Source organism: Rugamonas rubra, assembly GCF_900114705.1.
Taxonomy (GTDB): Bacteria; Pseudomonadota; Gammaproteobacteria; order Burkholderiales; family Burkholderiaceae_D; genus Rugamonas; species Rugamonas rubra.
The window spans coordinates 54248-106622 of sequence record NZ_FOTW01000026.1; the positions used below are offsets into that span (position 1 = coordinate 54248).

70 protein-coding genes and 1 pseudogene (2 of these 71 cut by a window edge) are annotated in these 52375 nt (G+C 64.4%); 41 read left to right on the forward strand and 30 right to left on the reverse strand.

What is annotated here, in order from left to right:
- Positions 1–35 carry the end of a hypothetical protein gene (locus tag BM252_RS24080; RefSeq protein WP_139236714.1) on the forward strand. Its footprint begins 601 nt before the window's first position, so only the last 35 of its 636 coding nucleotides appear in the window; its start codon lies off the left edge, out of view; its stop codon occupies positions 33–35.
- A 9-nt stretch (positions 36–44) separates the two neighbouring features.
- Here BM252_RS24080 and BM252_RS24085 read toward each other — a convergent pair whose 3' ends face one another.
- The 9 genes from BM252_RS24085 to BM252_RS24125 all read right to left on the reverse strand — a co-directional run bounded on the left by BM252_RS24085 (position 45) and on the right by BM252_RS24125 (position 5376).
- Positions 45–548: a hypothetical protein gene (locus BM252_RS24085; RefSeq protein WP_093390216.1), complete on the reverse strand. Its 504-nt coding sequence runs from the start codon at positions 546–548 to the stop codon at positions 45–47.
- 55 nt (positions 549–603) lie between these two features.
- A complete protein-coding gene (locus BM252_RS24090; protein ID WP_093390217.1) occupies positions 604–1992 on the reverse strand; it encodes a replicative DNA helicase in 1389 nt (462 codons plus the stop codon).
- A complete protein-coding gene (locus tag BM252_RS24095) occupies positions 1989–2801 on the reverse strand; it encodes a YdaU family protein (RefSeq protein ID WP_093390218.1) in 813 nt (270 codons plus the stop codon). The genes BM252_RS24090 and BM252_RS24095 overlap by 4 nt, the downstream gene beginning before the upstream one ends.
- Positions 2798–3259, reverse strand: coding sequence for a hotdog family protein (locus tag BM252_RS24100; protein ID WP_139236715.1), 462 nt, complete (start codon positions 3257–3259; stop codon positions 2798–2800). Before BM252_RS24100 ends, BM252_RS24095 begins: the two co-directional genes overlap by 4 nt.
- Before the next feature lie 101 nt (positions 3260–3360).
- Positions 3361–3711 (reverse strand): hypothetical protein, encoded by a 351-nt coding sequence (locus tag BM252_RS24105; RefSeq protein ID WP_093390220.1) that lies wholly within the window; start codon positions 3709–3711, stop codon positions 3361–3363.
- 327 nt (positions 3712–4038) lie between these two features.
- On the reverse strand, positions 4039–4296 hold the full coding sequence (locus BM252_RS24110) for a hypothetical protein (RefSeq protein ID WP_093390221.1): 258 nt from the start codon (positions 4294–4296) through the stop codon (positions 4039–4041).
- Positions 4293–4496, reverse strand: a complete 204-nt coding sequence (locus tag BM252_RS24115; RefSeq protein ID WP_093390222.1) for a hypothetical protein — start codon at positions 4494–4496, stop codon at positions 4293–4295. The genes BM252_RS24110 and BM252_RS24115 overlap by 4 nt, the downstream gene beginning before the upstream one ends.
- Positions 4493–5137, reverse strand: coding sequence for a hypothetical protein (locus tag BM252_RS24120; protein WP_093390223.1), 645 nt, complete (start codon positions 5135–5137; stop codon positions 4493–4495). Before BM252_RS24120 ends, BM252_RS24115 begins: the two co-directional genes overlap by 4 nt.
- Positions 5134–5376, reverse strand: coding sequence for a transcriptional regulator (locus BM252_RS24125; protein ID WP_093390224.1), 243 nt, complete (start codon positions 5374–5376; stop codon positions 5134–5136). The genes BM252_RS24120 and BM252_RS24125 overlap by 4 nt, the downstream gene beginning before the upstream one ends.
- Positions 5377–5459: 83 nt before the next feature.
- Between BM252_RS24125 and BM252_RS24130 the strand changes: the two genes are divergently transcribed.
- The 17 genes from BM252_RS24130 to BM252_RS30440 all read left to right on the forward strand — a co-directional run bounded on the left by BM252_RS24130 (position 5460) and on the right by BM252_RS30440 (position 13521).
- On the forward strand, positions 5460–5945 hold the full coding sequence (locus BM252_RS24130) for a helix-turn-helix domain-containing protein (RefSeq protein ID WP_093390225.1): 486 nt from the start codon (positions 5460–5462) through the stop codon (positions 5943–5945).
- An 84-nt stretch (positions 5946–6029) separates the two neighbouring features.
- Entirely contained in the window at positions 6030–6506 is a 477-nt protein-coding gene (locus BM252_RS24135; protein WP_093390226.1) for a hypothetical protein, read from the forward strand.
- The gene (locus tag BM252_RS24140) at positions 6503–6835 is read left to right on the forward strand and encodes a hypothetical protein (RefSeq protein WP_093390227.1); all 333 of its coding nucleotides are present in this window, start codon (positions 6503–6505) and stop codon (positions 6833–6835) included. The genes BM252_RS24135 and BM252_RS24140 overlap by 4 nt, the downstream gene beginning before the upstream one ends.
- Complete coding sequence (locus tag BM252_RS24145) at positions 6832–7152, forward strand: hypothetical protein (RefSeq protein WP_139236716.1); 321 nt, start codon at positions 6832–6834, stop codon at positions 7150–7152. Before BM252_RS24140 ends, BM252_RS24145 begins: the two co-directional genes overlap by 4 nt.
- The gene (locus BM252_RS24150; protein ID WP_217429958.1) at positions 7149–8042 is read left to right on the forward strand and encodes an ORF6N domain-containing protein; all 894 of its coding nucleotides are present in this window, start codon (positions 7149–7151) and stop codon (positions 8040–8042) included. The genes BM252_RS24145 and BM252_RS24150 overlap by 4 nt, the downstream gene beginning before the upstream one ends.
- Positions 8043–8123: 81 nt before the next feature.
- The gene (locus tag BM252_RS24155; RefSeq protein WP_139236717.1) at positions 8124–8513 is read left to right on the forward strand and encodes a hypothetical protein; all 390 of its coding nucleotides are present in this window, start codon (positions 8124–8126) and stop codon (positions 8511–8513) included.
- Positions 8510–8773: a hypothetical protein gene (locus BM252_RS24160; protein WP_093390230.1), complete on the forward strand. Its 264-nt coding sequence runs from the start codon at positions 8510–8512 to the stop codon at positions 8771–8773. Before BM252_RS24155 ends, BM252_RS24160 begins: the two co-directional genes overlap by 4 nt.
- Entirely contained in the window at positions 8770–8964 is a 195-nt protein-coding gene (locus BM252_RS24165) for a hypothetical protein (RefSeq protein ID WP_093390231.1), read from the forward strand. Before BM252_RS24160 ends, BM252_RS24165 begins: the two co-directional genes overlap by 4 nt.
- Positions 8961–9167 carry a hypothetical protein gene (locus BM252_RS30435; protein WP_139236718.1) on the forward strand — a complete coding sequence of 69 codons (207 nt, stop codon included), beginning with the start codon at positions 8961–8963 and terminating at the stop codon, positions 9165–9167. Before BM252_RS24165 ends, BM252_RS30435 begins: the two co-directional genes overlap by 4 nt.
- The gene (locus BM252_RS24170) at positions 9164–9355 is read left to right on the forward strand and encodes a hypothetical protein (RefSeq protein ID WP_093390232.1); all 192 of its coding nucleotides are present in this window, start codon (positions 9164–9166) and stop codon (positions 9353–9355) included. The genes BM252_RS30435 and BM252_RS24170 overlap by 4 nt, the downstream gene beginning before the upstream one ends.
- The gene (locus tag BM252_RS24175) at positions 9352–9552 is read left to right on the forward strand and encodes a hypothetical protein (protein WP_093390233.1); all 201 of its coding nucleotides are present in this window, start codon (positions 9352–9354) and stop codon (positions 9550–9552) included. The genes BM252_RS24170 and BM252_RS24175 overlap by 4 nt, the downstream gene beginning before the upstream one ends.
- Positions 9549–9869, forward strand: a complete 321-nt coding sequence (locus BM252_RS24180; RefSeq protein WP_093390234.1) for a hypothetical protein — start codon at positions 9549–9551, stop codon at positions 9867–9869. Before BM252_RS24175 ends, BM252_RS24180 begins: the two co-directional genes overlap by 4 nt.
- Positions 9866–10222: a hypothetical protein gene (locus tag BM252_RS24185; RefSeq protein ID WP_139236719.1), complete on the forward strand. Its 357-nt coding sequence runs from the start codon at positions 9866–9868 to the stop codon at positions 10220–10222. The genes BM252_RS24180 and BM252_RS24185 overlap by 4 nt, the downstream gene beginning before the upstream one ends.
- Entirely contained in the window at positions 10219–10815 is a 597-nt protein-coding gene (locus tag BM252_RS24190) for a hypothetical protein (protein ID WP_093390236.1), read from the forward strand. The genes BM252_RS24185 and BM252_RS24190 overlap by 4 nt, the downstream gene beginning before the upstream one ends.
- A gap of 5 nt (positions 10816–10820) precedes the next feature.
- The gene (locus BM252_RS24195) at positions 10821–11087 is read left to right on the forward strand and encodes a hypothetical protein (protein ID WP_245774420.1); all 267 of its coding nucleotides are present in this window, start codon (positions 10821–10823) and stop codon (positions 11085–11087) included.
- A 315-nt stretch (positions 11088–11402) separates the two neighbouring features.
- Positions 11403–12647 (forward strand): tyrosine-type recombinase/integrase, encoded by a 1245-nt coding sequence (locus BM252_RS24200; RefSeq protein ID WP_093390237.1) that lies wholly within the window; start codon positions 11403–11405, stop codon positions 12645–12647.
- Positions 12634–13521, forward strand: coding sequence for a hypothetical protein (locus tag BM252_RS30440; protein WP_139236720.1), 888 nt, complete (start codon positions 12634–12636; stop codon positions 13519–13521). Before BM252_RS24200 ends, BM252_RS30440 begins: the two co-directional genes overlap by 14 nt.
- A gap of 30 nt (positions 13522–13551) precedes the next feature.
- Here BM252_RS30440 and BM252_RS24205 read toward each other — a convergent pair.
- A pseudogene (locus tag BM252_RS24205) lies at positions 13552–14088 on the reverse strand (integrase core domain-containing protein); the annotation flags it as partial.
- Between the two features lie 147 nt (positions 14089–14235).
- Here BM252_RS24205 and BM252_RS24210 point away from each other — a divergent pair.
- The 11 genes from BM252_RS24210 to BM252_RS24250 all read left to right on the forward strand — a co-directional run bounded on the left by BM252_RS24210 (position 14236) and on the right by BM252_RS24250 (position 23303).
- Positions 14236–14538 (forward strand): helix-turn-helix transcriptional regulator, encoded by a 303-nt coding sequence (locus BM252_RS24210; protein WP_245774421.1) that lies wholly within the window; start codon positions 14236–14238, stop codon positions 14536–14538.
- Positions 14539–14548: 10 nt separating this feature from the next.
- The gene (locus BM252_RS24215; RefSeq protein WP_093390239.1) at positions 14549–14989 is read left to right on the forward strand and encodes a helix-turn-helix domain-containing protein; all 441 of its coding nucleotides are present in this window, start codon (positions 14549–14551) and stop codon (positions 14987–14989) included.
- Positions 14983–15213 (forward strand): hypothetical protein, encoded by a 231-nt coding sequence (locus BM252_RS30445; RefSeq protein ID WP_139236721.1) that lies wholly within the window; start codon positions 14983–14985, stop codon positions 15211–15213. Before BM252_RS24215 ends, BM252_RS30445 begins: the two co-directional genes overlap by 7 nt.
- 97 nt (positions 15214–15310) lie before the next feature.
- Positions 15311–16039: a hypothetical protein gene (locus BM252_RS24220; protein WP_139236722.1), complete on the forward strand. Its 729-nt coding sequence runs from the start codon at positions 15311–15313 to the stop codon at positions 16037–16039.
- Between the two features lie 2 nt (positions 16040–16041).
- A complete protein-coding gene (gene dnaB, locus BM252_RS24225; protein ID WP_093390241.1) occupies positions 16042–17382 on the forward strand; it encodes a replicative DNA helicase in 1341 nt (446 codons plus the stop codon).
- A gap of 38 nt (positions 17383–17420) precedes the next feature.
- A complete protein-coding gene (locus tag BM252_RS30450) occupies positions 17421–17738 on the forward strand; it encodes a hypothetical protein (protein ID WP_139236723.1) in 318 nt (105 codons plus the stop codon).
- The gene (locus BM252_RS24230; protein WP_139236724.1) at positions 17735–18136 is read left to right on the forward strand and encodes a hypothetical protein; all 402 of its coding nucleotides are present in this window, start codon (positions 17735–17737) and stop codon (positions 18134–18136) included. Before BM252_RS30450 ends, BM252_RS24230 begins: the two co-directional genes overlap by 4 nt.
- Positions 18137–19747 (forward strand): hypothetical protein, encoded by a 1611-nt coding sequence (locus BM252_RS24235; RefSeq protein ID WP_093390243.1) that lies wholly within the window; start codon positions 18137–18139, stop codon positions 19745–19747.
- Positions 19747–21846: a hypothetical protein gene (locus tag BM252_RS24240; protein WP_139236725.1), complete on the forward strand. Its 2100-nt coding sequence runs from the start codon at positions 19747–19749 to the stop codon at positions 21844–21846. The genes BM252_RS24235 and BM252_RS24240 overlap by 1 nt, the downstream gene beginning before the upstream one ends.
- Before the next feature lie 48 nt (positions 21847–21894).
- Complete coding sequence (locus BM252_RS24245) at positions 21895–22224, forward strand: hypothetical protein (RefSeq protein WP_139236726.1); 330 nt, start codon at positions 21895–21897, stop codon at positions 22222–22224.
- Positions 22221–23303: a tyrosine-type recombinase/integrase gene (locus tag BM252_RS24250; RefSeq protein ID WP_093390246.1), complete on the forward strand. Its 1083-nt coding sequence runs from the start codon at positions 22221–22223 to the stop codon at positions 23301–23303. The genes BM252_RS24245 and BM252_RS24250 overlap by 4 nt, the downstream gene beginning before the upstream one ends.
- A gap of 232 nt (positions 23304–23535) precedes the next feature.
- Here BM252_RS24250 and BM252_RS24255 read toward each other — a convergent pair whose 3' ends face one another.
- The 7 genes from BM252_RS24255 to BM252_RS24285 all read right to left on the reverse strand — a co-directional run bounded on the left by BM252_RS24255 (position 23536) and on the right by BM252_RS24285 (position 27625).
- Positions 23536–24108 (reverse strand): recombinase family protein, encoded by a 573-nt coding sequence (locus BM252_RS24255; protein WP_093390247.1) that lies wholly within the window; start codon positions 24106–24108, stop codon positions 23536–23538.
- A gap of 606 nt (positions 24109–24714) precedes the next feature.
- Positions 24715–25890: an AAA family ATPase gene (locus tag BM252_RS24260; protein ID WP_245774422.1), complete on the reverse strand. Its 1176-nt coding sequence runs from the start codon at positions 25888–25890 to the stop codon at positions 24715–24717.
- Positions 25887–26204, reverse strand: a complete 318-nt coding sequence (locus BM252_RS24265; RefSeq protein WP_093390248.1) for a hypothetical protein — start codon at positions 26202–26204, stop codon at positions 25887–25889. Before BM252_RS24265 ends, BM252_RS24260 begins: the two co-directional genes overlap by 4 nt.
- Positions 26201–26647 (reverse strand): hypothetical protein, encoded by a 447-nt coding sequence (locus tag BM252_RS24270; RefSeq protein ID WP_093390249.1) that lies wholly within the window; start codon positions 26645–26647, stop codon positions 26201–26203. Before BM252_RS24270 ends, BM252_RS24265 begins: the two co-directional genes overlap by 4 nt.
- Positions 26644–27093, reverse strand: coding sequence for a hypothetical protein (locus tag BM252_RS24275; RefSeq protein WP_093390250.1), 450 nt, complete (start codon positions 27091–27093; stop codon positions 26644–26646). Before BM252_RS24275 ends, BM252_RS24270 begins: the two co-directional genes overlap by 4 nt.
- Complete coding sequence (locus tag BM252_RS24280; RefSeq protein WP_093390251.1) at positions 27090–27335, reverse strand: hypothetical protein; 246 nt, start codon at positions 27333–27335, stop codon at positions 27090–27092. Before BM252_RS24280 ends, BM252_RS24275 begins: the two co-directional genes overlap by 4 nt.
- Positions 27332–27625 carry a hypothetical protein gene (locus tag BM252_RS24285; protein WP_139236727.1) on the reverse strand — a complete coding sequence of 98 codons (294 nt, stop codon included), beginning with the start codon at positions 27623–27625 and terminating at the stop codon, positions 27332–27334. The genes BM252_RS24280 and BM252_RS24285 overlap by 4 nt, the downstream gene beginning before the upstream one ends.
- A gap of 418 nt (positions 27626–28043) precedes the next feature.
- Here BM252_RS24285 and BM252_RS24290 point away from each other — a divergent pair, with 418 nt between their 5' ends.
- A complete protein-coding gene (locus BM252_RS24290) occupies positions 28044–28757 on the forward strand; it encodes an HNH endonuclease (protein WP_093390253.1) in 714 nt (237 codons plus the stop codon).
- A 778-nt stretch (positions 28758–29535) separates the two neighbouring features.
- Here the strand turns inward: BM252_RS24290 and BM252_RS24295 are convergent.
- The gene (locus BM252_RS24295; RefSeq protein WP_425442365.1) at positions 29536–29736 is read right to left on the reverse strand and encodes a helix-turn-helix domain-containing protein; all 201 of its coding nucleotides are present in this window, start codon (positions 29734–29736) and stop codon (positions 29536–29538) included.
- A 24-nt stretch (positions 29737–29760) separates the two neighbouring features.
- On the opposite strand from BM252_RS24295, the gene BM252_RS24300 reads away from it, so the two are divergent.
- Entirely contained in the window at positions 29761–29883 is a 123-nt protein-coding gene (locus BM252_RS24300) for a PEP-CTERM sorting domain-containing protein (protein WP_425442366.1), read from the forward strand.
- A 22-nt stretch (positions 29884–29905) separates the two neighbouring features.
- Here the strand turns inward: BM252_RS24300 and BM252_RS32050 are convergent, their stop codons facing one another.
- Together BM252_RS32050 and BM252_RS24310 are read right to left on the reverse strand one after the other, a co-directional pair.
- Positions 29906–31540: a methyl-accepting chemotaxis protein gene (locus tag BM252_RS32050; RefSeq protein ID WP_093390256.1), complete on the reverse strand. Its 1635-nt coding sequence runs from the start codon at positions 31538–31540 to the stop codon at positions 29906–29908.
- A gap of 313 nt (positions 31541–31853) precedes the next feature.
- On the reverse strand, positions 31854–33440 hold the full coding sequence (locus BM252_RS24310) for a methyl-accepting chemotaxis protein (protein ID WP_093390257.1): 1587 nt from the start codon (positions 33438–33440) through the stop codon (positions 31854–31856).
- Between the two features lie 558 nt (positions 33441–33998).
- On the opposite strand from BM252_RS24310, the gene BM252_RS24315 reads away from it, so the two are divergent.
- Complete coding sequence (locus tag BM252_RS24315; protein WP_093390258.1) at positions 33999–35657, forward strand: mechanosensitive ion channel family protein; 1659 nt, start codon at positions 33999–34001, stop codon at positions 35655–35657.
- 1 nt (position 35658) lies between these two features.
- Here the strand turns inward: BM252_RS24315 and BM252_RS24320 are convergent, their stop codons facing one another.
- The 6 genes from BM252_RS24320 to BM252_RS24345 form a co-directional block, all read right to left on the reverse strand.
- Positions 35659–36513: a pyridoxamine 5'-phosphate oxidase family protein gene (locus BM252_RS24320; protein ID WP_093390259.1), complete on the reverse strand. Its 855-nt coding sequence runs from the start codon at positions 36511–36513 to the stop codon at positions 35659–35661.
- Positions 36510–37154, reverse strand: coding sequence for a glutathione S-transferase (locus BM252_RS24325; protein ID WP_093390260.1), 645 nt, complete (start codon positions 37152–37154; stop codon positions 36510–36512). Before BM252_RS24325 ends, BM252_RS24320 begins: the two co-directional genes overlap by 4 nt.
- 125 nt (positions 37155–37279) lie before the next feature.
- Positions 37280–39544 carry a hybrid sensor histidine kinase/response regulator gene (locus BM252_RS24330; RefSeq protein ID WP_093390261.1) on the reverse strand — a complete coding sequence of 755 codons (2265 nt, stop codon included), beginning with the start codon at positions 39542–39544 and terminating at the stop codon, positions 37280–37282.
- A complete protein-coding gene (locus BM252_RS24335) occupies positions 39541–39918 on the reverse strand; it encodes an Hpt domain-containing protein (protein ID WP_093390262.1) in 378 nt (125 codons plus the stop codon). The genes BM252_RS24330 and BM252_RS24335 overlap by 4 nt, the downstream gene beginning before the upstream one ends.
- A complete protein-coding gene (locus tag BM252_RS24340) occupies positions 39915–41618 on the reverse strand; it encodes a cache domain-containing sensor histidine kinase (RefSeq protein WP_093390263.1) in 1704 nt (567 codons plus the stop codon). Before BM252_RS24340 ends, BM252_RS24335 begins: the two co-directional genes overlap by 4 nt.
- 140 nt (positions 41619–41758) lie before the next feature.
- Positions 41759–42379, reverse strand: a complete 621-nt coding sequence (locus BM252_RS24345) for a response regulator (protein ID WP_093390264.1) — start codon at positions 42377–42379, stop codon at positions 41759–41761.
- 247 nt (positions 42380–42626) lie between these two features.
- Here BM252_RS24345 and BM252_RS31465 point away from each other — a divergent pair, with 247 nt between their 5' ends.
- The 7 genes from BM252_RS31465 to BM252_RS30455 all read left to right on the forward strand — a co-directional run bounded on the left by BM252_RS31465 (position 42627) and on the right by BM252_RS30455 (position 48601).
- Positions 42627–42800 (forward strand): hypothetical protein, encoded by a 174-nt coding sequence (locus tag BM252_RS31465; protein ID WP_217429959.1) that lies wholly within the window; start codon positions 42627–42629, stop codon positions 42798–42800.
- A gap of 31 nt (positions 42801–42831) precedes the next feature.
- Positions 42832–44478 (forward strand): methyl-accepting chemotaxis protein, encoded by a 1647-nt coding sequence (locus BM252_RS24350; RefSeq protein WP_093390265.1) that lies wholly within the window; start codon positions 42832–42834, stop codon positions 44476–44478.
- 38 nt (positions 44479–44516) lie between these two features.
- A complete protein-coding gene (locus BM252_RS24355; protein ID WP_093390266.1) occupies positions 44517–45386 on the forward strand; it encodes a GGDEF domain-containing protein in 870 nt (289 codons plus the stop codon).
- A gap of 55 nt (positions 45387–45441) precedes the next feature.
- Positions 45442–45687, forward strand: a complete 246-nt coding sequence (locus BM252_RS24360; RefSeq protein WP_093390267.1) for a helix-turn-helix domain-containing protein — start codon at positions 45442–45444, stop codon at positions 45685–45687.
- A gap of 164 nt (positions 45688–45851) precedes the next feature.
- Positions 45852–47033 carry a GGDEF domain-containing protein gene (locus BM252_RS24365; protein WP_093390268.1) on the forward strand — a complete coding sequence of 394 codons (1182 nt, stop codon included), beginning with the start codon at positions 45852–45854 and terminating at the stop codon, positions 47031–47033.
- Between the two features lie 18 nt (positions 47034–47051).
- Positions 47052–47894 (forward strand): universal stress protein, encoded by an 843-nt coding sequence (locus BM252_RS24370; RefSeq protein WP_093390269.1) that lies wholly within the window; start codon positions 47052–47054, stop codon positions 47892–47894.
- A gap of 53 nt (positions 47895–47947) precedes the next feature.
- Positions 47948–48601, forward strand: coding sequence for a hypothetical protein (locus BM252_RS30455; protein ID WP_139236729.1), 654 nt, complete (start codon positions 47948–47950; stop codon positions 48599–48601).
- 257 nt (positions 48602–48858) lie between these two features.
- Here BM252_RS30455 and BM252_RS31215 read toward each other — a convergent pair whose 3' ends face one another.
- The 4 genes from BM252_RS31215 to BM252_RS24375 all read right to left on the reverse strand — a co-directional run bounded on the left by BM252_RS31215 (position 48859) and on the right by BM252_RS24375 (position 51274).
- Entirely contained in the window at positions 48859–49020 is a 162-nt protein-coding gene (locus BM252_RS31215) for a hypothetical protein (protein WP_174900663.1), read from the reverse strand.
- A 203-nt stretch (positions 49021–49223) separates the two neighbouring features.
- Positions 49224–49754, reverse strand: coding sequence for a hypothetical protein (locus BM252_RS30460; RefSeq protein WP_139236730.1), 531 nt, complete (start codon positions 49752–49754; stop codon positions 49224–49226).
- A complete protein-coding gene (locus BM252_RS30465; RefSeq protein ID WP_139236731.1) occupies positions 49744–50163 on the reverse strand; it encodes a hypothetical protein in 420 nt (139 codons plus the stop codon). The genes BM252_RS30460 and BM252_RS30465 overlap by 11 nt, the downstream gene beginning before the upstream one ends.
- A gap of 94 nt (positions 50164–50257) precedes the next feature.
- Positions 50258–51274 (reverse strand): IS30 family transposase, encoded by a 1017-nt coding sequence (locus tag BM252_RS24375; RefSeq protein WP_093390270.1) that lies wholly within the window; start codon positions 51272–51274, stop codon positions 50258–50260.
- A gap of 205 nt (positions 51275–51479) precedes the next feature.
- Here BM252_RS24375 and BM252_RS30470 point away from each other — a divergent pair, with 205 nt between their 5' ends.
- Both BM252_RS30470 and BM252_RS24380 read left to right on the forward strand, forming a co-directional pair.
- Complete coding sequence (locus BM252_RS30470; protein WP_139236732.1) at positions 51480–52082, forward strand: hypothetical protein; 603 nt, start codon at positions 51480–51482, stop codon at positions 52080–52082.
- A 68-nt stretch (positions 52083–52150) separates the two neighbouring features.
- Positions 52151–52375, forward strand: partial view of a hypothetical protein gene (locus tag BM252_RS24380; RefSeq protein WP_139236733.1) — the 5' portion only. Its footprint extends 483 nt past the window's final position; 225 of the gene's 708 nt are visible here — the first part of the coding sequence; it begins with the start codon at positions 52151–52153; its stop codon lies beyond the right edge, outside the window.

Consider the following 52375-nt stretch of genomic DNA (forward strand, 5'->3'; position numbering starts at 1 on the left):
AGGCGGACCGAGAAGACGCCGCCGCCCAGCCCTGAGCGCCGAAGCTACAGGCCCATCTCATCGGCCAGCCGTTTCATCGTCTGGCCGGCGGCGTGAGCGGAGATCGCGTCGAGCGCCTCCACCATCTGCTCGACGTACTTCAACTCGTTGTGCTTCACCGCCACGGCGCGCCGGCCGGTACCACGGCAGATCCGGCAGGGCACGTCCGACATCACGCTCGAGGCGCCGCGCACCGGCTCATAGGCGCGGCCCGTGCACGCCGGGCACACGTCGTTGAGCCAGTGGTCGAGCGACAGGCGCGCCATCTTGGCCGGGCTGACGTCGGCCGGCCAGGAGCGCGTCGCGGCCTTGCCGATGACGATCTCACGCCAGGCTTCGAGCAGCGCCTGGTAGCTGGTGGCGTCGCTGGCGTACTTCACGCGGAACAGCTTGGTGCCCAGGTCGCGGCACAGCGCGGCGGCGGCCAGCACCTCGGTGTGGTGGTGGTGCGCATCGTCGCGCAGGTTCGATGCGGTGATCGAGCGGGTGTACTTTTGGATGACGTTCAATTGCTGCCTCTTTCGACTCTAGTTTCTTGGTGCTGGCGGTGGGCGCCGTGCTGCGCTATCTCTTGCTGCCAAATCCGCCGCCGCTCGACTTCGTCTCTGGCGCCGCTGGTGGTGGGCCAATCCATCTCGTGAACTTTGCCGTTGGGCCGTCGAACATGAGGTGGACGTCGCCCAATGCGCCGCTGCGCTGCTTCCGGATCAGCACCTCGGTGTAACCGCGCAGCTCGGGGGCGTCCGGCTTGTGCATCTCAGGTCGGTGCACCAGCATGACCACGTCGCCGTCCTGTTCGATCTCGCCGGAGTCGCGCAAGTCCGACAGGATAGGTCGCTTATCCGGCCGTTCCTCCGACTTGCGGCTGAGCTGGGCTAGCGCGATCACGGTGACGCCGAGCTCCTTGGCCAGCGCCTTCAGGCCCCGCGAGTACGATCCGACCTGGTCGGTGCGCTTGTCACCATCGCCGCCGGACATCAGGCCGATGTAGTCGACGATGATGACGTCCAGGCCGTGCTTGCGCTTCCAGGCCTTCGCCTTCATGCGCAGCTCGAGCAGCGTGATCGCCGGCGTGTCGTCGATGGCGAAACGCACATCGTCCAGCCTGATGCAGCCGTGCGTCACGCCATCCCATGCGGATTTGTCGTTCTGGTCAATCCGGCCCATCACCTTCGACAGCGGCACCTGCCCACGGTTGGCGAGCGCGCGGCCGGCCACCTCTTGGCTGCCCACCTCCATCGAAAACATCAAGACGCTATGCTGTTCGGAGATGTTCAGGCCAATATCGGACGACAGCGCGGTCTTGCCCATGGATGGGCGGCCTGCGATGATGATCAGTTGCTGCGGGCGAAAGCCGCCGTTGAGGAGCCGGTCAAGCTCCTCGATGCCCGTCGAGATCGCGCTGTCCTGGCCCTCGGAACGCTGAGACACGCCGTCGACGAACTCCGCCAGCACCGTGCGGATCATGCGCGGCTCGTTGCGCACGCGGCGCTCGGCCAGCGCCGTGATCCATGACTGGGCCTGGTCCAGCACCTGGTCGCCGCTCTTGCCCAGCGGCTGGTGCGCCAGGCCGGCCATCTTGTCGCCGATGTGGATCACGCCGCGCAGCAGCGCGCGGTCGACGATGACCTTGGCCTGGGCGGCGATGCCGGAGGCGCTAGGGGCGCTCTGCGCCATCTGGTTGAGGTACACCCCCAAGTCGGCGCCGAACACAGCGCCACGGGCCTGCATCGCAGCCAGAACCGTGATCACGTCGGCCGACCCGCCTTTCGAAACCAGTCTGACGATCTCCGCGAAGATCTCGCCGTGGTCGGCGCGGTAAAAATGCTTGCCTTGCAGGTCACCCAGCCGGTCGAAGCCTTCATTGAAGCGCATCAGGCCGCCCAGCACGGCGTGCTCGGCTTCGATGGAGTGCGGTGGCACCGCGAGGTGCTGCTGGTCGTTCATGTTCATGCTGCGTCCCGGTGGTACTTGTTTTCCAGCGTCTTGGCGAAGCCAGTCGGCGAAAAGATGAAGTCGATGTCGGCAAAGAAGGCCCGCTTACCGGGCAGTGGCGGCGCCCGGCCGGTAAGGAACTTCGATTCGGAGCAGATCTCGAAGAACTGGCGCCAGGCAGCCAGGCCAGCCGATCTCGTGGTGTAGCCGAAGGGCTCGCAGGTCAGAACGGATGCCTCCAGCCAACGGGCTTTGATCGCGCTTTTCCGTGCGGCGTTGACGACCTTGATTTGCGGGTTGTTCGGCATCAGCTCGTGGTACAGGTTGACGATCAATCCGGTCGGGCACCTCCGCACGTCGTCGTCAGGCGACGATGTAGTTGAAGTATTTGGTTCTTGGTTCTTGGTTATTGGTTCTTGGTTAGTTGGAGTGCCGTTGTTCGGCTGTTCAACGGCCGTTGGAACAGCCGTTGAAACACCGTTCAGCGCCTCTTGCTTTTGTATTGCTCTTTTTGCAGCAGAAGCCTTTCCGGCCAAGGATTTTTGGCTTGTCGAGTTACGGTAGGCTTCCAGTTCATCCTCGCAGCGCTGGTGATACCAGCCCGTTGGCGTTTTCGTGAAAAACTCGTTCAACACCTGTTCAACGGCCGTTACTTCCTCGTTGGAACGGGCCAAGATTTTCCGGCACAGCGCGGGCTGATCGAGGGTGAGGCGCGCTTCGGTGTCGTAGTAGACATCCATCAGGTCGCGATAGATGCTGCGCTCGATCCGCGACAGGTGCCTGGTGGCGCGGTCGAAGTCGCCAATGTGATGTGGATAGAAGTTCATACGCCCTTACTCTTCACGCTCTCAGTATCTTCGGCGGCCTCGAAGCGCCGCGCGTGTGCCAGCACATCGGCCAAGTCGAAGCGCGCATGCTCGCCATGCAGTTCGATGCGCGCCACAGCGACGGCTTTCAACAGTGCATCGGCGACCTCGACGCCATCATCACCATCGGTGCCGGGTCGAATGTAGCGGGCGAAGTACTCGCGCGCTTCGAAAATCTCGTCCACGTGCATCAGGCGCGACAGCGTGGCGCGCAAGGCCGCAGGTGCATCACGGTGCTTGCGCATCGCGCCGACGACAGCCAGCATGCCCCGGTTCAGCGGGATGTCGGTCAGATGCAAGCCGGGGCCGGCGCGCGGCGGCAGCGGCACGCGCGCGGCGGTCTGGTAGACCTGCATCATCGCGAGGAAGCGATCGGGATCGGCCTGCGCCTGCAGGTCTTGGAGGAAATTCGATTGCATGTTCAACCTTTCATTCAGCCGGATGTGGGTCGGGGCGTGACCTGGTGGGCTGAAATCACCTGGTCGCGGCTGCGCAGCCGCTGCCCCGTTTGAAATCGGTACTACTTGCCGTACAGCGCGCCATAGGTCCGCCGGTCGGCGAACAGCGTGCAGGCGCCATCCTTGAACTCCGGCGTGGTCCACTGCTGCTCAGGGCCGGCGTCGATCGCCAGGCTGCGCATGCAGACGCAGCAGCAGGCCATGCCGACGCCACGGCACTTGGCGATGTCGGCGCGGCGCGGGCCGTGCACCACGGGCGCGTCGACAGGGGCTGGCGCGACCGCGCGCGGCGCCGGCGCATCGAGCCCGGCGGCCTGGGCCAGCGCCTGGTTCAAGAACAGGCTGACGTGCACGAGGCCGCCGGTGCCGGTGGCGGCTTCGAGAACTTCGTTCGGTGGAATCTGGTGGGCCATATTCGCTTTCGATGTGCCGCGCGGTTCGGGGCGCGGATGCCCGGTATTGGGTGGGAATTTCCATCCGTGTTAAATTAATGATTCAAAATTTTATTGAAAGCAACTCTATGAATGAAGAACCTGAAAGCCTCGCAGAGCTATCCGAGCGAGTCGGTAAAATTGTTCAGTACATTGACGTTATGGACGACAAGGCCACACGGCGGGAGCTTGCGAACACCTTAATTCTCCAAGCGATATCCAATGCAGTAAGAGAGCTCGATCCCGCGATAGCAGACGCTATTCCGCAAAGACTCGAACTCATTCGAACACGAACCAAAGGCGACGCGGCTACTTTCCAAGCCATTGAAGACGCCTTGAAATTTTTCCGTCCATAACGCTACTTTGGTGCAGGCGGGTCTGCGCCATCGCGCCGCGCAGCTCGGCGGCGTGGTCGAGGGCAGTGTCCTGGAACTTCAGGACGCCCTTCGGCTCGATGGCCGGGCCGGCGGCCGGCGCGGCGCCAGGCAAGTGGTGAGCAGCGGCATCGGTTGCCTCGCGCTGGGCGGCCAGCTGCTGGGCGCGGATTTGCGGGTTGTATGAATTCATGATGGATTCCTTGGTTTCGGCGCGCCGCGCAGCACCAGGCCACGCAATTGCGTCAGGGTTTGGAGTGTCTCGTTGGCGACGGCCAGCAGGTAGCTGGCGCGCTCCTGGGTGACGGCGCCGGCGGCGACCTTCGCCGGGAGGGCGGCGCGCAGGCGGGTGCAGCTCTGCGACACCCATTGGATTTGCTCGTCGAGGTTCATAGGGTTTCCTTGGACGGGTTGTAGAGGGCCGGGGTGTTGAAGGCGAGCTCTAGCTGGGCGCCGCCGCGCAGCGCTTTGCCGCTGATGTGCAGCAGTTCCCAGTCTGCTTGCGTGTCGGCTTCGTTTTGGATGCGCAGTAAAGGCGTCGCCACGCGCGCGAGGTGACCCATCGTCATGCCAGGGAAGTTGGTAGCCCCGGCGGCCGCGCTGATGGCTAGATAAATCCGGGGAAAGCAGGCCCCGGTGCGCTCGAAGATGTATGGCACGGCCTTGTGTATCAAGATGCGATCTCGGGTGGTGGTAATTCGGGATGCGTTGAATTCATCCTCAAGCTCCACCATCCGGTCGAACACCTTTGCCTGCAACTCGTAGCTGTAGCTCATCGCAATGAGGCACGCTTCCCGCTTGGGGAAGTTGTAGCAAGGGTATTCCTGCTGATTGTCTGGATTGACGTGGTGTGCAAAAAAATTTGCACACCCCTTGCCCAGTACCTTCGGCACCTTGGTCATCAAGCTGCGGTGGGCCAACTTAATGAACCGCTTTCCGCCTTCAGCTTCTTTGGCCTTACGCTCTTCGTTGATGTAGTCGACCATCTGCATACTGCTCATGGTCGGCTCGAAATTGCGGATGGGGCCGCTCATGGGGTAGCCTTGGTGGTGGGCTCAGTTGAATTGCGAACGACCGACCAGTTCACTCGGTCGTTAAGTTCCTCGCAACGTATAGCACCGGAAGTGAGTTCTTCGATCCGGGTGCAGTGCTCGGCCGGAACCCTCTTTGCGGACACCCACTGCTGAACAACCTGATAGCCACTGAGGCCCAGCGCGCGTGCGACGGCGCTTAGGCTGCCGAAGTGTTTAATGGTTTTATCGATTCCGTTCATGCGTCAAATCATACGCTAGTTTTTCTAGCATTGCTAGATTATCCTGTGGTGACACAATAAAAACTAGTGTATAACATAACGCCATGGAAACTATAAATTCACGGATTAAGAAACGGCGTGAGGCCCTTGGCCTCACGATGAAGCAGCTCGCGGAGAGAGTTGGCGTATCTGCCTGGCAGACTGTCCAGCAGTGGGAGAAAGAAGGGGGAACGGCACCGAAGAGGTTGCGCATGGTGGCGGTAGCCGCCGCTCTAGAAACTACGGTCGAGTACTTGCAGTTTGGCGTTTCTGACGAGGAACTTGAGGAGCTTGGAGGGGCTGCAGCGCTCGAGGAACTTGTGGTGAAGACCCAGAACGAGATCAAAGAAGTCTTTAAGCTAACCGATGTTATCCGAAAGGGCCTGACTGTCGAAGCTGTACATGTTGGATATGCATTCGACAGGCTTTTGACAATAGAGCAAAAGGATGCTGTGATTGCACAGTTTCGCGCCTTTGGGACATGGGAGTTGGAGGGCGACGGCTGGGAGCTGTTCTATAGGCATTTGCCGGCCTCGCTTCCAAAAAAATAAGGCGTGGTACTAGTTTTTCTTGCATTGCTAGTTTTTCTTGTGTAGAGTTCGTCTCAGTTCAACGCAACATTGACTGAGGCGAACATGACCACCACTTCTACCACCATCAGCACCACCACCCCGCCAGCAGGCCGCCGCGACGACGCGCTGATCGAGCGCGCCCGCATCGCCTTCGCCAAGGCCGGCGGCCACGAGCAGCCTAGCGGCGCCAGCGATGTCACCAACGTCGACGGCGTGACCATCGTCACCTTGCGCAACGTCAACGGCGTGCTGGCGGTCTACCGCCTCCAGGGCGGCGTCCTGAAGCGCATCATCGCCGGCGCCGCCACCGTCGACCAGTTGTTCAACGCCGCCTTCAGCACAGCGCGCGACCCGCGCAGCGCCGAGTACCGGGCCGGCGTGCGCGCAGCCCTGGCGTTCCGCATCGAGGGTGTGCCGATCCGCCACCAGCACGCCGCTGGCACTGCCGCTGACGATGCGTTCGCCTCCGGAATTCAGGAAGGCCACTCTGTTTGGCGCGCGGCCCAGGCCGAGGCCGTCACTGCAGCGGGCGCAGCATGAGCGCGCGCCAGAACTTCATGGAGCAGCACTTCTTCAAAAAGGACGGCTACTACGACATGACGGCGTCGGGGGAATTCCTGATGATGGCCGGCTTTGCCTACGCCCCCAAGGAGCATCCCAAGCCAGGCATGCGCGAGCGCGTCGACGAGATCCTGGCCAGCGCCGCGCGCGCCGGCTTCGGTCAATCCGACGTCTTCACCACCCTACTGGCAAAGGGTGGAATTTCCGAACGCACGTTGCGTCTGGCGTGCGAAGTAACCACCGCTGTCGGCGGCGACGCCACCATGTTCCACTTGATCCAAATCGCACCCAAAGGAGTAGCGCAATGAGCATGACCAGTACCACCCATCTGATCGCGCTACTCGCCGCCGGCGAACTGGCCGTGCAACTGCTGCATGCCGACAGTGCCACCAGGGCGGCAAAGGCGCGCTACCACGACAAGATCGACCAGTTCGAGGCCAAGCACGGTCGCGCATCCTCGCGCATCGACACGCGCCAGCCGGAGCACGCCAAGGTGATCAAGCACACCAAGGTCGAGTACGAGGCGTACCTGGACGCCAAGCGCAATGCCGGCAATGTGCGCCGCCGCCTGGAAAATGCTAGCCGCAAGGCGGCGACAATTGTAGCGACTGGAGGTACGCTGTGAGCGCCCGGCAACCGCACGAGCTGCTGCTGGCGGCGAAGCAGTCGGTGCCGGCCGCGCCGGTAGACATCGCCGGCGTGCAACTAGTCCCGATCGAATACGCCGGTCGCCGCGTGCTGACGCTGTCCGCTATGGATAAAGCACACCGCCGCCCTGACGGAACTGCGCGCCGGAACTTCAATGAGCATCGCGCCCGCCTGATTGCCGGCGATGATTTCTTCGAGCTGACCCAGCCGGACGAAATTCGTACGCTTGGTTTTTCACGACCGCAAGGCGGCACGCCCGCGTCGATCCTGCTGCTGACCGAAACCGGCTACAGCATGCTCGTGAAATCGTTCACCGACGACCTAGCCTGGGACGTGCAGCGGCAACTGGTGAGGTCGTACTTCGCTAAGCCGACGCCAACCACCGATCCGCTGGCCAGCCTTCCGCCGGAGCAGCGCGCGCTGGTCGGCCTAATGTTCGAGCAAGCAGCCATGAAGCAGCAGTTGGACACACAGGGCGCCGCGCTGACCACCGTCGAGCAGCGCGTCGACGATATCGCGGCCGGCCAGGTGCTGCTGACGCGGCCGTCGGCGGCCGAGTCCATCGTCCACATCCGCATACGGATCGGGAGGCTGTACGGCCTGCCCACGCGCATCGTCGATGAAGTGATCCGGCAGTCGCCGTACGCGTTGAAGCCGGTGATGGTGAAGAACGCGCACGAGGACGCCAAGGGTGGCAGCTACGCCTGCTTCTGGATCAAGGACGTCAGCGCCGTGTTCGCGCGCTTCGTTGCCGAGTGCCAGCGCGTCACGGCAACCCAGGTCATCCATCCCTACATCGACGGCCGCTTCAAGTTGTCGATACCGCGTGATCGACCACCACCAGGCACGCAGTCAATTCTGATTTAAACCCGAAGCAGAAACAAAAAAGCCCACCCGGCGCTCGAACGCCGAATGGACCCGTACGCCCTAATTTTTTGGAGAAATACCATGGCGAATCGTAACAATAACATAAATGCAATCAAAGGGGCAACCGCCCAGGCGTTGATCGACGACAAGTCCATGCTCGAGGACCGCTACGAGCAGTTCCCTGGCCACGTGATCGACCTGGCCGCGGCGACCGGCGCACCGATCGACCCCCACCTGCGCCAGCTCAACCGGATTCAATCTCTGTGCGCTGGCATGGGTGCGGTCATGCGCATCGTCTCGGGCAATCCCGTCATGGCCGCCTGCTTTGATCCGCAGGACGATGGCACGGCAATCCCGCTGAGCGAGGTGGCGATCGACCGCCTGACGAACATGGTCGCGACGATGTGCGAAGGCATCAGCGAAGAGATCGCTGCATCGGCCGATACGCTGCGTTCCCTGGTGTCGGCATGAGCGCCCATATCGTCAAGGCCGCCGGCGCCGACGGCGCGCTCCCTGGCACCTTCGCCGTCGAGGTGCCTTACGGGAAGCTGCACATTGAAGACATCGAAATCCGCAGCCACCTGGCAATGCGCGCCGAGCAGTTGGCCGGGCTCCTAATGCTGATCCAGCCGCCCGAAGGACCTAGCAACATGTTGTGGCTCGCCCAGCAGTTGGCGGACGAGGTGCTCGCGATGGTGATCGCCATGCGGACGCGCGGGGTTGCACCATGAGCGGCCCGACCGCCACCCAGCCGCCGGCCGCGCTGCCGCTCACCCCGGACGAGCAGCGCGTCCTGAGCGCGTTTCGCAGCATGGACTCCAACAGGCGGATCGCGACACTGGCCGTTACCGAGGCCTGGGCACAGGCTAGCCTGAGCCAAAAACGCCCGACGTTGTCACTTATTCAAGGAGGTTCCGTATGAAAAAACCAACCGCCGCACTGCTGCCAGACCAACAGGCGCTCACCATGCAAGAACAGACCTTGCTGCTGGCCTATCGGACCATGGATGGCCGGCGCCAGTGCGAGCTGATGTCGTTCGCGACTGGTGTAGCGGAGGCATTCCCACGTCGCGCAGCACCGACTCTGCGCCTCATCTCGGCGGCTGGAACGGCGGTGCGTCCATGAACACCGTTACCCAACTGCGCGCCGCCCAGGTCAAGCGCCTAGCCGGCCTGGCCAACGTCGTCGGCGCGCTGCTCGGCGCGATCGACACCATGCGGCCGGACGCCCAGGCGGACGCGCTGCGGGCCTGTGCCGGCATGACCGCCGACATCGCGGACGACCTGGACGAGCTTGTCGGCGGTGCGTCATGAGGGTCGTGCCGACACCCGGCGCGCCGCTGACCGCCGGCGAGCAGCAGATCCTCGCCCACTTCCGCCAGATGGACACGCGCCGCAAGGACGAGGCTCTGGTCAGGATGGCGCGGATCGCAAACACCCACCCGGCCACCGGCAAGCGCATTTCCGCGCTGCGCCTGGTGGCCACCCAAAGAAAGGCAGCACAAGAATGATCACGGAACAAATCACCCAGCTCGTGCTTGTCGGTCAGCTCGCCCTCGAGGGCTGGCGCCTGCAGGAGACCGCCAGCAACGCCGAGCACGCCTACCACCTGGCGATCCACGCCTATGAGCGCGAGCATGGCCAGCTCAACAAGCTGATCCACAAGGACGCGCCGGAGCACGCGGCGGTGCGCGAGTTCACCTCGCCGAAGTACCAGGCGCTGCAGAAGGCCCGGCGCCGCGTGTATGCGCACAAGACCCGCCTGGCCAAGGCCTGCGCCAAGCTGGCCCGGATGTCGGCGGCGCGCCCGCAAGGCGGTGCCGCATGAACGCCGGCCCATCTACCACAGCGGCGATGCTTTACGACATGGGCGGCACGGCCGACCAGAACGCCGCGCTGGCCCTGATCATGTTCACCGCGTTGTCCGCGCCGTATAGCGACAATGATGCCGCTGGGCGAGCGCACGCCGCAACCATATCGGCGGACCTGCTCGGCGCGGCGGCGGCCGGCGGCTTTGCCGGCGAGGCCGAGTTCCGTCGCCTAGTCGACGCCGGCCAGCTGACGGCGCGTCTGCAGGCGCTGGCGTTCGAGGCGCTGCGCTGCACCGGCGGCGCGGCGAAGTTCTTCGAGCTGCTGGAGCTGTCGACCACGCCCATGGAGATGTTCGGAGGTGCGCAATGACCAAGCACGCGGTGGTTTCCTTCCTGCGTCTGCGCCGAAAGCTGCGGGACATCGGGGGCGTGCTGCATGGCCTCAGTACCTCCATCAGATGTGCGCGGCGCGCGGCGGTCCGGCTGGAGGCTGGCACCCCGTTCGACCAGGCGCGGGCCGTGCGCTTCCGGCGCCTGCTTGAAGAGATGGATGTCTTGTGGCAGCAGGGACTCGACCAGCGCAGCGAGCTCGGCAGCGCGCTGCTCGAGCTGGCGCCCGACTTCGACCTCGCCACGACGCCGGGCGAGCGCTTCGAGCTGCTCAACATCAACGTGGCCGACCGCGCCGACATCGGCGAGCGCAACGGCCTGGTCATGCTCGTGGCCGGCTACGTGCTGGAGGATTCGGCCGAGCGGCGGCGACAGGAGTTCAACGACGGGCCGCTGTTCAACGCCGTGCACCTGCTGATCGTCCTGAAAATGAGCGCGACTGCGGCCGGCCGCGCCGCCACCGACAAGATCTTCACCGAGGTGTTCGGGGAGGATGCGTTCCAGCCGCCGGCGCCGAAGAAAACGTGCCTGACGCTCGTCGGCGCACCTACCACCCAACCAGGAGAAAAATAGTGGACATGAGCGAATCGCAATTCGTGGCCAAGCTGGCCGAGGCCATCGAGAAGCTGCAGAGGCCGGCAATCCCTTTGTCGGTCGACCTGTGGGACATCGCAACGATCGCCCAGTACCTGAAGCGAGATCCCCAGGTCGTGCGCGAGCGCATGGCGTGCCTGCCGAGCTTCCCCAGGGCTATCCGGCTTCCAACCAAGTCCGGCCGCGCCCAGCCGCTGTACAATGCCAAGGAGGTGATCGCTTGGGTGCAAAGCCACCAGGAGAAGTCCTAGATGAGGAGCGGGTTCGATTCCCGGGTCGGGAAATTGGTTCGATTCCGCTCACATTCAGATTCGGCAGGGGGTTTTTGCTACGAATATTTTACGAACAGCGATCATAAGTCATTGTTTTTTATAGGGTTCGGATTCCGGCTCCGGGCACCAAGAATACTGCAAACTTCACCAAAGTTTGCCTAAAAACCCCTAATAGATCAAATGCTTAGGGGTTTTTTAACGCTCATAGCACCCAAGTTTGCCCATTGACAGCAAGGTTTTTTAGGGGCAGTCTTGAGGGCATGCCCCCAAAGCGCTCAAGCGCGTGCCCCTAACATGCCCCGTCTCGTTTCCCCACTGACCGACATTCAGGTTAAAAACGCCAAACCCAAGGACAAGCCGTACAAGCTGGCCGATGGCGGTGGCCTGTACCTTGAAGTCATGCCTACCGGCTCCAAGCTGTGGCGCATGAAATTCCGACAGGCATCCGGCAAGGAAAGCCGCCTTTCATTCGGAAGCTATCCCGAGGTGACGCTCACCAAGGCCCGCGCCGCCCGCGCCAGCGCCCGCCAGCTACGGGCAAACGACGTCGATCCAGGCCAAGCCAAGCGCGATATCAAGCACGCCAAGGCTGCGGCCGCAGTCCATACCTTTGAGGCGATGGCTCGCCAGTGGCTGATCAACACATCGGCCGATCGAGCTGGAAGCACCCAGCTGAAAAATACCGCCTGGCTCGAACGGAACATTTTTCCCGAAATTGGGGCAATGCCGATATCGACCATCAAACCGCGTGACGTTTTGGCCGCGCTGCGCAAGATCGAAGCACGCGGTGCGGTCGAGTCCGCGCACAAGATCAAACAACTTTGCGGCCAGGTGTTCCGCTATGCCGTGGCCGCCGGCCTGGCTGATCGCGATGTAACAGCGGACTTGCGCGATGCGCTGTCGACGGTACCCGAGGCGCACTATGCCGCCATCATCGATCCGAAACAGGTTGCCGAGTTGCTGCGGTCGATCCACGCATACAGCGGCGCCCCATACGCCACCGCCGCGCTCAAGCTGTCGCCGTTGGTTTTCCAGCGCCCGGGCGAGTTGCGGTCGATGGAATGGACAGAGCTAGACCTCGACGCGGCAGAGTGGCGCATCCCTGGCCATAAGATGAAGATGAAGAACGACCACATCGTGCCGCTGGCCACCCAAGCGGTTGCACTGCTGCGCGGGTTGGAGACGATGCACGGGCACGGCCCATACGTTTTCCCAAGCATCCGCACCGGTGAACGCTGTATGAGCGAAAACACGATCAACGCGGCGCTGCGCGCCATGGGCTACCCCAAAGAAAAGATGACCGGCCATGGCTTCCGAGCAATGGCTCGCACAATCATGGACGAGGTGCTGGGAGAGCGTGTGGACCTGATCGAGCACCAGTTGGCCCACGCAGTCAAAGACCCAAATGGGCGCGCCTACAACCGGACCGCCCACCTGCCGGCGCGCCGCCTGATGATGCAACGCTGGGCGGATTATTTGGATGCGTTGCGCGCAGGCGCACAAGTGATCACTGGCACTTTTGGGAATGTCGCGCAGTAATACTGCCGATCTACCCCAACTTACCAACGGGACATCCTCGGCAGGGGGTGATTTTATTGATACAGGAAAGGCTGTTGTGATATTTCATTCGTGGGTCCCTAAATCAGTTGTAAACCAGGTCACTACTTATTTCAATCAGCCGTCCGGTGCAACAAAATTCGAAATAAAAACCGGGGATGGGGTCCTTGACGTAGCCGAAATGTGGAAAAGACTCGCGATGTGCCATGAAATGGAAACAGTTTGGAAATTCATTTCAACAAGAAATCCGTCTATTGAATTGACGTCAAATGGTGGCTTGCTAGGGAAAGTCAATCGAGCCATGGCCAGCTATCTAGAAAACCCGAAACTGACGCCTGCAGATTACAAAACCGAGATGAAAGAAATCGCTAAGCTTAGTGAGTTACTTGCCAGAAAAATAAAAAAATTTGATGGTGAGAATGGAGCATATACGACCTTTCCCTTGCATTCGTTATTAAATAATCACCAATTAGCTCAGGCGGAAATCATGATGAGGCCCGAGGTGGTTAGCGGAAATAACGTAATGCGCGGGAAATGCTGGATATTAGACTATTGCATGCCTTCAATTTCAACGCAAATCGAAGCGCTAGCGAAAATAGCTGATTCAGAATCAAAGCAGCAGAACATGCGCTTTAAATTACCTCGAAAAGTTAAAGGGAAAAATGCTTTTCGGACCTACTTTGTTCGTATAGTAGCCGACTATTTTTTCTGTATGTATGCGGACTATTCACCTGCGCGATTATCTATATTTTGCAGTACAGCTCTTGATGACGTTGAAATTACACCAGATTTAATTCGAAAATTATATCCTCTTGATAGGGATCAGAAGAGTATGTTGGCTACGCAGTCGGAATGAACAAGCTCGCCTTCGCCGATCTGCCGGTGCCTAACTGTCGAGTCCCGTTTGATCATAAACGCGTTTAACGAATAATTCCGGCTTGCGAAGTTGCCATTCCTTGAGCGCCTTGATCGGCGTTGTTGAGCCGATGGCACGCTGTGGAATATGGTGGTTGTAGAGCTTCAGGTAGTTGAGCAAGGTCGTCTCCAGATCGGCCCGGCTATCGAAACGGGTCTGCTGCAACAGCTCGCTGATGCGGCCGTTGAAGCGCTCCACCATGCCGTTGGTTTGGGGATGGCGCGGCGGCGCCAGGCGGTGCTCGATGCCCATGCCGGCGCAGACCTTGTCGAAGGCGTGCCGGCCGCTGGGCTTCTTGTCCTTCGCCGTGAAGCGGTCGGTGAACTGCGAGCCGTTGTCGGTCAGGATCTTGGCGATCTTGATCGGCGAGGCCAGCTTAAGGCGGCGCAGGAAGTCGACGCTGCTGTGCTCGGTCATGTCGCCGTAGATGTGCAGGAACACCCAGCGCGTGGCGCGGTCGATGGCCACGAACAGGTAGCGGCGCAAGGTCTCGTCGGGCACCGCCGGCGCCACTGGCTCTGGCCGATAACTGGGTCGAGAGCAGTAGCACGCCGGCGGCTAGCAGTTACACAAGCACGGCGCTGCCGGCATGCGACCGCACGGAGGATTTAGACTCATATTTCCGCATAATCCTCCGCGACTAGCGGAAGCGAAATGTCTAACCTTTGCATCAATCCGCTGAATCAAGGCGGTAAATTGCAAAGGCAGGCAACCATGGCACAGAAAGTAGAAATCCCCTCGGCGCTCCCGAGCAAAACCCTTCCGGCTGATGGAATGAGCCGCTGGAACCAAATCGCGCCTTTTTCACCGTTCAGCCGCGAAAAATTCCGGCAGCTTGTCAATGCGGGCAAGGCACCGCAGCCAGTTAAATTCTCTGCGCGCTGCACCGCGTACCCCAATCGTGAATTGCACAGGTTCTTCGCTGATCCGCTGAACTACTGTGCAAACACCCGATAACGGAGACGGTATGGCATCAAGAAAACAAAACGCCTCCACTAAGGGAGGCGCTCATTTCACGAAGCTGGCGGGCGGTGTGAAAGGGCAAACAAAGGAAATCTTTCGCTGCGGCGTCAAGCATACCAGCAAACTCCGCAAGGAGCTACATGCCAATGGTATGGCGCTACGCGATACCTCCGGCCGCACCCAATGCGAGACCTTGTTGCGGGTGCTGCAGTACCTCGGCGATAGGGGCATTAACACCCCCGAAGGCGTGGCTTGTGGCTTCTATCGAATCGCCACGCGCATTCAGGAGTTGGAGGCCAGTGGCTGGGTGATCGCATCACGCCGCGAGCGACTGGTTGGGCCGGATGGACTAGCCCACAACGGTATTGCACGGTATGTGCTGGTAGGGCATGGCGGCATGCTGAGCGACCCGCAAGGCTCCCTGGATTTGGAGGCGTCATGCTGAATCATCGTTCAATGGGCCCAATGCTCAACGGCGATTTTCTCGTCACCTACGCCACACCGGGATGCAACGTACCGACGGTGGTCTGTATCTGCACGTCTTCTGCTCAGGCCGATGATGAAGCAGATCGTTTGAACAGCTTGCAGAGGAAGAATGAACTGCGTCAGCCCCCCCAATGCCACACCAACATGGCCATGGTGACCGTCGAAAAAGTTTCCGAGGTCTGATATGGCGCGTTCAAGAAACATAAAGCCCGGCCTCTACAAGAATGAGAACCTGGCGGAATGCTCGATATGGGCGAGGTTCGTATTTCCCGGACTGTGGATGCTGGCAGACCGCGAGGGACGTTTAGAAGACCGACCTAAGCGCATCAAAGGCGAGTTGTTGCCGTATGACTCGGTGGATGTGGAGCCACTGCTCATCGAACTAGAGCTACACGGTTTCATTCTCCGCTATGTCGTTGGCAGCAATCGCTTCATCCAGATATGTAAGTTTGCAGAGCACCAGTCACCGCACGTCCGCGAACAGGCCAGCGCCATTCCTGGTCCAGGAGAAGCGTTAGAAAACACCTCCAAGGCTATGCCAAGCATCACCAAGGATGTGCCTAGCATCGCCCTAGATGATGATATGTCACCGCCAAGATCGCCTGATTCTCTGATTCCTGATTCCCTCTTCTCTGATTCACCTATAACTGCAGCTACCCCTGGCGGGGTAGTCGTCGCCAGCTTCGCTGCCGACCAGCGGCCGGCCAGGTCGATAAAACCAGATTGCCCGCACCAAGAGATTATCGCGATCTATCACGAACTGCTTCCCCAGTGCCCACAGGTGCGCGACTGGACGACGGCCAGAGCTACTCAGTTGCGGGCCAGGTGGAACGAAGACGAGAAGCGACAGAGCCTGGGTTACTGGCGAAGTTTCTTCGAGTATGTCGGCACGTGCGACTTCCTCGTCGGACGATCAGGAAAATCCCCATTTTTTGCTGACCTTGAGTGGATGACAAAATCCAGCAACTTCACCAAGATCCGCGAGCAAAAATACGAGAACAGGAACTGAGCATGGACGACCACAACACCAGCCCGCAAGCCATCGAGGCGGAACAATCAGTAATCGGCGCCCTCTTGCGTGACAACGCCGCAGTTGACCGCATGGGCGACTTACGCTCGATTCACTTCTACCGCCATGACCACCGCACCATTTTTTCCGAGCTGCTCAGACAGATCTCTGCTGGCCAACAGTGCGACGTGATCTCTGCCGGTGCGGCCCTGGCGCAGGCGGTACCGGATTGCCTAGCTTACCTGAACAGTATTCAGCAAAGCACGCCGAGCGCTGCGAATATCAACCGCTATGCCGATTTGGTGCGCGACCGTGCATTGCGTCGCGGATTGCTGGTTGCAACGGCGGAGATGTCGGAAATGGCATTCCGTCCCGGCGCCCGGACTGCGGGGGATGTGCTGGAAGCCGCACAGACGGCGCTGGCGGCCCTAGCTGAGACTCGGGCTACCCGTGAGCCAATCCGCGCCAGCGAGGCTATGGTGGCCCATCTTGACGTCCTGGACGGGCGTATCGAACACAAGTGTTCCGGTATCCCCACGGGATTTTCCGATATCGACACTTTGCTGACAGGTGGCCCGAATCGAGGCGCCCTCGTAATCCTAGGTGCGCGGCCGTCGATGGGTAAAACGGCCCTAGCACTGAACATCGCCACCAGCGTCTCCCAGAACTACAACGTGCTGTTCTTATCGCAAGAAATGCAAAACGGCGAACTGCTGGACCGGGCGCTGGCATCGTTGGGAAGTATTCCGCTGGGGGCTGTGATCCGAGGTGACATGACGGATGTCGAGTGGATTGGCTTCACCGCAGCCAGCGGCAAACTGCAAAACCTAAATCTGCACTTGGATGACCAGCCCGCGCTAACGCTACTGGATGTGCGCAGCAAGGCCCGACTGACCAAGCGCAAGCATGGCCTTGACCTGCTGGTGATCGACTACCTGCAGTTGATGTCCGGCGAGGGATCTAATCGTAATCAGCAAATCGAAGAAATCAGCCGAGGGCTAAAAGCGTTGGCCAAAGATCTGAACATCGTTGTCCTAGCGCTCTCACAGCTATCGCGCAACGCTGCCAACAAGGCCCGCCCTCAGTTGTCCGATTTGCGGGACAGCGGCGCTATCGAGCAGGACGCCGACATTGTGTTGTTCATCCACCGTGAAGAGGTCGACAACCCACAGACGCACTTGCGTGGGTTCGCAGACGTGTTCGTTGCAAAGAATCGGCAGGGCCGTATTGACGACGTATTACTGAGCTACGAAGGCGTATACACACGGTTCCGCGACAGCACAGGCACTCGGCCCGCAGATCCGGCGCCAAACTATCGCAAGGGCTTGGCCAAGAACCTATGAGTCTCGACACAACAGCTCAGCAGTGATCGGAGATCCGCATGCGCAGTGAGGCATTTCGCGACCTGCTGGACGGTCTAAATTCGCTCGATCTAGCGAGCGTAACCCAGCAAGACAAAGATGAATTTCGGCGATTGATTTTTCAGGTCGGGGCAGCGCACGGCGTTAGCCTGCTGGGGCCTGACGAGCGTGTCCGTACCGCACGTCAACTTCTAGATGAAGGTCTGCCGCGCCCAGAGGTTCGGGATCGCCTGATGTCGCGCTTTCATGTCGGCGATTCGCAGGCATATCGCGACATCACGGCGGCACTTCAAATCGTCCCAAAACCAGCAGGATTTTGGGACTACAAAAGCGCATGATCAATGCCTCAAGAATTTTTACGGCGTCGACGACGCAGAAAGGCATTGCAATGGAAGTAGTTTATTTTTCGGACGAACTCGCCGCTCGCGCCCCGGGTTTCATGTTCCCTCTTTGCGAAGCTCCAGGTGGCGCCTGGCTCTCATTGAACGACGTGATAAAAGCCATTCAGCGGCGCGAGACGGTCACTATCCGGCCCGCTTCGAGTAGTGAAATGAATCGGGCGGAGGCATTTGTTGCTCTATTCGAGATCGGGCTTATTCTGGGCGAGAAGATGGAGGCGCTGCTCGATCAAGATAGACCGGATGTCGCGGTGGGAAAGATTACTCGACTGCGCGAGGCGATTGAATCGTGCGACCCAACGCCCAGCGAGCTGCTGGACAGAAAGCTGGAGGCCTAAATGGGATTGCTCGACAACTTAGATACCCCGCAGGCTCAAGGCCTCCTCGGCGCGGCAGCGAGAATGCTGGCCGCATCAGGTCCCTCCCGGATGCCAACGGGATTTGGCCAAATCCTTGGGGAGGGTTGGCAGGGCTTCAATGATGGTCAGCAGGCGGCGCAGCAGCGCAAGCTGGAGCAGGACCAGATCCAGCAGATGGCGCAGCTGCGCGGCCTGCAGATCCAGGAGGCGCAGGGCGGCCTGCAAGATCACGAGCGGGCGCGCAAGAAGGCCGAGGCGCTGCTCCAGTTCTACATGAAGCCGGCCGGTGGCCAGTCCACCTCTGGCGCAGGCGGTGCGCTGCCGGCGGCGAGCATCGACGCCGGAGAATTTTACCGGGCAGCCCATTCTTACGGCGTGCCTACCGACAACGGCAGCCTGAACAAAATTGTCGATCTGGTAAATGGCGGGATGACTCCTGTGCAGGCTGCGTCGTCCCTAGCGGGGAAGAACTCGCCGACGGTGGCGAACTCCCAGCTTATCCAGGCCGCCGGCGCGAACGCGGCGCCAGTTCAAGGCGGAGCGCGTGGCGGCAATCAAAAGCAGGACGTCTACGAGCGGCGCATGGACCTCGCCCAACAGTTGCGCAGCGCCGGGTTTCCGCAAGAGGCCGACGCGCAAGAGGCGGTCGCCCTCAAGTTCAAGCCGAAGTTCGACAACTCCCCGCACGTAGTGATGGCAGCCGACGGCAAGCCGATCCTGGTCCAGACGGCGGACGACGGCACGGTGCGCCCGATCCAGGGCGGCTACGGCGTGGCCGAGAAGCTGGCCTTCCACAACCTGGGCGGCCGCACGGTCGGCGTCAACCCATATACCGGCGCCGAGACAGCGGACTTAAAAAACACCCAGTCTCCGGACTCGGTCGCCAGCAATGCCAGCGCCGCAGCTGGCCGTGCGCAGTCGGAGCGTCATTTTCAGGAGGAACAAAGTACGCCGCAATACATGGACACCCAGGATGGCATCATGGCGCTGCCGAAGCGCCTGGCGCCCGGTGTGTCGCCTACCGGCCGCCCGGTGTTTGGTCCCGACGGTCAGCCGCTCGAGAAAAAGCAGAATACACCGCAGTACATCGTCCAAGCCATCACCTCCAACGCAAAATCACTCTCATCCATCGACGCCGCGCTGGCCAGCCTAGGCGCGGCTGGCGGCAAGGATGCGGTCGGCTACAAGGGCTATCTGCCGAATAGCCTGCTGAATCGCCTCTATCCAGGGGGCACTGAGACACGCGCGAACATCTCGGATGTCGGTAGCTTGATCCTGCACGACCGCAGCGGCGCCGCAGTCACCGCTGCGGAATCACCGCGGCTCATGCCGTTCATTCCGCTGGCCACGGATGACGCGGAGACCGCCAAGAAGAAGCTCAGCCGCTTCAAGCAGATTTTCGAGGCGGAAACCAACAACCTGACATTCGCATTCCCGCAAGCGAAAAAACTGGCGGAGTACGCGGAATCGCAAACAGCCGGCCAGCCGGCCAAGCCGGCGCGCAAGTCCGCCATCAAGGGACAGATTATTGATGGCTACCGATTTCAAGGTGGCGAACCTGGCGATAAAAATAATTGGGAGAAAATCTAATGTCCGGACCGTGGGAGCAATTTCAAAACAATGCTGATTCGGGACCAGCAGGGCCCTGGGATCAATTCCAGCCGCCCAAGGCTAAGCCTGGCAAGCCAATCACCCAGACGCCGGATGCCACGACCGGCGGGAACACGCTGCTCGATGGGATTTCTGGCTTCGCCTCCGGTGTGGGAAGGGGTTTCGGCAACACAGTGCTGGGCGTCCAGCGACTGGCCGGCAAGGGGCTTTCCGCTCTCGACGGGCTGACGTCGGACTTGGCGCCCACGTTATCGAGCCTCGTCTCCGGGAAAAGGCCAACATCGCTCCTTGGCAGCGCCGCCAAGTGGCTTGTCGACGATGCCGATGCCGGCCGCGCCCGGCTCAATGAGCAAAATGCCCCGTACAAGGCCGCCAGCCCGATTGCGAACGGCACGGGGGAAGTCGGCGGCTCGATCATCGCCACCTTGCCGGTCGGTGGCCTGCTGCCGAACGCGTTGCGCGCGGCGGCCGGCGCCAAAATCGTCGACGTACTACCGCGTGCGCTGCAGGCGGCCAAGGTGGGCGCGGTGTACGGCGGCGTTACCGGTGCCACCTCGTCCAATGCGGACACGTTCGGCGGCATTCTGGCGGACGGCGCGAGTGGCGCCGGAACTGGCGCATTGCTCAGCGGCTTCTCCACACCGGTGGCGGCGGGGATAGGCGCCGTCGGCGGCAACGTGATGCAGCGCCTGTCCAAGACCAGCGCGGCGGAATACGCGAAGCAGAAGATCGCCGAGGCGCTGGCCCGCGACGCGCGCGGCAGCCTGGCCACCGGCGGCTACATCAACCCGCTTACCCAGGCCTCGGCGCGCCTTGCCAAGTTGGGCGACGAGGCGACGCTGGCCGACGCCGGCGGGCGCAACACCAACCAGCTGCTCGACACGCTGGCCACGCTGCCGGGCCGAACCAAGGACGCGGCCTACAACCTGCTACGCCAGCGTACGGCGGGCGTGGGGGACCGCATGCGCGCGGCGGCCGAGGACGCGCTGGACACGCAGGGGCAGCGCCTGCCCACCACGGTGGCGTCGCTGATCACCCGCCGCGAGACCGACGCCGCGCCGCTGTATGCCCAGCTGCGCAACACCAGCATTCAGCCGACCCATAAGTTGACCGAGATCGTAGCGGCCGCCGACGAGCTGGGTGCCACCAAGCTCGGGCGCGAGATTGCGACGGCGCGCCAAATCCCCTTCACGCTGAACCCGGGGCAGCCGGGTAATTGGCAGATGAGCGACCTGGACCACGTCAAGCAAGGCATCGATCAGGTACTGTCGAGCCGGAAGGCGATGAATGCCGACGGCAGCCTGACGCCGCTCGGGACCGCCTACCAGTCGCTGAAAACCCGCCTGGTCGGCGAGTTGGACGCGGCGACGACCAATCCGCAGACCGGGGAATCGCTCTACCGTAACGCGCGCCAGGCATTCTCGGCGCCGTCGGCGTTGATCGACGCGGCCAATGCCGGCAAGCTGGCTATCAACCGCGACGAGAACAGCATCCTGAACACCATGCAGGGCATGTCCGCCAACGAGATCCAGGCTTTCCGGATCGGCGCGTTCGAAGGGCTTCGCGGGAAGCTCGGTACCCAAGGGGGGCAGACCAATATCATGAACATGTGGAAGGAGCCGGCCACCCAGGAGAAGCTGAAGGCCGTGTTCGGTGATCTGCGCTCGTACCGCGAGTTCGCCTCCAGTGTCGCCAAGGAGGCGCAGCTGAAGCGCCTGCAGAGCGTCGGCGCCGGCTCGCAAACGGCGGCCCGCGCGGCCGGTATGGGCGACCTCGACATGTCCGCTTTGGGGGAGGCGGGCGGTGGGCTTGCGGCGGCCAAGGCCGGCAACCTGCTGTCTGCGCTGGGGTCTGCCAAAAACGTATGGAATCGCGTCGCCACGCCGCAGTCGGTACGAGACAACATGGGCAACATGCTGTTGGCCAAGGGTGCCAACGGAGCGCAGAACCTGAACAACCTCGAGGCATTGGTGCGAGAAATCAACAATCGCAACATGCTCTTGTCGAACAACGTCGGCATGTTCGGCGGCCAGGTCGGCAGCATGACGGCTACGCCGTTGCCATCGCAGCTAAAGTGACCTAAATTTCCATCAACCAACCGACCCGCCCCGGCGGGAAATCTCACCATGAAAGCCACCATGCCAATCGAAACCACCACCGGCGGAACCCCGATTGCCTGCCAGTCGATCGTGCCAAACCAGCGCGCATCGGTCTGCTTGGTGCAGAACATCGCCAACATGTCCAATGGAGCAGTCAGCGGTATCTTGGGGAGCGCTACGGGGGAGATGGCGCCTGGATTGGTAGGCGTTCCGGCAATGACTCTGCAACTGGCGATAGCAGCCGGTGCTGCGGCGTTTAGGCGTGCAGTGCGTGGTGACGAAGCTGGCCGCGCGGCGACGGAACAACGCATCCGGGGTTTGCAGGACGGTGGCGTCGAGAAGGAGAAACAGGTTTGAGCTATGGATTGTTCAAGGTTGGTAAGCGCGGCATTTGGCACTATCGTTTTCAGCTCGGTGGCCTCAGTACCCAACGCAGCACCCGAGAAACGAAAAAAGGCAAAGCCGATATCGTCGCGGAGCGAGCCTACGAGGAGGCGAAGTTCGCAGCACGCGGCGCCCAGTTGGCGCCGACACTAGCCGACCTAGCGGGCCGTTGGCTGGAAATCCATGGGACTGTGGCCAGCGCGTCGCATATCCGCAGCGTCGATACCTTTGCTCGCCTGCATTTGTACGGCCTTGGTCCGAGACTGGTGTGCGACATCACTACTGAGATGGTGGAGCTGGCCCGCAACGAGCACTTGGTGACGCATGCCCCAGCCAGCGCCAACCACTGGTTGCGCGTCCTGAAGCTGCTAATGCTCTGGGCGGTCAAACGGGGCATGCTGCAGGCAATGCCTTGGCATGTGAAGATGCTAAAAGTGCAGAAGCGGCCGCGCTCTACGCTACCAGCTAGCATGGCGCGCCAGTGGCTGGGGAATCTTGATGCGGCGACCTGGCGCGACCCGGCAGTAGGTACGGCGGTGCGTCTGATGCTTGGGCTCGGCCTGCGCGAGCTTGAGGCGGCCGGGGCCCGTTGGGAATGGCTCGATTGGGATCGCCGCGTGTACACCCCGGGCAAGACGAAGGGGCGCGAGGCCGAGCCGGTGCCCACGCCTGATTGGGTGTTGGAGCACTTGCGCGCACTAGCGCCGGCGGCCCACGGCCTGATCGCCCCGTCGAGAAGGGGGAGCGCGCACCGCTCCGGCTTCGCGCGTACTGCCATATCCCTGGCCAACAAGGCCTGTGGCGTCGAGGGCATCACCCCGCACCGCCTGCGTGGCACCTTCGCCACCATGCTGTCCGAGGAAGGCGTGGGCGTCCAGACGATTCAGCTGGTAATGCGTCACAAAGACCCGAAGACCACTATGGCCTACTTGGAGAAGAACATCGATATCGCCGTCGCGGCACAATCGAAGATGGCGGAGAAAATGGGATTGGGACTGCGAGAAAACTGCGAAGTCCCTCCCGCCAAGCCGCATAAATCCTCATTTCCATGATTATCTCTAATCATCCGCTAAATTCCCGGGGTTTTGGTGCCAAAGCGGTTGAAATCGTGGTCGGGGAGGTGGCTTGCAGACAAATCGGGATCTGTTTTTGTTGCTCAATTCCGAGGAGAGTTCCGCAACAGAAAAATTGTCATTTTCAGAGGGGCGCCGCATGCGCCCTAGGGAATATATCGCAACTCGCGGGACTTTCGGATCTCCGGTTTCCGGACCGCCTCTCTGCTTGTCAGCTTTGAACGGCCTTCACGATGCCGAGGATACTGGCGCGGGATACCTCATGCAGCCTAGCTAGCGCGCTAACGCTTTCGCCCTCTTCGTACTTGGTGATGATGTCGGCGCGCTGCTCGGCCGTGGTCTTTGACGGCCGGCCCAGCGTCTTGCCTTCGCTCTTGGCGCGGGCCAGGCCGGCTTGCGTGCGCTCGACCAGCAAATCGCGCTCCATCTCGGCCACGGCCGCCAGCATGGTCATCATCATCTTGCCGGCCGGCGAGGTCAGGTCCAGCTTGCCCAGCTGCAGGACGATGACGGCAATCTTGCGGGTGGCCAGCAGCTTGACCGTGGCGCCGACGTCCTGCGCGTCGCGGCCCAGGCGGTCGAGCTTCGCCACCACCAGCGTTTCGCCGTTGCGAATCTGCGCCAGCAGCGCGGCGAACTCCGGGCGCTCGCTGGCGCTAGTCTTGCCGCTGATGGTGTCCGCATACCAGTAGTCCACCACGTGGCCGGCCGCTTCAATTTCCATCTTCTGGTTGTCTGCGGTTTGCTCTTTGGTGCTGACGCGGCCGTATGCGAAGGTTGCCATGGTGTTTCTCCGGTTAAGACTGTTAGAAAACACTGTTAGAATATATCTACCTGTTAGAAATAGCAAGCCCTATATTTATAACATTCATTTGTGTTGATGCTTGTAGGTGTTAGAAATCGTTCGTTTTCTAACAGGGGTATCAGGTAGGAATCAACATAGGTAGAATCAGGACGCTGGCGATGTCGCTGGTATTGACGAGGAGCTTTTATGTTGGAGATTACTGCCGGTGACCGTGCATACCTCACCGAGATGCGTGGCCTAGGAACCGATTCCAAGGGACGGGAAATCTTGGTCGGCCTTACCGTTGAGGAATCTAGGGAGTACATCGGCTACCTGGGCGTGCGAAGTGCAGGAACACATGCCAGCTCAGAGGAAAACGAGCGCTACATCGCACTGAATGATAGGTACGAAGCCGCCAGGCATGCGGTGTTAGGCGCAGAGATTGCCGCCCGCAGTGATACGTCTCCACGGCACTAGGCGCTGGCGGCGCAGGTTGGAACCCAGCTGAAGACCAGCAGGTTGAATTACCTGGCGGCGAAGAGCGCACGAAGGGAGCGAAGGGAACGCAGAAAAAACAGTGCTCCCTTCGCTCCCTTCGCGCTCTCTTCAATCGCTTGTTTCTGGAAGGCACCATATCCATGCGCCGCCCATGCTGAGCTTCTTCGCCTCGATGCCGAGTGATTTCTTCAGGCGCTTGGCCGCGTCCCAGGAGTGCCCGGCGTCGCGCACCTCGGCCTGCAGCGCTTTCGTGGCCATCTTGCCGCCGGCGTCCCGCAGCGTGTCTATCAGCATGCGCTCCAAGTCTTGCCGGGTGCCGCCGTCCTCGCCGGTGTCGTCGTGCTCCACATCACCCAAGATTTCCCGCGCTGTGCCCTCGATGACGCCCTCCCACACCGCGTGCGTCGCCTCGATGCCGCCGGCAATGGCCACCAGCTCGAGCGAGTAGGCCACGCCGCCATCATCGGGCGCGATGTTCGACTTCGCCCTGGCCATCACTCGGCGGCCGCTACCTTCCTCCTTTGCCGTCACCAGCACCATGCGGGCCAGCGCGCCGAACGCCTGGGAGCCAATGACGCGGTCCTGCGGCGCCTTGCCGGCGCCACCCTTGGCAAAGTGCGTGATGCCGATGACCGCGCAGCCGTGGGCGTCGGCGAAGTCCACTACCGCCTGCAGGCTACGGCGCACGTCGTTGGCGCGGTGCATGTCGCCGGCGACCGCCGACACAATCGGGTCTATCAGCAGCAGGCTGACACCGCCGATGGCGTCGACGGCGCGGCGCAGGTCGGGGATGTCCTGCGACGGGTCGAACGGTACGCTTTCTCCGTCCTGTGCGATGCCCTCGATGAAGTGGCAGCGGGCCAGGTTGGCGCCGGAGGCAATCAGGCGCGGTACCAGCGTGTCGTCGGCCACGTCCTCGCTCGACCAGATGAGCACGTTACCCCGGCCCGCGCACGCGGTGCCGTCCGGCCAGCGCCCGCCAGCGGTCAGCACCGCCGCCAGCGCGAGGGCGAGCGTCGTCTTGCCGGTCCCGGCCGCGCCGGCCAAGATGGTCAGCTTGCCGGCCGGCACCCAGCCGGGCCACAGCCAGGTGATGGGCAACGGCTTGATGTCGGCGCCGCACCTGATTTTGACGACGCGTTCGCCGCGCTGCATGGCCCGGTCGAAGGGGCGTACCGTCTCGCCTGCGCGCTCCACCTCGACGCGTGCCGCCCGCGCGGTGTCATCCTCCTTGCCCAGCGTGAAGCCGGCCATCTGGTCACTTGTGTGCTTGTCCGCCATCATGGTTTCGCCAGTTTCAAAAAGGCAGTGCGCTTGTGGTCGCTGTCGACCAGCAGCAGCCGACGCGGCCGGGCCTGGTACAGCCGGTCGGACAGCGTGCGCAGCGCGCCGTACCTGGTCAGGTTGCCGGGGAAAAGCAGCACCACGTCCAAGCCGGCCACCGCGCGGCAGTCGAGCGCGGTCGGCAAGTTCGCCGGGTCGATTTCGATGGCGTTCCGCTTGGGCGGCAAAATCCCGACGCCCAGCCACAGCACGCCGCCGACCGGCGCCAGGCCAAATTCCGTTCGGATGCGGGCAAGTTCGGCGAGAGTGCTCAATTCCCCCTCCCTGCCGGCTTTGCCTGGTCGGTGATACGGACGGAGCCGAACCACAGCACCGCCGCGCCCAGCTGGTCGGCCAGTTCCTCGGCCTCGGCCATTGCTTCCCGCTCAGTGGCACGTGGTGCGCCGGTATCCGTGCGCTCGGTGGTTCCGGTGGCGGTGGTGACTTCCAGCACCACACGTGCCGCCCACATTGGGGCCGCTGCGCCTCTCGCTTCCTCGGCCTCTTGTATGCGGCAAAGCACCGCGATGCGTGCCTGCGCCGGCTGGGAAAACTCACCCAGCCGCGCCAGGGCCTCCGCGATGGTGATGCGTATTTCACCTTGCGCGCTGCGCACCTTGAAAGTGCATTGCGCGGACGGCTCACCGATTCCAAGGTCGGAGCCCAGCAGGATCAAGGCTGGCTGTACCGGAGCGCCGGCTTTGATATGGGTGCTCATGCCACATGGCCTTTCAATACCAGCGCCTCGACCTGAATCGCTGCCTCGCGCATGAGCACGCCGTTGCGCAGCGCGCAGCTGGTGAAGCACTCCACTGCATCTACGGCGGCTCGGGTGCCTCGGTCTTTCGGGTCAATTTCCTCCAGCCTGTCGAAAATCGTCAACAGCAGGATTTCCAGCCGGGCGGCGTGCGCGCCAATATCGGAGGCGTGCTGACGAATGGCGGCGACGTTGATCATGCTCGGCTTGCTGCAGGCGCTGGCCGCTTCGATGGCGGCGTGGCGCTCGTTCGCCCGCGTCATGTCGCCGGGCGAGACGCCGGCGCTTTCAAGTTGCTCATGGACTTTGGCTTTCTGCTGCAACGTCATGGCGTTGAGCATCGCCTTGATGATGTGGTCGGCGTGGTGCAGCTCGGCCAGCAGGGCGGTAATGGTGGAGGCGTTCATTCGGCGCCTCGCACCGCAGGCAGTGCCTGCGCAGGCTTTTGCGATTCCATCTGCTGGGACAACGAGGAAATCTCGCCAGTCAGATCGGAGCAGTCCCAAAGATATTGCCCCCTGATTTCGTCGTTGAACGTGTCGAACGAGTCCAGGCCATCGCCAATAATCAGCGTCAGCATTGCAGACAGGTGCCCCGCCTTTCTGCTCAGCTGGCCGAGTGCGTTCTCGGCTTGCGCTAGCGCGCTCACGCTGCACCGCCGATCTTTGCGATGGCGGCGCGCCAGATAGCATGCCCCTCGGCCATGCCGGCATGGTAGGCGTCATCCTGCGCGCTGGCAGGGGCATACAGCCGGGCGATGCGCTTGCCCTCGATGCGGAAGGCCAGGGCGGCGCGTACGCCGGCCTTGTACTCGGCGCTGCGCGGGTCGCGCGGGCGGTTGAAGGCGGCTTGAAATAGTGGCTCGACGCTCAGGGTGCCGGCGTTGAATGGTGCGGGGGAGTGTGCTGATGTAGTGGCGCTGTAGGCGTGATTACCCATGATGTGCTCCTTGTGATTGATTTGAAAATCAACCATCCCGACGCCAATCGGGGTGGAAGACCGTGCAAGGTTGGCGTGCTGGCCACAAGTAACCAGTGGGCATTGCTGCCCCCTCACACGGCCCTCCATAGGAGAAAAGCCAATGCGTTGCGCGAAAAAAAAGCCATCAATCATAGAAGGCTTCGCGCCTTGTAGTTGCAGGACGCCAATCCTGGTTCCCTCTTTCTCGGGAACGTGGCCAGTATTGCCCAATGATCCCCAAGCCGTCAAGCGCTTTGCGTGCGCGCATTGTCGGCCGGGGTGGGCGGCGCCGTGTTGCGATTGGTCAAGGATGCAAAGTTTTACCAAGTTGCCGCGGCGCCGTCGTGCGCGCGCACCCGGGTTAGAATAGCCTTATGTTCGACGACGGGGGCGCGCGATGTTCCTAACTAAAGATGAAATCAGTGATCTGACCGGACGCGTCCACCCAGCCATTTCGGCGGTGCTGAGGCGCCTATACTGGGACGAGAAGCTGAGCAGCATCGATATCGCGCGCGCAGTTGGCGTAGCGCCAAGCACGGTATGCAAATGGATGGCACGCGCTGGTATTGAACGCCGCACAGCTGGCGAGGGCTCGCAAAACGCAGCATGGAAGAATCGCGGCAAGAAGCGCGAGATCACTCCAGAATGGCGCGCTAACCTGTCGGCCGCAGGTAGGCGTTGGGGCGCCGCCAATGCAAAGGGGACGCGTATTACGCCAAGCGGTTACGTCGAGTACACCACCGGACCCAATAAAGGCCGCTCAGTCCACCGGGTCGTAATGGAACAGCGCCTTGGACGTCCTTTGGCCAGCTATGAGGTTATCCGTTTTAAGGACCAGGACCGAGGCAACTATGAGCTCGACAACTTGCAGCTGATGACGCGCGCCGAACTTGCCGCGTATTGCCGCGCGCAAGAGATGGAATGCGGCTCCGGGTGCTCGAAAATCAATTTCCAGCAGGCGGCCAAGATCAGGCGTCTTTTTCTGGCGGGCGACATTACCCGTCGCATCCTGTCCGAGCGGTTCGGTATATCGTCGAAACAGATTGCCAGTATATTAAGGGGTGAAGCTTGGGTGCAAAGGTCCACGTGTGGCAGTGATCGGCGCACTTGAGCATCCGGACGGCCGCACATGGTATCGGATGCGGGCGCGGTCGCCTCGAGTGTGCGCACACGGGGCAAACGCCGATTGAAGGCCGCGCACCTGGTCGAGCGGGGCGGGCGCGGCGCCCTGACTTGGTCGGCCCATACCCGTAACCTCCCCCGTTGGCCGCCTCGGCGTGCGCGCACAACGGGGCAAACACCAGCATCGAATCAAGGGTTGCCGACTGCCTCGCGCGCGCAACAGGCCGAGATGGTCCGCGCCCACATCGCCAATCTGAAGACCCTGATTGCAGGGGCTCCAGAGAATGAGGATATTCATAGATGGCTAGTGTGGGCGGCTTGCGCCGCGAATCGACTGGACCCGAGCAAGGATCGATTGAAGTGATGCGGCGGCCCGCCCGCTGCGCGCCTTGCCTCCCGGCCCTGAACCAGATTGCGTGCCGACGGCATATGCGGTGGACTGTGCTTGGCGAGAACCGGCCGGGTGCTGCTCGACCTGACCATATTCAGATGACCTATGAAAAATCTTTTAGGGGCATTTTTAGGGGCAGAATAATTCCGCCATCTCAAAAATCTATGAAAAATAGGCTCTGCACGCCACCTTTAGATTCCGGCTCCGGCACCAATAGTTTGTACCGAGAAGTCCAAAGAGATACAAAAAGCCGCGATCCTCATAGGGGATCGCGGCTTTTTTGTGTTTTTGACGCTGAAATGGCCGGGCAACGTAGCCCCCTTTCGCCGGCGGCAGCAAACGGCTCAAAAGCCGACGTAGCACCGGCGGCGTGAACTTAAGAATCCAGTTGCTCAGCGGCGACGCCCAGCGCTTTGGCGATTTTGCCGATTGTCGGCCTGCGCAGCGTATCACTTTCCTCCGGCTTCGCATAAGAGGGCTGGGAAATTCCAATGCGTGCCGCTACCTCGGCCTGGGTGAGCTTGAGATATTCGCGCCAGGCTCGGACAGGCGTTGCACCATCGACGGTGGCGCTCACCACCTCATGCGGGATTAGGAACTGGTGCTCGACGACGTGCGGATCGACCTGGCGGCGCTGCCGGTGCCCGAGCCGGAGGCCTACGCGATGCTGCTGGCCGGACTGGGCCTGCTCGGCCTGCTGGCGCGCCGCCGTCCGGGCGTCTAGCCACGGCCGGCCGCGCCGCCGCTCAGCGCAGCGCGTAGTGCACGCCTTGGCGCGCCGGCGGCCCGGCGCGGCGCGCCGGCGCCGCCACCACGCCGGCGCGCTGCGGCGCGTCGGCCACCAGCTTGAAGGCGTCGACCAGCTGGCCCAGGTGCTCGGACTGCAGACGCATGGCCTCGGCCGCCGCCGCCGACTGCTCGACCAGCGCGGCGTTCTGCTGGGTCGCCGCGTCGATCGCGCCGATCGCCTGGTTGACCTGGGCGATGCCGGCGCTCTGTTCCTGGCTGGCGTGGGAGATCTCGCCCATGTAGCCGGCGATGCGGGCCACCGAGGCGACGATGTCGTCCATGGTGCGGCCGGCCTCGCCGACCATCGCGCCGCCCTGCTCCACCTGCCGCACCGAACCCTGGATCAGCGTCTTGATCTCGGCCGCCGCCGTGGCCGAGCGCTGCGCCAGCGCGCGCACCTCGCTGGCCACCACGGCGAAGCCGCGGCCCTGCTCGCCGGCGCGGGCCGCCTCGACGGCGGCGTTGAGAGCCAAAATATTCGTCTGGAAGGCGATGCCGTCGACCACGCCGATGATCTCGGCGATCTTGCGCGAGCCGGCCTGGATCGCCTGCATCGTCTCGACCACCTGGCCGACCGCCGCGCCCCCCTTGGCCGCCGCCTCGGCGGTGTGGCGCACCAGCGCGTTGGCCTCGCGGGCGTTGTCGGCGTTCTGCCGCACCGTGCTGTTGAGCTGCTCGACCGAGGCGGCGGTCTGTTGCAGCGCGCTGGCCTGCGCCTCGGTGCGCGCCGACAGGTCGTTGTTGCCGCTGGCGATCTCGCCGGCGCCCAGGTTGACCATGCCGGCGCTTTCCTTGATCTGCCCGACCAACAGCTTGACGTTGATCTGCAACACGCGCAGCGCCTGCGCCAGGTGGCCCAGTTCGTCGTCGCGCTCCATGTGGATGCGGGCGCTCAGGTCGCCCGCGCTCATCTCGCCGATGTCGTGGCACAGGCGGCGCAACGGCGCCACCGCGCCGCGCTGGACCAGCGCGGCGAACAACAGGCTGCCGGCGGCGCCGAGCAGCGCCGGCGGCGCCGTGCCGCCCGGCAGGGACGGCGCCAGCCAGCACCAGGCGAACAGCAGCGCCAGCAGCGCGCCGCCGCCGACGATCTGCTGCTGCAGCGTGGCGCGCCCGAGCAGCGCGGCCAGGCGCCAGCCGGCGCGCCGCACCACGGCGCCATGGTGGATGCGCAGCTCCTTGCTGCCGGCCTTGATCTCGCGGTAGGCCTGCTCGGCCGCCCTGACCTGTTCACGGTTGGGCTTGACGCGGATCGAGGTGTAACCGACCATGCGGCCGCCCTCGATGATCGGCGCGGCGTTCGCCTCGACCCAATAGTGGTCGCCGTTCTTGCAGCGGTTCTTGACCATCCCGGTCCAGGCGTGGCCGCCCTTCATGCTGCGCCAGAAATCGGCGAAGGCCTCGGCCGGCATGTCCGGGTGGCGCACGATGTTCTGCGGCGCGCCCAGCAGCTCCTCGCGGCTGAAGCCGCTGATGTTGACGAAGTCCTGGTTGACGTAGGTGATGTTGCCCTGCAAATCGGTCTTCGAGACGACGGTCTCGCTGTCGCTCAAAATGTACTCGTGCTGCGTGACGGGCATGTTGCTGCGCATGGTGGTGCTCCCAATGTCGTTGTTGCGGCGACAGCCGTCCCTGGCGCCAGGCGCGCGGGCGCCGGCGGACAGCTGCTGGATAGACGAAAAATGAAGTGTTGGAACCTGCCGCCGGCGGGCGTGGGCCGGCGCTGCTGCTGGCCGCGTCGCGCGGCGCCGGGGCGGCGCCTGGACTGCGGCGGCGCCGGGGGGAGGCCCCGGCGCATGGATGAATATTACCGCAGGCAATTTTCCCAAGGCAACAGAAATTGTGGTTTTTGGTGAGAATTCTCTTAAATCATCAAAAACACCACAATTGATAAAATCAATTTGCTCAAGCCATGGCCGGCCGCAGGCGCGGCGCGGCGGCCACCAGCTGGAAGGCGTCGACCAGCCGGCCCAGCTGCTGCGACTGGCCCAGCATGGTCTCGGCGGCCGCCGCCGACTGCTCGACCAGGCCGGCGTTCTGCTGGGTGGCCGCGTCGATCTGGCCGATCGCCAGGTTGACCTGCTCGATGCCCATGCTCTGCTCGCCGCTGGCGTGGGCAATGTCGCCCATGTGGCCGGTGATGCGCGTCACCGAGGCCAGCACGTCGTCCATGATGCGGCCGGCCTCGTCGACCAGCGCGCCGCCCTGCTGCACCTGCGCCACCGAGCCCTGGATCAGCTGCTTGATCTCGCCGGCCGCCGTCGCCGAGCGCTGCGCCAGCGCGCGCACCTCGGCCGCCACCACGGCGAAGCCCCGGCCCTGCTCGCCGGCGCGGGCCGCCTCGACCGCCGCGTTCAGCGCCAGGATATTCGTCTGGAAGGCGATGCCGTCGACCACGCCGATGATCTCGGCGATGCGCTGCGAACTGGCGCGGATGCCGGCCATGGTGGCGATCACCTGGCCCACCGCGACGCCGCCACGGCCGGCCACCTCGGCCGTGTGGCCGGCCAGGGCGTTGGCCTGGCGCACGTTGTCGGCGGTCTGCCGCAGCGTGCTGGCCAGTTGTTCGATCGAGGCTGCGGTCTCCTGCAGCGAGCTGGCCTGCGACTCGGTGCGGGCCGACAGGTCGGCGTTGCCGCCGGCCATATGGTGGGCGCCCAGCCGCACCGCGCCGGCGCTCTCCTTGATCTGGCCGACCAGCAACTTGACGTTGATCTGCAGCACCCGCAGCGCCTGGCTCAAACAGCCCAGTTCGTTGTCGCCGCGCGCGGCGATGCGCGCGCTCAGGTCGCCGGCGCTCATGCGGTTGATGTCGCCGCACAACTGGCGCAGCGGCGCCACGGCGGCGCGCTGCAGCTGCCAGCCGAACAGGGCGCAGCCGAGCACGCCGGCGGCGGCCGGCAGCGCGCGCACAAACGGGCCACCGGCCAGCGCCGGCGCCAGCCAGCCGGCCAGGAACAGCGCCGCCAGCGCGCCGCAGCCGAGCCCGATGTTGCGCTTCAGGCTGAGCGCCGGCAGCCGCGCCGGCCAGCGCCAGCCGGCGCGGCGCAGCGCGGCGCCGTCGCGGATGTGGAGGCGGCCGCCGCCGGCGCGGATCTCGGCGTAGGCCTGCTCGGCGGCGCGCACCTGCTCGCGGCTCGGCTTGACGCGGATCGAGGTGTAGCCGACCACCTTGCCGTCGGCGATCATGGGCGCCGCGTTCGCCTCGACCCAGTAGTGGTCGCCGTTCTTGCAGCGGTTCTTGACCAGGCCGGTCCAACTGCGGCCCTGCTTGAGGCAGCGCCACAGGTCGGCGAAGGCCTCGGCCGGCATGTCCGGGTGGCGCACGATGTTCTGCGGCGCGCCCAGCAGCTCCTCGGCCGAGTAGCCGCTGATGTTGATGAAGTCCTGGTTGGCGTAGGTGATGTTGCCCTGCAAATCGGTCTTGGAGACGACCGCCTCCGAGTCCTTCAGTATGTATTCGCGGTGCGTGGCGGGGTTGGTGTGGCGCAAGATGACTCTCCCATGGATGGCGACGATGTGCCCGCGCGGCGGCGCCCGCGCGCCCCCCCAAGGGCGAACGGCGGCAGCCGGCGGACGGCGTGACGGTGAAACGATCCAGATGCGGTACGAACTTGTGCCGGCGGAGTTGGGCCGGGGTGCTGCGGGCGGTCGCGGCGGGGCGGCCATGGCGCTACGGAAGCTGCGGTTCGGCGCCGCCGCGCGCGGGTGCGGCGCGCAGGCGGCTTGCGGCGGAACCCCACAGCAAGAAACATTGCGCGAATGATACACAGAGAAGTCTGCGCCCTCCAGCCGACTTGGCGCATTCTTGATCTTTGTTATTTTATTTACGATTTTCGTCAACAAGATTGATGAATTAGCAATGGCAGACCGCTCGCGGTCGGCTCGCTCAGCATTGAGGAGAGGCGGTACCGGCCAGCTCGACGAGGCCAACTTCAGCCGCTTCTAGGGGCCGCGCCCGCCCCGCCGCTGGTTTTTTGGCAACAACACTGGCGGCGCGGCGGGCCGCCATGGCATCATCGGGTATTCGTCATCCGCCCCGAGGTTTCCATGGCCGTGCTGCGCCGCCTGCTCCAGATCTTCCTGTTGTTCTGTTTGTGCCCGCCGTCGCAGGCGCTCGAGCTGCCCGAGCGCGACGGCGCCGCCGCCCGCCCCGCCGCCGCCGCCGCCGTGGCGCCGCTGGTGTTCGCCAACCGCACCCTGTTCGTCTTCCGCGCCCCGCTGACCGGCTACAGCCCGGCCGAGCGGGCCGAGGGCGCGCACAAGCGCCTGCTCGCCGTGCTGGCCAAACCGGGCGCGCCGGCGCCATCGACCCATCCGATCGCCGAGGGCACCCAGGTGCTGCTCGGCGGCGCCCAGCTGTTCCTGGTGACGCCGGCCGACATCAACCCGCTGGCCGGCGACACGACCGACAGCGTCGCCGCCGAGGCGGCCGCCACGCTGGCCAAGGCCCTGCTCGAACAGCGCGAGCAGGGCAGCCTGCACTACCTGCTGATCGCCGGCGCGCTGTGCCTGGCCGCCACGCTGACGTGGATGCTGGTGCTGCACGGCCTGGGCCGGCTGCACCGCTGGGCCGCCGCCTGGAGCATGCGGACCATCGGCCGCCGGCTCGGCGAGGTGAAGCTGAAGAACGTCCGCGTGCTCGACGCCGAGCACTACGTCGGCTTCATGCGCCGCCTGGTGTTCCTGCTGGTGTGGGCGCTGCGCCTGATGGCCAGCTACCTGTGGGCCGCCTTCGTGCTGGGCAAGGTGCCCTACACGCGCAGCTGGGGCGAGCGGCTCGAGGGCTACCTGCTCGACGTCGCCGGCGGCGTCGCGCAGAGCGTGCTGGGCGCCCTGCCCGGCCTGCTGCTGGTGTTGGTGATCGCCGTGCTGGCACGGCTGGTGGTGCTGACCGCCGCCTCCTTCTTCCAGCGCGTCGAGAGCGGCGAGCTGCAGTTCGGCTGGCTCGACCGCGACACCGCCGGGCCGACCCGGCGCATCGCCAACGTGGTGGTCTGGCTGTTCGCGCTGGCCATGGCCTATCCCTACCTGCCGGGCGCGCAGACGGCGGCCTTCCAGGGCGTCTCGGTGCTGGTCGGGCTGATGCTGTCGATCGGCGCCTCGAGCATCGTCGGCCAGGGCGCCAGCGGTTTGATCCTGATGTACGCGCGCACCCTGCGCAAGGGCGAGTACGTGCGCATCGGCGACAGCGAGGGCACGGTGGCCGAGCTGGGCCTGTTCAACGTCAGCCTGCGCACCGGCCTGGGCGAGGAGGTCACCCTGCCCAACGCCTGGGTGCTGGGCCAGACCAGCAAGAACTATTCGCGCGCCTATCCGGGCACCGGCTTCGTGCTCGACACCACCGTCACCATCGGCTACACCACGCCGTGGCGCCAGGTGCACGCGATGCTCGAGCTGGCCGCCGGCCGCACCGAGGACATCGCCGCCGCGCCCAAGCCGTATGTGATGCAGTTGGCGCTGTCCGACTTCTACGTCGAGTACCGGCTGGTGGCCTACGCCAGCGTGCGGACGCCGCGCAAGCGCGCCGACGTGCTCAACCAGCTGCACCAGCACATCGTCGACGTGTTCAACGAGTATGGCGTGCAGATCATGTCGCCGCACTACCAGCGCGACACGCCGGAGCCGCAGGTGGTGCCGAAGGAGCAGTGGCACCTGGCGCCGGCCGCGCCGCCGCCGGACGGGGCGGCGGCGCGCGACGCCGCCTGAGTCAAACGGCGGCGCGCTCGTCCCAGCGCAGCGGCAGCGCGGCGCACTGGCGCCAGCCGCCTTCCACCGCGAAGCGCCAGCTGCGCTCGGCGCCGTTGGCGGCGTCGGCCGGCCACAGCACCGTGGCGCGGCCGCGCAGCTGCAGCAGGTCGCCGCTGGCGTAGTCGATGAACAACAACGCGGCGCGCTCGTCGAGCTGCAGGTTGCCCAGGGTGTTGAAGTAGCGGTTGCCGGGAAAGTCAGGCACCAGCAGGCTGTCGCCGTCGACCCGGACGAAGCCGCGCGGGCCGCCCCGGTGCGACATGTCGGCGCCGTGCGCGCCGCCGCTGCTGGCGATGAAGAAGGTGTCGGCGCGCGCCACCACGGCGCGCGCCTCCTGGTCCAGGCCGACGAAGGGCTGGCCGGCGGCGCCGTCGTGCAGCACCCCGCCCGGCCCGGCCGGTAGCGCGCGCAGGTCGCGCTGCACGATGTGTTTGGGGCAGTTGCCGAAGGACTGGCGCACCTCGATGCGCAGCCCCTGCGGGCCGGCGGCGGCGACCACGCCGTTGACGCGGTTGCGCCGGCGCGTGGCGAAGTCCAGGCCCAGCAGGCCGACCTGGGCGCCGGCCGGCAGCTCGGCCGCCACGGCCAGCCGCAGGGTGTGCGGGTCGGGGCTGGCGGCGAAACCGGGCGCGCCGCTCAGCACGCCGGCCACGGGCCAGCCGTCGGCCGCCACCGTGGCCATCAGCAGAAACGGTTGGGCGGCGAAGAACTCGCGGTGCTGCGCCGGCATGGCGTCGTAGATGGCGCCGCCGGCCGAGGCCTGGCCGGCCAGCCGCTGGGCGGCCAGCTCGCCGGCGTGGAAGGGGCCGTTCATGGCGCGGCCGGCGGTGCCGAGCGCGGCATCGGCACGAAGCCGGGCAGCGCCTCGATCCGTCGCAGCCAGGCGCGCACGGCCGGATACGGCTCGAGGGCGACGCCGCCCTCGGGGGCGTGGGCCAGGTAGCTGTAGCAGGCCAGGTCGGCCACGGTGGCGCGCGCGGCGGCGAGGAAGTCGCGCCCACGCAGATGCTGCTCGACGAAGGCCAGCGTGCGCTGCGCCAGCGCCTGGGCCTGGGCCAGGTCGCCCGGGCCGTTCCACAGGCAGATCACGCGCGCCGCCGCCGCACCGTGTTTGATCTCGTTGGCGGCAAGCGACAGCCAGCGCTGGATCGCCGCCATCTCCACCGGGTCGGCGCCGAGCCAACCGGCGTCCGGCGCGTAGCGGGCGGCCAGGTAGACCAGGATGGCGTTGCTGTCGCTCTGCACCAAGGCGCCGTCCTGCAGCACCGGGATCTGCCCCAGCGGGTTGAGGGCGCGGAACTCGGCCGAGGCGCGCACGGCGGCCGGCGCGTCGACGAAGCGGTACGCCAGGCCGAGCAGGTGCAGCAGCAGCTCGACCTTGTGGCAATGGCCGGACAGGTGCACGCCGTGCAGGGTCAGGTCGGCGCCGGCGAACGGCAGGTTGGTGCTGGACATGGTGGTACTCCCGGGGACGGTGGACAAGGAGGCCATGGTAAGCATTTCAGTTTTCGCTGTAAATACTGCTTAACCGGAAATCACTATTCCACTAAATGGAATAGTCCCAGCCCCCGCCGCGCGGCTTAGCGCCAGCGCGCCACCATGGCGGCGAACTCGACGCCGGTGAAGGGTTTGGCCAGGTAGTCGTCCATGCCGGCGGCCAGGCAGCGCTGGCGGTCGCCCTCGATGGCGCTGGCGGTCAGCGCGATCACGGGCAGGCGCGCCAGGCCCAGCGCCGCCTCGCGCTCGCGCAGGCGGCGCGTTGCCTCGTAGCCGTCCATCACCGGCATCATGCAGTCCATCAGCACCAGGTCGTAGTTGCCGCTGGCCAGAGCGGCCAGCGCCAGCTCGCCGTTGCCGGCCTCGTCGACCTCGCAGCCGAGCCGGGTCAGCAGGATGCGCGCCAGTTGCCGGTTCATCTCGGTGTCCTCGGCCACCAGCACGCGCCACGGCGGCGCCGGCGCGGCGCTGGCGGCGGCGTCCTTGCCATGCTCTGGCGGCGCGCCCCCGCCCGCCCTGACGTCGGCCGCTGCGGCCGGCGCCGGCCGGCAGGGGATCTCGAAGGCGAAGGTGGTGCCGCGCTCGGCCACGCTGACGCAGTCGATATGGCCGCCCATCAGTTCGACCAGGCGCTTGCAGATGGCCAGCCCCAGCCCGGTGCCGCCGTACTGCCGGCTGATGGTGTTGTCGGCCTGGCTGAACGGCTCGAACAGGCGGCGTTGCGCCGCCGGCTCGATGCCGATGCCGCTGTCGCAGACGGCGTAGTTCAGCCGCAGTGCCTCGCCGTCGGCGCCGGCGCTGGTGCTGGCGGCCAGGCGCACCGTGACGCGGCCGCTGGGCGTGAACTTGATGGCGTTGTCGATCAGGTTGCCCAGCACCTGGCGGATGCGGCCGGCGTCGGCGCAGACCGCCGCCACGCCGACCTGGCAGACGGTCTCGATGCTCAGGCCCTTCTGCGCCGCGCTGGCCAGGTACAGTTCGACCACCTGGCGCAGGTGCGCGGCGGGGTCGAAGGCGGCGCTCTCGAGTTCCATGCGGCCCGACTCGACCTTGGAAAAATCAAGCACGTCGTTGATGATGTGCATCAGCTCGACCACGCCGCTGTGGACGTTGCGGGCGTAGCCGCGCTGGGTGGCGTCGAGCTCGGTGCCGAGCATCAGCTCGGACATGCCGACGATGCCGTTCATCGGCGTGCGGATCTCGTGGCTCATCATGGCCAGGAAGCGCGACTTGGCCTCGCTGGCGGCGTCGGCCAGCCGCATCAGCTCGCGCGCCTCCTCGGCGTCGTGCTCGCGCCGCTTGAGCAGCACGGCCATCAGCCAGAAGGCCACCAGCAGCACCAGCAGGCTGGCCAGGCCGACGCCGCCGAGCAGGCGCACGCTGCGCCACCAGCCGGCCAGCAGCAGCTCCTCGGTGATGGTGGCGTTGACCACCAGCGGATAGTCGCGCACCTGGCGCACCGCGCCCATGCGGTAGGTCGGCCGGCCGCCGGCCGACTCGCGCGGCGCATGCGTCAGCACGACGTCGTGCAGCTTGCCCTGCGAAATGACCTGGTAGGTGGTGCCCGACAGCACGCGCTTGCCCATCATGCCCTCGACCTGCGGCCAGCGCGCCAGCAGCGTGTGGTCGCGCCGGTACAGGGTGATGGCGGCGTGCTCGCCCAGGCTGACGTTGCGGAAGAAGGCGGCGAAGAAGTCGCAGGAGACGCCCACCAGCACCACGCCGGCGAACTCGCCGGCCGGGCCGTTGAGGCGGCGGCTGACGTAGAAGGTCCACTTGCCGTTGCCCTTGTTGCGCACCGGCACGCTGAGGAAGACCGCCGGGTCGTTGCTGGCGCGGTGGTGCTGGAAGTAGTCGCGGTCGGCCAGGTTGATCACCGGCGCCGGATAGCTGCGGGTGAAGTTGAGCACGCTCCCGCCGGCGTCGACGATGGTGGCCACGTCGACCTGCGGCAGGCCGCTGATCTTGTCGCGCATCATCTGGTACATCGCCTCGCTGCGCGCCAGCTTGGCCAGCGGTGCGGCGTCGCGCTTCTGGCCGGCGTGCACCACGTCGACGATGGAGTCGAGCACCAGGTAGGTCGAGCCCATGGTCTGCGCCACGTTCTCGCTCAGCACCAGGGCCAGTCCGCCCATGTCCTGGCGCCAGTCCTCGATGGCGCGCTCGCGCAGGAACCAGGTGGACGCCAGCATGGTCACGCACAGCAGCACGACCAGCGCGCCGCCGATCAGCGCGGTGGCCGTGCGCGCGCTCAAGCCGGTCCAACGCAGCGGGTTGCGGCGCCGCTCGCGCCGTGGCGGCGGCCCGGCGGCGGGCGCGCGCGGCCTTGGCGGCGCGACGGCGCTCATCGGGACGACACGGCGGCGCCGTCGAACTCGGCGATGCTGCGCTCGACCTCGGCCAGCACCCGGCCGAAGGCGCCGGCCAAGCCGTCGCACAGCTCGGCGGCGACGCCCAGCTGGCCGCCGCCGGCGGCGCTCTCGACCCGCTGCAGCGCGGCGGCCAGGGCGGCGGCGCCGACCAGGGCGACGGTGCCCTTCAGCGCGTGGCTCTCGTGGCACAAGGCGCGCGCCTCGCCGGCCGCCAGCGCCGCCAGCAGGCGCCGCAGCATGGGCGGCGCGATGGCGACGAAGGTGTGCGACAGGGCGCGGAAGGTCTCCAGGTCGCCGGCCGCCGCGCGCAGCAGCACGTGCGGATCGATGCAGCGGTAGGCGGCGCTCACGCCGGCTCCTCGAGCGGCGCGACGGCCGCCAGCGGCGCCGGCGGCGCCAGGTCGGCGCGGCGCAGCGGCAGGGTGAACGAGAAGATCGCGCCCGGCGCGCCGGCGGCCGCCTCGACCCAGATGCGCCCGCCCATCAGCTCGACCAGGCGGGCGGCGATGGCCAGGCCGAGCGCGGCGCCGTCCTTGGCGCGGCTGGGCGAGTCGTCGAGCGGCGAGAATTTTTGGAAGATCTGGCGGCGCAGCTCGGCCGGCACGCCCTGGCCATGGTCGGCCACCTGCACCAGCAGGCCGTCGGCGCCGGGCGCCATGCGCAGGCACACCCGGCCCGGCGCGCTGGCGGCGACGGCGTTGCGCAGCAGGATGTCGAGCACGCGCAGCAGCTTGGCGCGGTCGCACACCAGCAGCGCGCCGAGCTGCGGCGCCAGCTCGCACTCCAGGCTGAGTTGGCGGGCGGCGGCGGCGCCGGCGTGGCCGGCCAGCGCCTGCCGCGCCACCTCGGCGAGCGGCTCGGCGTGCAGCTCGACCACCGTCTTGCCCGATTCGAGCGCGCTCAGCTCGAGCACCGACTCGATCAGGCCGAACAGGCGCATGCCGCACTCGTGCACGGCGCGGGCGAAGCCGCCCCGCGTGCCCTCGCCCAGCTCCTCGGCCAGCAGCTCCGAGTAGCCGAGGATGCCGTTGAGCGGGGTGCGCAACTCGTGCGACATGTTCGACAGGAAGCGCGACTTGGCCAGGCTGGCGGCGATGGCCTGCTCGCGGCTGTCGATCAGGCGGCCGGTCATGACGATGAAGCCGGCGCACACCAGGCCGATCAGCAAGGTGACGGCGGCGGCCAGCGCCAGCGCCTGGACGCGGCCGGCGGCGTGGCCGGCCAGGCGCTCCTCCAGGTCGATGCCGACCAGCACGTAGAGCGGATAGGCGCGCAGCTTCTCGTAGGCGTAGATGCGTTGCCGGCCGTCGATCGGGCCGGCGTCGTCGAACACGCCCTGAGCGCCGCGCCGCATGGTGGCGAAGACGGCGCTGCTGCCGATGTCCTGGCCGCGCGAGTCGTCGCCGCCGACGCGGCGCGCGCGCACCACGCCGTCGGCGCCGACCAGGGCGATCGAACCGCGCTGGCCGACGTCGATCTGTTCGTACAGGCGGGTGAAATAGGACGGGTCGAGCGAGGTCACCACCACGCCCTTGAAGGCGCCTTCCGGGCCGCCGATGCGGCGCGTCAGCTGCAGCGACCAGCGCTGCGAGACCCGCCCCAGCACCGGCTGGCTGATGTACAGGGCGTCGCCGAGGGCGCCGTCGCGGTGCACGCTGATGTGGGCGCGGTCGGCCAGGTTCATCGGTTTGAACGGTTTGCTCGACAACACCACGTCGGCGTTGCCGTCGACGATGCTGAACAGGTTGTACAGGTCGCTCGGGCCGAGCCCCTCGCGCAGCTCGCGGCCGATGTCCAGGCCCATGCCCAGGCTGCTGTAGCGGTGGCGCAGGAAGATCACCGCCTGGTCGGCGGCGACGATGGTGCGGCTGGCGTGCTCGTCGAACAGGCGGGCCAGGCCGCGGGCGTCGCGCCGCGCGTCGGCGATCTGCGCCTGGCGGGTCGAGGACAGCTGCACCATCGTCATGGTCCAGGTGCCGGCGATCAGCAGCAGGCCGAAGGCCGCCAGCAGCCAGCGCACGTCGACCTTACGCCAAGTCCGTTGCCACATCGCGCCCCCTCCGTCAGTGCCGCCGGCCGCCGGGAATGGCGCCGCGCTGGCATCGAGACACCATCTTGCCCCCAAAAAACCGATTTGTCAAATTCGTTTAATTCGATATATTCAATTCGTTGCACCGAGACCGGCGCAGCTCAGCGCCCCTGCCGCGCCCGCTGCGCGCAGCAGCCGCGCAGATAGCCGCGCAACTCGTCGTAGTTGACCGGCTTGGCGAAGAACACCACGCCGGCCGGCACGCCGCCGCGCGCCGCCAGGTCCTGCTCGGACATGCTCGACAACATGGCGATGTGCGGGATCGCCAGGTGCTGGTCGCCCAGGATGGTCCTGACCACCTCGTAGCCGTCGATGCCGTCCATCATGATGTCGGCCAGCAGGATGTCGGGCTGGCGGCGGGCGATCTCGAGCAGCGCCTGGTAGCCGTTCTCGCAGAACGACAGGCTGACGGGCAGTTGCCAGGCGGCGATCTGGCGCTCGTAGATGGCGCGCTGCATCGGGTTGTCCTCGATCACCAGCACGCTGGCCGGGCCGCCGACGGCGGCGGCCCGGCCGGCGCCGGCCACCGCCCCGCCCTGCGGCGCGGTCTTGTAGTCCAGCACGGCCTGGCGCGGAATGCGCCGGTGCCCGCCCTTGGTCTTCCACGCCTCGATCACGCCTGCCTCGACCAATTGTTGCACCGAGGATACGGAAATACCGAGGATCTCGGCCGCCTGCTGGGTCGTGCACACCTCGTCGGGCGTGGTTTCCTTGCTCTTCATCGCGATATCAGTCTCAAATTCCACAAATAGAAAAAATAAATTACCCAAATTCAACAAATAAGTTCAAAAATCAATATAATCAATTCCGTGAACACAGGTTCCTCCGCCGCAGCGCGTCCCCCTCAAGCGCATTATGCCGCCGAAACGGGGGGCGGTATAGCGGAAAACGGTGGCGGCGCCAGCAGGAAATGCGAATAGCAGCAAAAAGCGGTGAATTCGGTTCACCTCCCCCCCTCCATGAGTCGACATGCAAGCGAACCACCACAGCCAGGCCACCATCCACCCGCTCCATTCCGGCGCCAAGCGCGAGGCGCCGGTGTTCGGCCTGGGCGGCGAGGAGTACACCGTCGACATCTGCCTGGTGCAGGAGCTGCGCGGCGACGGCGACTGCATCATTCCAGCCCAACTGCTGGCCGCCTAAGCGCCCGCCCACCCTACCCCAAAAGAACACTATGAACCTGCGCAACCTAACAATCGGCCAAAGACTCGGCCTGAGCTTCGCCCTGATCCTGCTGATGCTGGCGCTGAGCGCCGCCCTGTCCTACGTCAAGCTGCAACAGCTCGACGACGATATCGTGCGGACCAACCAGGACCGCTATCCGAAAATCGTGCTGGCCCACACCATCAAGGACGAGCTCAACGAGACGGCGCGCAATATGCGCAACATGCTCTTGATGAGCGCCCCCGAGCAGCTCGCCGCCGAGGCGGCCAACATGGCCGAGAGCAGCGCCGTCGTCGCCCGCAGCATCATCTCGCTGGACAAGGCGATCGTGTTGCCGCAGGGCCGCGCCATCATGGCCACGATCCAAGTCCAGCGCGGCGACTTCATCGCCCAGCGCGGCGAGTTCCTGCGGCTGGTCGAGGCCAGCGACAAGGCGGCGGCGCAACAACTGCTGCTCGAGCGCGTCCGCCCCGCCCAAATGAAATACTTCGCCGCGCTCGACCAGCTGATCGCCCTGCAATCGGCCCTGATGGAGGCCAGCGGCAAGGAGTCGACCGCCGCCGCCGCCACCACCGAGGCGCTGCTGATCGGCCTGACCCTGGCCGCCCTGCTGGTCGGCGCCGTGCTGGCCGTGCTGGCCACGCGCAGCATCACCCGGCCGCTGGCGCGCGCCGTGGCGGCGGCGCAACGGGTCGCCGCCGGCGACCTGAGCGGCACCATCGTGGTCGATTCGCGCGACGAGACCGGCCAGCTGCTGCAGGCGCTGCAGGACATGAACGTCAAGCTGCACGGCATCGTCGGGCAGGTCCGCGGCGGCACCGAGACCATCGCCAGCGCCGCCGGCCAGATCGCCGCCGGCAACCTCGACCTGTCGGTCCGCACCGAGCAGCAGGCCGGCGCGCTGGAGGAGACCGCCTCGTCGATGGAGCAACTGACCGCCACCGTGCGGCAGAACGCCGGCAACGCCCGCCAGGCCAACAGCCTGGCGCTGGCCGCCAGCGAGGCGGCGCGCCAGGGCGGCGAGATGGTCGGCCAGGTGGTCGCCACGATGGGCGCGATCAACCAGTCCTCGCGCAAGATCGCCGACATCATCGGCGTGATCGACAGCATCGCCTTCCAGACCAACATCCTGGCGCTGAACGCCGCCGTCGAGGCGGCCCGCGCCGGCGAACAGGGCCGCGGCTTCGCCGTGGTCGCCACCGAGGTGCGCAACCTGGCCCAGCGCAGCGCCGCCGCCGCCAAGGACATCAAGAGCCTGATCGACACCTCGAGCGCGCAGGTCGACGCCGGCGGCAGCCTGGTCGAGCGGGCCGGCAGCGGCATGCAGGCCATCGCCGCCGACATCGGCCGGGTCACCGAGGTGATGGCCGAGATCCTCGCCGCCACCCGCGAGCAGAGCGCCGGCATCGAGCAGATCAACGAGGCCATCACGCAGATGGACCAGGTGACCCAGCAGAACGCCGCCCTGGTCGAGGAGGCCGCCGCCGCCACCGCCGCCATGCGCCAGCAGGCCGACGAGCTGAGCGAGACGGTCGGCGTGTTCCGCCTGCACGCCGGCGAAGCGGCGGCGCCGGTAGCGCCGGCCCCGCTGTCGTCAGCGGCGCCGCGCCGCCGCCGCGCCGCCGGCACGCCCACCCTGCTGGCCTTGGCCGCCTAAGCCCCTTCCCACCCCGTCCACCCGAACCGGAGTCCGCCATGAACCCTCGACAGCCCCAACGCCGCCTCGGCGACAGTGCCTGGAACCGCCTGAGCGGCCACGAGGGCCTGCGGCAGACACTGCTGTTCGGCGCCGTCGCCGGCCTGGTCCTGGCCATGCTCTACCTGCCGCAATTGAGCCCTTGGCACCGCATGGCGCTGCTGGCCATGCTGGGCGCCACCGCCACCACCCTGACGCTGCGCACGCTGGGCGCACACGGCCCGACGCAGCGCCAGCCGCGCCGCTCGCCGGCGCCGCTCGCCGCTTCGGCGGACCTGGCCGCCTGCCGCGCCATGCACGGCATCACGCCGCCCGGCCCGGCCCCGGCCCCGGCACTGGCACTGGCACTGGCACTGGCGCCGGCGCCGGCCGGCCGCGCCGACCATGGCATCGAGCCCGGCGTCGAACTCGGCATCGACAGCGGCGCCGTCACCGATCCCCTCACCGGCAGCTACCGCCGCCAGGAGGGCGAACGCCTGCTGGCGCACATGTTCGGCCGCGCCCGCCGCTTCAGCGCGCCGCTGGCCCTGGTGGTGTTCCGCCTCGAGCATGTGCGCCGCATCAACGCCATGTTCGGCCGCGCCAGCGGCGACGCCGTGCTGGCCGACCTGGCCCGCTTCGCCACCGAACGCCTGCGCGGCAGCGACGTGCTGGCCCGCTGGGACGACTGCTCGTTCGCCCTGCTGCTGCCGGGCACCTCGGCGCGCCAGGCGGCCCATGTCGCCCGCATGCTGCAACAGGGCATAGAACAGTCCTTCTTCGCCGGCTTCGGCGGCATGAGCTGCAGCGTCGGCATCGGCGCCAGCAGCCGCTGCCGCTCGGCCGCCGAGCTGGCCCTGCAAGCCGAACGCCGCGCCGCCGAGGCCTAGTCGCCGCAGCCCCCCACCAACAACCAGCATCAACCGCCACGGAAAGGAAAGTCGCATGAAAACCAGCCACATCCGCAAACACATGCCGCGCAACCCGCACCAGTTGCTCGACGCCATCATCGGTAACAACGGCCTGAAGAACGACGCCGCCCTGTGCCGCATCCTGCAGGTGGCGCCGCCGCGCATCAGCAAGATCCGCCACGGCAAGCTCGGCGTCAGCGCCGACATCATCCTGCGCCTGCACGAGCACTTCCAGATCCCCATCGCCGACCTCAGGGACATGATGGAACGGCAAGCCTGAGCGGCGGCGGCGCAGCGGCGCCGGCGCGCCTGGGGCGAACTTGACGCAGATCAAATATTTTTCGCGCCATGCTTGCTATCCTGAATCTTATAGTTCCATGAAAGGTGCGTGATGATCCGACAGCCAGCCCCGTCCGCGCCGCGCGCCTCCCCGCCGGAGCGGCCATGTTCCACCTGAGCGCCCGCCGCGCCTTGGCGCTGGCGCGGGCCGCGCTGCTGCCGCCGGTCGACCTGCCGCCCCAGGCCGAGCGCGCCATGCGGGCCCAGCACGACATACAGGCCGAAAGACTGTTACCGCTGCTGACGCCGCTGTTCGGCCTCGTCGTGCTGCTGTTCTCGCTGTGGGACTGGCAGCTCGACCCGCAGCGCGCCGGCACCGCCCTACTGGTGCGCGTCGCCGCCGTGCTGCTGGCCGGCGCCGGCTATTGGCCCAACCGGCTCGGCTGGGGCGTGACCACGCGCTGCACCGTCATCTATTTCTGCCACGCCGGCGCCATCATCGTCTGCGCCTGGCTGCTGCGTCCCGGCCTGCCCTACGCCATGGGCGCGATCGCCGCCAGCCTGTTCTCCATGTCCGTCGTCACGCTGCGCCTGCGCAGCTTCCTCGCCATCGTTGCCGCGCCGTCCCTGCTGTTCGTGCTGCTGGCGGCGCAGCAGCTGGCTTGGCAGGACTTCGCCGCCTGCCTGGTGCAGTATCTGTTCGCGCTGCTGCTGGCGGCCAGCGTGATGCTGCTGTTCCGCCGCTTCCACCAGCGCGCCTTCCTGCTCGAACAGCAACTGCTGCACATGTCGCACCACGACAGCCTGACCGGCGCCTGCAACCGCCTCTACCTCGAGCAGGTGGCCGAGCGCGAACTGGCGCTGGCGCAGCGCCACGGCCGCAGCCTGGCCGTGGCCATGCTCGACATCGACCACTTCAAGCTGGTCAACGACAACTACGGCCACGACACCGGCGACCGCGTGCTGCAGGAGCTGGTGCGCTGCTGCCAGGGCGCGCTGCGCGAGATCGACCACTTCGGCCGCCTCGGCGGCGAGGAGTTCGTCTGCGTGCTGCCCGAGACCGACCAGGCCGAGGCGCTGCTGTGCGCCGAGCGCCTGCGCGCCAGCCTGGCCACGCTGCGCATGGCCACGCCGCAGGGGCCGCTGCGCTTCACCGTCAGCATCGGCGTGGCCGTGTACGGCCCCGAGCACCCCGACTGGCCGGCCCTGCTCAAGGCGGCCGACGAGGCGATGTACCGCGCCAAGAACGACGGCCGCAACTGCGTGCGCCTGGCCGGCGAGCCGCCCAAACAAGCCGCCGCCACGCCACCCGCCGCCGGCGCCGGCGCGGTCCTCCAATCCACCTAGCCCCCCCCGGGAGCCCACATGAGCTACAAGACCATCCTCGTCCACCTCGACCAGTCGGCACACAACGCCGAGCGCAGCCGCATCGCCGCCGACCTGGCGCAGCAGCACCAGGCCCACCTGGTGGGCGCCGCGCCGACCGGCCTGTCGCGCTTCGCCTACCCGCACAACCCGGCGGCGGCGCCGGCCGCGCCGGCGCTGGCCGGCCACCTGGCCTTCCTGCGCCAGCGCGCCGAGGCGGCGCTGGCCGGCTTCGACGCCATGGCGGCCCGGCGCGGCATCGCCTCCTGCGAGCGGCGCCTGGTCGACGACGAGACCGAGGCCGGCCTGGTGCTGCAGGCGCGCTACAGCGACCTGCTGGTGCTCAGCCAGACCGACCCGGACGAGGCCTCGCCCAACCTGATCGCCGCGCTGCCCGAGTACGCCGTGCTGCACTGCGCCCGGCCGGTGCTGGTCCTGCCCTACGCCGGCCGCTTCGAACGGGTCGGCGAACAGGCGCTGGTGGCCTGGGACGGCAGCATGGAGGCGACCCGCGCCATCACCGGCGCGCTGCCGCTGCTGCGCCGCGCGCGCAAGGTGACGCTGGCGGTGTTCAACCCGCCGGCGGCCTACAGCGTGCACGGCGAACAGCCCGGCGCCGACATCGCGCTGTACCTGGCGCGCCACGGCGTGCCGGTCGAGGTGGCGCAGCAGGCCACCGAGCTCGACATCGGCAACGCCCTGCTGTCGCTGGCGGCCGATCTGGGCAGCGACCTGCTCGTCATGGGCGCCTACGGCCACAGCCGCCTGCGCGAGGTGGTGCTGGGCGGCGCCACCCGCACCGTGCTGGCGACCATGACGGTGCCGGTGCTGATGGCGCACTAGGCAACAGAGTTAGATAATCGGTTCGCACCATCAGGCAGGAACGAGGAGGCAAAATGGCCAACGATTGGCAAGATGCGGCGCGCGACGAGATGTTTGAACAGATCAGTCGCGAACTTTACCCAGAACACAAACAACAGGCGATAGAGGAATTTGCAGCTGAGCGGCTAAGATCGTTCTACCTAGCACATCCCACTGTGATGCTGCCTGCCATGGGCATGCTGAAGGAAGGACGAGAGCTTCTTGAGTTACGTCGTTTCACGGCATCGGTCGTATTCTCAGCTGGCAGCTACGAGCTAATGTTGAAGGCGACGCTACTACGCCCAGTCGTTCATGGGCTCGTCCACAACGAGGGGTTGGCTCAAGTCCTCGTTGATCACATGCTAGGAACTCAGACTGCCATCGGACGATACAAGGAGTTGTTGTCAAAGCTCTTTCTAAGTATCGCTGGCGTACAGTTAGCTACCGTCAGTCGGGCCGGTGTGAAAGCAAATATTCTGGCCGAGGTAATTGCGAATCAGACGCTTCGAAATCGTATTTTGCATGGCGGCGGAACATGCACGAGGCCACATGCGGAGGAAGCTAGGGAAGTCGGACTAGCCGTCTTCCAGCTGATCCTGAGTCCGGTGCTAGTTGGGCTAGGTTTGGGACTCGATCCCACTGGACGAATTGTTCTCGCCACAGCAGGCATAGCTGATCTCCAAATATAGGACATTTTTTCGGCATTCGGGGCCGTCACCGGTCCGCATCCCTACCTTGCTTAAGCGACCACAAGAAACCTTCGTTTGTTGTACCCCGGTTGACACGGCCCAATCCCTCGCTGCGGGGACTGGGCGCTCAAGTCGAGGCCATCATCGCCAGCAAGCTCAGAATCGGGGAAGCAGCCGCCGCCCTTGTAGCGGGAGCGCACCACACTCGGGACCGGCGGGCCTTCGCAGAACGGGCATGGGAGCAGTTTCATAATTTCCTAATCTCGTTCGTCGCGGTCGGGCCGCTGATTTTCGGGCACCATGAACCAGCCCATTTGCCGACGGATCTCGTCGCGCTCGGGCGGCGGGTCGTCGGAGCGCGTGCGCTCGTCGATGTAGTCGCGGACCAGTTGCTTGGTGGGGATCGTAGGCTGGGGCATGGCGGCCCCGTGAAGTGGCGCCGGAATAGGAAAAGCCCGCGATCCTTGCGGGGCGGGCTTCGATTTTTTGCTCCAGCGCTATCTGCGGGGTGAGCTACACGCAAGCGAAAGCATCAACTGATTGGTGCTATCCTCGAATCACTGCTAGCGGTGAGGCTCGAAGCCTGGGCGGTTTCAAATACCAAGCGCAACACTGGACGCAGTCAATCATCAAGAGGATCAGGAGCCTGAGGCTGAGCTGGGCTTGGTGCTGCTGGAGAGTTGGAAATCTGTGGTTGAGCTGGCGACGATGGAGCTTGCGGAACAGCATACTTCTGCGCTACAGGGGAAATCGACAGCAGATGTTTGTATGTATTCCATGCCTCATCGCGTACATCTTGCGGCGCATTTTTTGGTAGCCTACGAATCTCTTCAAGGACAACCTCGATCGAGCGCTGATGCATTTCCAACTTGGACTCAAGCTTAAACCGACTCGGGCCGCGAAATGCAATAACACCAAGTACAATGCCAAGCCCCGTTAAGATAGGTGCTAGGCCTAAAAAAGTCGCGGTGGTATAAAAAGGTATCGTGTAGGCTGCACCAGCACCTACAAAACCACCGAGCATACCAAAAAGAGTACTTGAATTGCTAGCCGATGCCGCACGAGATTGAGCACTAAGATGGTTAAATAATTTCTTAGATTCTTGCAGAGTCTGCCCAAGTCGCTTCGAAGCTGTGGCTGGATCACGTGGCATGATTACCCCATGTCGACGTGGGATATTCAGACTTTCGCTGATACGTTTCATCAACTACAAACTCAGCCTCGCGGAGTTCGCTCTCCAATGCACGTTTTGCAATTTTTGCATTTTCGGCGTAGTTCACCAATCGAAAGCGAGCCATAGCTAACGCAACCACACCGAAAGTTATGACAATCAGTAATGGAAAAACAGAATCTCGAACTCCATCCCCATAAAATATAGGAGATAGAAAGAGCACCGTTGCGACTAGAAGCAACATACTTAGAGCAGCACATGCCAGCCGAACCGAGCGTCCCTGCTGTTCAAGTGTTCGGATTAGCATCTCAAATTCAGTAACGAGGGGCCTGGCTTCTGAAATAGAAGTTGTAAGATCGTCCCATGCCCCCTCCTCAGTCAACACTTGCATATAGCAACTCCTTCAAAGAAATTATAGTCCGTTCATAGGCAAACGGTTTTGAAACCATCAAACGGCGGTTTCAAGAACCAACCACAACACTGGGTTAATGAACAGCGATGTTCGGATTACTTAATCGGGTCATATGGGCAGTATAAACGGCCAGTGGCGATTGGAAGCCAAATCGGGCGCGCGGGCGCTGGTTGAGTTCAAGAGCAATGGCATCGAGTTCGTCCTGGGAGTAGATCGACAGGTCCGATCCCTTGGGCATGTACTGGCGCAGCAAGCCGTTAGTGTTCTCATTGGAACCACGCTGCCAAGGGCTGTGCGGATCGGCGAAGTAGATCTGCACGCCGGTGCGTTCGGTGAGCGTTTTATGGCCGTGCATCTCGCGCCCCTGATCGTAGGTCATGGTCTTGCGCATGGCGGCCGGTTCGCGGTTGAGTACGACGGCGAAGCTATCGACGACGGCCTTGGTCGTGGCGTTGTCCATCTTGGCCAGCACCACAAAACCGGTCGAGCGTTCGACCAGCGTGCCGACCGATGAGCGGTTGCCGGCACCCTTGATCAGGTCGCCCTCCCAGTGGCCCGGAATAAGGCGGTCCTCGACCTCGGGCGGCCTGATATGGATGCTCTGCATGTCCTGAATTTGATTGCGACGATCCGCGCCCTGGCTGCGCGGTTTGCGTACCTGATTATGATGGCGCAGGCAGGCAATCAGTTCGCGCTTCAGTTCGCCGCGCGGATGCAGGTAGATGGCGTTGTAGATGGTCTCGTGCGAGACGGTCTCGTTGGAATCGTTGGGCCACATGGCTTTGAGCGTGCCGGCAATCTGCTGGGGCGACCAGCGTAAGTTGAGGAGATGGCGCACAACAATGAACATCATGCTGTGAACATGTAGCTTGGGCACCTTGCGCGGCTTGACGCGCTGCGCCAGCGCCTTCATCTGGGCTTGGTTCGCATCATACACGCCGGCCGCGTCGGCGCGCTTGAGCTCGCGGCTGATCGTGCTCGCCGAACGGCAAAGGCGTTTAGCAATGGAACGGATGCTGCACTGGTCGTCGCGCATGAGCATGACGACCGCACGGTCTTGTGGGGTCAGATGAATATAGTTTCTCGGCATGGCAGCACCTTACAGCAAGTAGGTGTTGCACTTGGTTCTTGAGAACGCCCTGCATTACGACACGCGGTGAGTGTGTGGCTTCGACGTTAACGTATGTATCTAGAGAAGTCAACAATATCTGCAATATTCTAGCAGTGACAATTGGATAGAAAATGCAACGTTTACTGATTTACAATTAAGTTCCCTACAACTCTTTGGGACGTAAATGAAAAGTTTGAAATTTTTAGCTATCGCCCTGGTTGCGATCGGGGGCATATCGGACGCCCTGGCGGGCACCATCTGGATACAAACCATGCCTGGAGGATCGCGATTACTGCCGGGCGATATAATCCGGTCTGGGAATGCCAAGTATGAACTGGCGCTACAACCCGACGGCTGGCTGGCAAATTGGAGAGCTGGTCAATATTCATTCTGGAATGCCGGCGCTATTGGCACCTCGGCGCTAATGCAATACGATGCGAACTTTGTTCTGTATCGTGGTGCCGAGCAAGCCCAAAATGCTGTTTGGACGATTAATAAAGGGGTCAAGCCACTCGATGCCTGGCAACTGGACTTGCTTTGGAACGGCGGTTTGCAAGCTTTTCTTAAGCCGACTCGTGAAGTCGCTTGGCAACAAGTAGGCGATCCAAACTATACAGATGGCACAGGAACAGGTTCTTGCCCCGGGGGTCAACAAGTCAACCTCTACCCGGCCTGTGTGAATGCCGGTACGCCTTTCCAATACACGATTCCAATCCCAGCTTGCTCTCCTGGCGAGGCCGCTGCACTGGCACGCGCATCTGGTTTCACTCCAGGGGCTTGCCGCTAAGTCGACGTGTATAGATGGCGCCTTCGAGGTTGGAGACGCCACATTATTATACTGGAAACATTAAGACCATGAAAAATTTCTATTCAGCCGCCGCCGCAGTCGCAGCGCTCACTTTGTTCTCATATTACGTTTGGTCAGGCCGTACGAGCGATATCGACCGCGCCTCCAACCATGCTGGCGTCGCGGTCTCAATCCCAAATGCGCAGATCGCGCTCGCCGCTCCTAAACAAATGACACAAGCCAATTTGCTGTCGCCGTTCGGCACAGGCTCTCCCCCACCGCCAAGATCAATG

What these genes read in the sequence shown, in the direction of transcription:
- BM252_RS24090 (WP_093390217.1), bottom strand. Translation starts at nt 1,992, where the DNA reads ATGAACATGAACGACCAGCAGCACCTCGCGGTGCCACCGCACTCCATC.
- BM252_RS24095 (WP_093390218.1), bottom strand. Translation starts at nt 2,801, where the DNA reads ATGAACTTCTATCCACATCACATTGGCGACTTCGACCGCGCCACCAGG.
- BM252_RS24100 (WP_139236715.1), bottom strand. Translation starts at nt 3,259, where the DNA reads ATGCAATCGAATTTCCTCCAAGACCTGCAGGCGCAGGCCGATCCCGAT.
- BM252_RS24105 (WP_093390220.1), bottom strand. Translation starts at nt 3,711, where the DNA reads ATGGCCCACCAGATTCCACCGAACGAAGTTCTCGAAGCCGCCACCGGC.
- BM252_RS24110 (WP_093390221.1), bottom strand. Translation starts at nt 4,296, where the DNA reads ATGAATTCATACAACCCGCAAATCCGCGCCCAGCAGCTGGCCGCCCAG.
- BM252_RS24115 (WP_093390222.1), bottom strand. Translation starts at nt 4,496, where the DNA reads ATGAACCTCGACGAGCAAATCCAATGGGTGTCGCAGAGCTGCACCCGC.
- BM252_RS24120 (WP_093390223.1), bottom strand. Translation starts at nt 5,137, where the DNA reads ATGAGCGGCCCCATCCGCAATTTCGAGCCGACCATGAGCAGTATGCAG.
- BM252_RS24125 (WP_093390224.1), bottom strand. Translation starts at nt 5,376, where the DNA reads ATGAACGGAATCGATAAAACCATTAAACACTTCGGCAGCCTAAGCGCC.
- BM252_RS24130 (WP_093390225.1), top strand. Translation starts at nt 5,460, where the DNA reads ATGGAAACTATAAATTCACGGATTAAGAAACGGCGTGAGGCCCTTGGC.
- BM252_RS24135 (WP_093390226.1), top strand. Translation starts at nt 6,030, where the DNA reads ATGACCACCACTTCTACCACCATCAGCACCACCACCCCGCCAGCAGGC.
- BM252_RS24140 (WP_093390227.1), top strand. Translation starts at nt 6,503, where the DNA reads ATGAGCGCGCGCCAGAACTTCATGGAGCAGCACTTCTTCAAAAAGGAC.
- BM252_RS24145 (WP_139236716.1), top strand. Translation starts at nt 6,832, where the DNA reads ATGAGCATGACCAGTACCACCCATCTGATCGCGCTACTCGCCGCCGGC.
- BM252_RS24155 (WP_139236717.1), top strand. Translation starts at nt 8,124, where the DNA reads ATGGCGAATCGTAACAATAACATAAATGCAATCAAAGGGGCAACCGCC.
- BM252_RS24160 (WP_093390230.1), top strand. Translation starts at nt 8,510, where the DNA reads ATGAGCGCCCATATCGTCAAGGCCGCCGGCGCCGACGGCGCGCTCCCT.
- BM252_RS24165 (WP_093390231.1), top strand. Translation starts at nt 8,770, where the DNA reads ATGAGCGGCCCGACCGCCACCCAGCCGCCGGCCGCGCTGCCGCTCACC.
- BM252_RS30435 (WP_139236718.1), top strand. Translation starts at nt 8,961, where the DNA reads ATGAAAAAACCAACCGCCGCACTGCTGCCAGACCAACAGGCGCTCACC.
- BM252_RS24170 (WP_093390232.1), top strand. Translation starts at nt 9,164, where the DNA reads ATGAACACCGTTACCCAACTGCGCGCCGCCCAGGTCAAGCGCCTAGCC.
- BM252_RS24175 (WP_093390233.1), top strand. Translation starts at nt 9,352, where the DNA reads ATGAGGGTCGTGCCGACACCCGGCGCGCCGCTGACCGCCGGCGAGCAG.
- BM252_RS24180 (WP_093390234.1), top strand. Translation starts at nt 9,549, where the DNA reads ATGATCACGGAACAAATCACCCAGCTCGTGCTTGTCGGTCAGCTCGCC.
- BM252_RS24185 (WP_139236719.1), top strand. Translation starts at nt 9,866, where the DNA reads ATGAACGCCGGCCCATCTACCACAGCGGCGATGCTTTACGACATGGGC.
- BM252_RS24190 (WP_093390236.1), top strand. Translation starts at nt 10,219, where the DNA reads ATGACCAAGCACGCGGTGGTTTCCTTCCTGCGTCTGCGCCGAAAGCTG.
- BM252_RS24195 (WP_245774420.1), top strand. Translation starts at nt 10,821, where the DNA reads ATGAGCGAATCGCAATTCGTGGCCAAGCTGGCCGAGGCCATCGAGAAG.
- BM252_RS24200 (WP_093390237.1), top strand. Translation starts at nt 11,403, where the DNA reads ATGCCCCGTCTCGTTTCCCCACTGACCGACATTCAGGTTAAAAACGCC.
- BM252_RS30440 (WP_139236720.1), top strand. Translation starts at nt 12,634, where the DNA reads ATGTCGCGCAGTAATACTGCCGATCTACCCCAACTTACCAACGGGACA.
- BM252_RS24210 (WP_245774421.1), top strand. Translation starts at nt 14,236, where the DNA reads ATGTCTAACCTTTGCATCAATCCGCTGAATCAAGGCGGTAAATTGCAA.
- BM252_RS24215 (WP_093390239.1), top strand. Translation starts at nt 14,549, where the DNA reads ATGGCATCAAGAAAACAAAACGCCTCCACTAAGGGAGGCGCTCATTTC.
- BM252_RS30445 (WP_139236721.1), top strand. Translation starts at nt 14,983, where the DNA reads ATGCTGAATCATCGTTCAATGGGCCCAATGCTCAACGGCGATTTTCTC.
- BM252_RS24220 (WP_139236722.1), top strand. Translation starts at nt 15,311, where the DNA reads ATGCTGGCAGACCGCGAGGGACGTTTAGAAGACCGACCTAAGCGCATC.
- dnaB (WP_093390241.1), top strand. Translation starts at nt 16,042, where the DNA reads ATGGACGACCACAACACCAGCCCGCAAGCCATCGAGGCGGAACAATCA.
- BM252_RS30450 (WP_139236723.1), top strand. Translation starts at nt 17,421, where the DNA reads ATGCGCAGTGAGGCATTTCGCGACCTGCTGGACGGTCTAAATTCGCTC.
- BM252_RS24230 (WP_139236724.1), top strand. Translation starts at nt 17,735, where the DNA reads ATGATCAATGCCTCAAGAATTTTTACGGCGTCGACGACGCAGAAAGGC.
- BM252_RS24235 (WP_093390243.1), top strand. Translation starts at nt 18,137, where the DNA reads ATGGGATTGCTCGACAACTTAGATACCCCGCAGGCTCAAGGCCTCCTC.
- BM252_RS24240 (WP_139236725.1), top strand. Translation starts at nt 19,747, where the DNA reads ATGTCCGGACCGTGGGAGCAATTTCAAAACAATGCTGATTCGGGACCA.
- BM252_RS24245 (WP_139236726.1), top strand. Translation starts at nt 21,895, where the DNA reads ATGAAAGCCACCATGCCAATCGAAACCACCACCGGCGGAACCCCGATT.
- BM252_RS24255 (WP_093390247.1), bottom strand. Translation starts at nt 24,108, where the DNA reads ATGGCAACCTTCGCATACGGCCGCGTCAGCACCAAAGAGCAAACCGCA.
- BM252_RS24260 (WP_245774422.1), bottom strand. Translation starts at nt 25,890, where the DNA reads ATGATGGCGGACAAGCACACAAGTGACCAGATGGCCGGCTTCACGCTG.
- BM252_RS24270 (WP_093390249.1), bottom strand. Translation starts at nt 26,647, where the DNA reads ATGAGCACCCATATCAAAGCCGGCGCTCCGGTACAGCCAGCCTTGATC.
- BM252_RS24275 (WP_093390250.1), bottom strand. Translation starts at nt 27,093, where the DNA reads ATGAACGCCTCCACCATTACCGCCCTGCTGGCCGAGCTGCACCACGCC.
- BM252_RS24285 (WP_139236727.1), bottom strand. Translation starts at nt 27,625, where the DNA reads ATGGGTAATCACGCCTACAGCGCCACTACATCAGCACACTCCCCCGCA.
- BM252_RS24290 (WP_093390253.1), top strand. Translation starts at nt 28,044, where the DNA reads ATGTTCCTAACTAAAGATGAAATCAGTGATCTGACCGGACGCGTCCAC.
- BM252_RS32050 (WP_093390256.1), bottom strand. Translation starts at nt 31,540, where the DNA reads ATGCGCAGCAACATGCCCGTCACGCAGCACGAGTACATTTTGAGCGAC.
- BM252_RS24315 (WP_093390258.1), top strand. Translation starts at nt 33,999, where the DNA reads ATGGCCGTGCTGCGCCGCCTGCTCCAGATCTTCCTGTTGTTCTGTTTG.
- BM252_RS24320 (WP_093390259.1), bottom strand. Translation starts at nt 36,513, where the DNA reads ATGAACGGCCCCTTCCACGCCGGCGAGCTGGCCGCCCAGCGGCTGGCC.
- BM252_RS24325 (WP_093390260.1), bottom strand. Translation starts at nt 37,154, where the DNA reads ATGTCCAGCACCAACCTGCCGTTCGCCGGCGCCGACCTGACCCTGCAC.
- BM252_RS24330 (WP_093390261.1), bottom strand. Translation starts at nt 39,544, where the DNA reads ATGAGCGCCGTCGCGCCGCCAAGGCCGCGCGCGCCCGCCGCCGGGCCG.
- BM252_RS24340 (WP_093390263.1), bottom strand. Translation starts at nt 41,618, where the DNA reads ATGTGGCAACGGACTTGGCGTAAGGTCGACGTGCGCTGGCTGCTGGCG.
- BM252_RS24345 (WP_093390264.1), bottom strand. Translation starts at nt 42,379, where the DNA reads ATGAAGAGCAAGGAAACCACGCCCGACGAGGTGTGCACGACCCAGCAG.
- BM252_RS31465 (WP_217429959.1), top strand. Translation starts at nt 42,627, where the DNA reads ATGCAAGCGAACCACCACAGCCAGGCCACCATCCACCCGCTCCATTCC.
- BM252_RS24350 (WP_093390265.1), top strand. Translation starts at nt 42,832, where the DNA reads ATGAACCTGCGCAACCTAACAATCGGCCAAAGACTCGGCCTGAGCTTC.
- BM252_RS24355 (WP_093390266.1), top strand. Translation starts at nt 44,517, where the DNA reads ATGAACCCTCGACAGCCCCAACGCCGCCTCGGCGACAGTGCCTGGAAC.
- BM252_RS24360 (WP_093390267.1), top strand. Translation starts at nt 45,442, where the DNA reads ATGAAAACCAGCCACATCCGCAAACACATGCCGCGCAACCCGCACCAG.
- BM252_RS24365 (WP_093390268.1), top strand. Translation starts at nt 45,852, where the DNA reads ATGTTCCACCTGAGCGCCCGCCGCGCCTTGGCGCTGGCGCGGGCCGCG.
- BM252_RS24370 (WP_093390269.1), top strand. Translation starts at nt 47,052, where the DNA reads ATGAGCTACAAGACCATCCTCGTCCACCTCGACCAGTCGGCACACAAC.
- BM252_RS30455 (WP_139236729.1), top strand. Translation starts at nt 47,948, where the DNA reads ATGGCCAACGATTGGCAAGATGCGGCGCGCGACGAGATGTTTGAACAG.
- BM252_RS31215 (WP_174900663.1), bottom strand. Translation starts at nt 49,020, where the DNA reads ATGCCCCAGCCTACGATCCCCACCAAGCAACTGGTCCGCGACTACATC.
- BM252_RS30460 (WP_139236730.1), bottom strand. Translation starts at nt 49,754, where the DNA reads ATGCCACGTGATCCAGCCACAGCTTCGAAGCGACTTGGGCAGACTCTG.
- BM252_RS30465 (WP_139236731.1), bottom strand. Translation starts at nt 50,163, where the DNA reads ATGCAAGTGTTGACTGAGGAGGGGGCATGGGACGATCTTACAACTTCT.
- BM252_RS24375 (WP_093390270.1), bottom strand. Translation starts at nt 51,274, where the DNA reads ATGCCGAGAAACTATATTCATCTGACCCCACAAGACCGTGCGGTCGTC.
- BM252_RS30470 (WP_139236732.1), top strand. Translation starts at nt 51,480, where the DNA reads ATGAAAAGTTTGAAATTTTTAGCTATCGCCCTGGTTGCGATCGGGGGC.